This window comes from Streptomyces sp. NPDC086519, assembly GCF_040686075.1.
Classification (GTDB): Bacteria; Actinomycetota; Actinomycetes; order Streptomycetales; family Streptomycetaceae; genus Streptomyces; species Streptomyces shenzhenensis.
Map to the genome: position 1 here is coordinate 1 of NZ_JBFBJL010000073.1, position 45,991 is coordinate 45,991.

The window sequence follows — 45,991 nt, forward strand, 5'->3', positions numbered from 1 at the left end:
GGCTGCACACCTACAACCACCACCGCGGACACACCGCGCTGAAAGGCCAACCACCCGCCAGCCGCGTCCCCAACCTCACGGGTCAGTACACCTAGACATGTCGAAAGCATGTCCCCCAGGCAACCTCCGAACCGCCAACGATTTCTGTCAAGGACTTGACGGCGGTAACCCCTTCAGCAGAGCTTGGAGTTCATAACTTGTAAGTGACCCGGTCTCAGTGAGGTGATCTGGGTCACGCGGGCGGCGCCGTGGCCGCCTCCGATGGCAGGAGTGGATGGGTCGATGGAGACTCCGGGGTCGCAGTCGTCGCTGCACCGAGCCAACCTGGAACGTGTCGTACGGGCCGTACGACTGGCCGGATCGCTCACGCAGGCGGAGATCGCGCGCACGACCGGCCTGTCGGCTGCGACGGTCTCCAACATCGTGCGCGAACTCAAGGACGGCGGAACCGTCGAGGTCACGCCCACGTCGGCGGGCGGCCGCAGGGCCCGCAGCGTGAGTCTGAGCGGTGACGCCGGCATCGTCATCGGGGTCGACTTCGGCCACACCCACCTGCGCGTCGCGATCGGGAACCTCGCCCACCAGGTGCTGGCCGAGGAGTCCGAGCCCCTCGACGTGGACGCCTCGGCCAGCCAGGGCTTCGACCGGGCGGAAGAACTGGTCAACCGCCTGATCGCGGCCACGGGTGTGGACCGCACGAAGATCGCCGGCGTGGGCGTCGGCGTCCCCGGCCCGATCGACGTGGAGTCCGGCACCCTCGGCTCCAGCGCCATCCTGCCCGGCTGGATCGGCGCGAGACCCGCGGAGGAGCTCCGGCTGCGCCTCGGCGTCCCCGTGCACGTGGACAACGACGCCAACCTCGGCGCCCTCGGTGAGCTGGTCTGGGGCAGCGGCAAGGGCGTGCGTGATCTTGCTTACATCAAGGTGGCCAGCGGTGTCGGCGCCGGGCTGGTGATCAACGGGAAGATCTACCGGGGTCCCGGCGGTACGGCCGGAGAAATCGGACATATTACACTCGATGAGTCCGGCCCGGTCTGCCGCTGCGGCAACCGCGGCTGCCTGGAGACCTTCGCGTCGGCCCGCTATGTGCTGCCGCTGCTCCAGCCCAGTCACGGCACCGACCTGACCATGGAAGGTGTCGTACGGCTGGCCCGGGAGGGCGACCCGGGCTGTCGCCGGGTGATCGCTGACATCGGTCGGCACATCGGCAGCGGTGTGGCCAATCTCTGCAACCTGCTCAACCCGAGCCGGGTGGTCCTCGGCGGCGATCTCGCCGAGGCCGGAGAGCTGGTCCTGGGGCCCATCAGGGAGTCCGTGAGCCGCTATGCGATCCCCAGTGCGGCCCGCCAGCTCTCGGTGCTTCCGGGGGCGCTCGGCGGCCGTGCGGAGGTGCTCGGCGCGCTCGCTCTCGCCCTCAGCGAGATGGGCGATTCGACCCTTTTGGATGGGTCGTTGCCCGCTGTTGCACCTGCCTTCACTTAGAGAACGAATGGCGCCGTTGCCATCTCGTTAAGTATTTACTTCTTGACGTCGAAGTCACGGCCGAGTTGACTTCCAGCCACCTCGGCCGCAGCGTTGCGGCCCTGTCAGGGAGGCACCCCCAAATGAACGCAACGATGCGTAGAGTCGTGATCGGCACCGCCGCGGTTTCCATGGCGCTGTCGCTCGCCGCCTGTGGCAAGGCCGGCGACAAGAAGAGCGACTCGTCGAGCAGCAGCTCCTCCGGTGGTAGCAAGACCATCGGCCTGCTGCTCCCCGACAGCGTGACCGCGCGCTACGAGAAGTTCGACAAGCCGTACTTCGAGCAGCAGGTCAGCTCGCTGTGTGCCGACTGCAAGGTCGAGTACGCGAACGCTGCCGGTGACGCGGCCAAGCAGGCCCAGCAGGTCAGCAGCATGGTCACCAAGGGCGTGAAGGTCATCGTGATCTCCGCCCAGGACTCTGCGGCCATCAAGTCCTCCATCGACGCCGCCGTGGCCAAGGGCATCAAGGTCGTCGCGTACGACCGCCTCGCCCAGGGCAACGTCTCGGCCTACGTCTCCTTCGACAACGTCAAGGTCGGCCAGCTCCAGGGCCAGGCCCTCCTCGACGCCCTCGGCTCCAAGGCGACCACCAAGTCCAAGATCGTCATGATCAACGGTGACGACGCCGACCCGAACGCCGCCCAGTTCAAGAAGGGCGCGCACGAGGCTCTCGACGGCAAGGTCGACATCGCCTACGAGCAGTCCGGTCTGTGGAAGGACACGGTCGCCGCGCAGAAGGTGAAGGCGGCCATCACCCAGCTCGGTGCCAAGAACATCGCGGGCGTCTACTCCGCCAACGACGGCATGGCCGGTGGTATCGCCAACACCCTCAAGGGCGCCGGCATCAGCGGCATCCCGCTGACGGGCCAGGACGCGGAGCTCGCGGGCATCCAGCGCATCGTCGCCGGCACCCAGTCCTCCACCGTCTACAAGGCGTTCAAGCCGGAGGCCGACGCCGCCGCCACGATCGCGGTGGACCTGCTGGAGGGCAAGAGCATCTCCTCGCTCGCCACCACCACGCTGACCAGCGGCTCCGGCAACAAGGTGCCCTCGCAGCTGCTGACCCCGGTGTCGGTCACCAAGGCCAACATCAAGGACACGGTGATCAAGGACGGTCTCTACACCGTCTCCGACATCTGCACCAGCGAGTTCGCCAAGGCCTGCAAGGCCGCCGGCCTGCAGTAGTCCGGCACCGGAGCCGCACGGCTCCGGCCGTCAGCGCCCGGGTGATCGCAGTACGACACCCGGGCCCCGGCCGCCCGGCGCACCCCGGCCCTTCCGCAAGGGCCCGGTCCGTCCGGCGGTCTCGCGAAACCCCTCCGACGCCCGCTCCGGCCTTCATACCCCGCTGCCGGAACGGGCGTCGGACGGACCCGTTGCCAAGCGCGGCGGATTCGCGCATGTTCATCTTGTAAACCGCGTGCGTACACCGAGGCACCCCGAGGTACCGCACGACCCTCCGCGCCTGATCACCAAGCGCGGCATCCCCGCCGGTCAGGCGGCGAAGGAGATGGTTCACGTGTCCGCTACGCCCGTGCTGGCGTTGCGCGGAGTCTCCAAGCGATTCGGTGCGGTCCAGGCCCTCACCGACGTCGAACTGGAGGTCCACGCCGGAGAAGTGGTCGCCCTGGTGGGCGACAACGGCGCAGGAAAGTCGACCCTGGTCAAGACGATCGCGGGTGTGCACCCCATCGATGAGGGCGTCATCGAGTGGGAGGGCAACTCCGTCAGCATCAACAAGCCGCACGACGCCCAGGGGCTCGGCGTCGCGACGGTCTACCAGGACCTCGCCCTCTGCGACAACCTCGACGTGGTGGGCAACCTCTTCCTCGGCCGTGAGCTGCTGCACCGCGGCGTCATCGACGAGGTGACGATGGAGAAGCAGGCCCGCGAGCTGCTGAGCACGCTCTCCATCCGGATCCCGAGCGTGCGCATCCCGATCGCCAGCCTCTCCGGCGGTCAGCGTCAGGTCGTGGCCATCGCCCGCGCCCTGATCGGCGACCCCAAGGTCGTCATCCTCGACGAGCCCACCGCCGCCCTCGGCGTCGAGCAGACCGCGCAGGTCCTCGACCTGGTCGAGCGGCTGCGCGAGCGGAACCTCGCCGTCATTCTCATCAGCCACAACATGGCCGACGTGAAGGCGGTCGCGGACACCGTCGCCGTGCTGCGTCTGGGCAGGAACAATGGTTTCTTCCCCGTGAAGAGCACCAGCCAGGAAGAGATCATCGCGGCGATCACGGGTGCCACGGACAACGCCGTGACCCGTCGTTCGGAGCGTCGCACCCCGGAGGCGGCAAAGTGAGCGAGACGTCCAACAAGACCGTCAAGGGCGACGAGTCGCCCCGGCTCGACAAGACCGAGCCGGCCGACGCCGTGACCACGGTGGCCCCCGCCGACGACCCCACGGCCGCGCCGGTCGCGGTCGTCGACCCGCGTCTGCTGGTCCGTGAAGAGGGCCTGAAGGGCTACCTCACGGAGTTCAAGCGCCGGGTGCGGGGCGGCGAGCTGGGCTCGCTGCCGGTGGTGATCGGCCTGGTCATCATCTGGACCATCTTCCAGGTGAAGAACAGCCTGTTCCTCAGCGCGGAGAACCTCTCCAACATCAGCTACTTCCTCTCGGCCACCGGCATGCTCGCCATCGGCCTGGTGTTCGTGCTGCTGCTCGGCGAGATCGACCTCTCCGTCGGATCGGTGAGCGGTCTGGCCTCCACGGTGTTCGCCGTCTTCGTGGTCAACCACGGAATGAACCAGTGGCTGGCGCTGGTCCTCACGATCGTCACGGGTGTCGGCATCGGCGCCCTGCACGGCTGGTTCTTCGCCAGGATCGGCGTACCCGCGTTCGTGGTCACCCTGGCCGGCTTCCTCGGCTGGAACGGTCTGATGCTGTGGCTGCTCGGCGACAGCGGCACGATCAACATCCCGGCCGACAGCGGTCCGGTGCACGTCCTCGGCCAGAGCTCCTTCTTCATGGACCAGGCCATCATCGGCGCCTACCTGCTGGCCGGCCTCGGTGTCGTGCTGTCGGCGCTGGGCCAGTTCAACGAGCAGCGCCGGCGCCGCGCGGCGGGCGTGCCGTTCCGGCCCACCAGCGAGATCATCGTCCGCGTCGCGCTGCTCGCGGTCGCGTCCTTCGCCGCCGCCGCCGTGCTGAACAACGCGGCCGGTGTCTCCAACGCGCTGGTGATCTTCCTGGCGTCGCTGGTGATCGTCGACTTCGTGCTGCGCCGTACGACCTACGGCCGCAAGGTCTTCGCGGTCGGCGGCGGCATCGAGGCGGCCCGGCGTGCCGGTATCAGCGTGCCGATGGTCCGGATCACCGTGTTCGCGATCTCCGGTGGCTTCGCGGCGATCGGCGGCATGTTCTTCGCCGGTCAGACGGCGAGCGCGACGCTCAACGCCGGTGGCGGCAACACGCTGATGCTCGCCATCGCGGCGGCGGTCATCGGCGGCACGTCGCTGTTCGGCGGCCGCGGTACCGTCTGGTCCGCCCTCCTGGGCATGCTGGTCATCCAGTCCATCCAGACCGGTCTCGACCTGCTGAACATGAACACGTCGATCCAGTACATGATCACCGGTGGCGTTCTGCTGGGTGCGGTCGTCATCGACTCCGTCTCCCGCAAGAGCCAGAAGGCGGCGGGGCGCGGCTGACACCGATCGCCGTTGGGGGTGCGGTGGTGGTGCGGGTGCCGGTCCGTTGTGGCTGGTCGCGCCCACGCGGCGGTAGCCGCAAATGAACACAGCCCCGCGCCCCTTTCAGGGACGTGACAGTGCCCGGTGTCTGAAAAGGCACCGGGCACAGCTGTGTCTCAGGAACCCTTTCGTTGGGTACGGCCGTTCGCGTGACGTATGACGTACAGCCCGCGCGTCGGCCGCCCGGGCGGAACATTAGACTCGACGAGCCCGGCAACAGCTCGATCAGCTCTACTGCAAGGAGGCACGGGTGCCGCTGCTGACCCGTATCAGGGGACCGCGCGATCTGGACCGGCTCAGCCCCGAGGAGCTGGTCCAGCTGGCAGAGGAGATCCGGACCTTCCTCGTGGAAGCGGTCTCCAAGACCGGCGGACACCTCGGTCCCAACCTGGGCGTGGTCGAGCTCACCATCGCCCTGCACCGCGTCTTCGACTCCCCGAAGGACAAGGTGCTCTGGGACACCGGCCACCAGTCCTACGTGCACAAGCTGCTCACCGGCCGTCAGGACTTCTCCAGGCTCAAACAGAAGGGCGGCCTGTCCGGCTACCCCTCGCAGGCCGAGTCCGAGCACGACGTCATCGAGAACAGTCACGCCTCCACCGTGCTCGGCTGGGCGGACGGCATCGCCAAGGGCAACCAGCTGCTGGCACGCGACAGTCACGTCGTCGCGGTGATCGGTGACGGCGCCCTCACCGGCGGCATGGCCTGGGAGGCGCTGAACAACATCGCCGACGCCAAGGACCGCCCGCTGGTCATCGTCGTCAACGACAACGAGCGCTCGTACGCCCCGACCATCGGCGGCCTCGCCAACCACCTGGCGACCCTGCGTACGACCGACGGGTACGAGCGGTTCCTGGCCCGGGGCAAGGACCTGCTGGAGCGCACCCCGGTCGTCGGCAGGCCGCTCTACGACACCCTGCACGGCGCCAAGAAGGGGCTGAAGGACTTCATCGCCCCGCAGGGCATGTTCGAGGACCTCGGCCTGAAGTACGTCGGCCCGATCGACGGCCACGACATCGAGGCCCTGGAGTCGGCCCTCACGCGGGCCAAGCGGTTCGGCGGCCCGGTGATCGTGCACTGCCTCACCGAGAAGGGCCGCGGCTACCAGCCCGCCCTCCAGGACGAGGCCGACCGCTTCCACGGCATCGGCCCCATCCACCCCGACACCGGCCTGCCGGTCAAGGTCTCTGGCGCCGACTGGACCTCCGTGTTCGGTGACGAGATGGTCGAGCTCGGCAAGGAGCGCGAGGACATCGTGGCCATCACGGCGGCCATGCTCCAGCCGGTCGGCCTGAAGAAGTTCGCGGACACCTTCCCGGACCGTATCTACGACGTCGGCATCGCCGAGCAGCACGGCGCCGTCTCGGCGGCGGGCCTCGCCACGGCCGGCCTGCACCCCGTCTTCGCCGTGTACGCCACCTTCCTCAACCGCGCCTTCGACCAGGTGCTGATGGACGTGGCCCTGCACAGGTGCGGGGTGACCTTCGTCCTGGACCGGGCCGGCGTCACCGGCACCGACGGCGCCTCCCACAACGGCATGTGGGACATGTCGATCCTCCAGGTCGTGCCCGGCCTCAGGCTCGCCGCCCCGCGTGACGCCGACCAGGTCCGCGCCCAGCTCCGCGAGGCCGTCGAGGTCGACGACGCCCCGACGGTCGTCCGCTTCTCCAAGGGCGCGGTCGGCCCCGCCGTGGCCGCCGTCGGCAAGGTCGGCGGCATGGACGTCCTGCGCGAGCCCGGCACCGACACCCCGGACGTGCTCCTGGTCTCCGTGGGCGCCCTCGCCCCCATGTGCCTGGAGATCGCCGGCCTCCTCGACAAGCAGGGCATCTCCACCACCGTGGTCGACCCGCGCTGGGTCAAGCCGGTCGACGAGGCCATGGCCCCGCTGGCCGAGCGTCACCGGGTGGTCGTGACGGTGGAGGACAACATCCGCGTGGGCGGTGTGGGCTCCGCCGTCGCCCAGGCGCTGAGGGACGCCGGAGTGGACGTCCCGCTCCGAGACTTCGGCATCCCGCCCCGCTTCCTCGACCACGCGTCGAGGGCCGAGGTCATGGCCGAGATCGGCCTGACAGCCCCGGACATCGCCCGCCAGGTGACGGGCCTGGTGGCGAAGCTGGACGGTCAGCCGACGGATGTCACTTCGGTGGAACCGGCGAGGGACTGATCAAAGCCGCCCCGGCCGGAGCGCCCCTTCGGGGGGCGGGGCTGTATTGGACCATGGGCCGGTCTCGCCTCTCCGGTGGCGAGACCGGCCCATCTGCGTGAACCTGCCCTTGCCGGGGCATACGCACCCCCGGCCCTCTCGATCATGTCGAGGACGACAAACGTGGGAGGTAGACACGTGGGCAGTACCCTCTTCAGGACGAAGAACGTCGAACAGTCCATCAAGGACACCGAGGAACCGGAGCACGCGCTCAAGAAGTCGCTGTCGGCCCTGGACCTCACGGTCTTCGGCGTGGGTGTCATCATCGGCACCGGCATCTTCGTCCTGACCGGCACGGCCGCGAAGAACAACGCGGGCCCCGCCGTAGCGCTCTCCTTCGTCGTGGCCGGCGTCGTCTGCGGCCTCGCCGCGCTGTGCTACGCGGAGTTCGCCTCCACCGTCCCGGTCGCCGGTTCGGCGTACACCTTCTCGTACGCCTCCCTCGGCGAGTTCCCCGCCTGGATCATCGGCTGGGACCTGGTGCTGGAGCTGGCGCTGGGCACGGCGGTGGTCGCCGTCGGCTGGTCGGGGTACATCCACTCGCTGCTCGAGAACGCGGGCTGGCATCTGCCCGGCTACCTCAGCGGCCGCGACGGCGCCCACGGCTTCGGTTTCGACATCCTCGCCGCCGCCCTGGTCCTCGTCCTCACCGCGATCCTCGTCGTCGGCATGAAGCTCTCGGCCCGGGTCACCTCGGTCGTCGTCGCCATCAAGGTGGCCGTCGTCCTGGTCGTCATCATCGCGGGCGCCTTCTTCATCAACAGCGGCAACTACAGCCCCTTCGTCCCGGCCAAGGAACCGGTGCCGGCCGGCGGCAACCTCAAGGCCCCGCTGATCCAGCTGATGTTCGGCTGGGCGCCCTCCAACTTCGGCGTGATGGGCATCTTCACCGCCGCCTCCGTCGTCTTCTTCGCCTTCATCGGCTTCGACGTCGTCGCCACCGCCGCCGAGGAGACCCGCCACCCGCAGCGGGACGTGCCGCGCGGCATCATCGGCTCCCTCATCATCTGCACCGCGCTCTACGTGGCGGTGGCCATCGTGGTGACCGGCATGCAGAAGTACAGCGAGCTGTCCGTGGACGCCCCGCTGGCCGACGCGTTCAAGGCCACCGGGCATCCCTGGTTCGCGGGCCTGATCAGTTTCGGCGCGGCCGTCGGCCTGACCACCGTCTGCATGATCCTGCTGCTCGGCCAGTCCCGGGTGTTCTTCGCGATGAGCCGGGACGGCCTGCTGCCCCGCTTCTTCTCGCACACCCACCCGAGGTTCCGCACCCCGTACCGGCCGACCATCCTGCTGGGCGTCGTCATCGCGATCGTCGCCGGCTTCACCAGTCTCAGCGAACTCGCCGAACTGGTGAACATCGGCACGCTCTTCGCGTTCGTCGTCGTCGCGATCAGTGTGATCATCCTGCGCAACACCCGGCCGGACCTGGAGCGGTCCTTCCGCACCCCCTGGGTGCCGGCGCTGCCGATCCTGTCCGTCCTGGCCTCGCTGTGGCTGATGCTCAACCTGCCCGCGGAGACCTGGCTGCGGTTCGCCATCTGGATGATCATCGGCTTCGTCGTCTACTTCCTCTACGGCCGCTCGCACAGCCGCCTCGCCCAGGCCGGGCGGGCCCCCGCCGACGCTCCGTGACCGGCAGGCTCGCCGCTCCGGCCCCGTATGTCCCGCCGGGATGGGACTGCGGGGCCGGATAGCGTGCTCCCCATGCTTCTCGCGCCCCTCGCCCCACCACGGTCCGTAGGCGCAGGGAGGGGGTACTGGGCGCGGCTGCTGCCGCTGCTCGCCGTCCTGGCCTGCGTCACCCGCGTGCCGTCCTTCCTCAGACCGCTGTGGAACCCGGACGAGGGCTACCTCGCCGTCCAGGCACGCCTCCTCGCGCGCGGCGGGCAGCTGTACGAGACGGTCGTGGACCGCAAGCCGCCGCTGCTGCCGTGGCTGTACGAGGGGACGTTCGCGGTCTTCGGGTCCGGGTCGCTCACCCCGGTCCGGGTCCTCGCCGTCCTGGCCCAGCTGGCCACTGCCGCGCTGCTCGCGTCGATCGCCCGGCGGCGCTGGGGGGACCGCGCGGGCCGTACCGCCGGGGCGCTGTATCTGCTGGTCTCGGTCGGCCTCAACCCCGAGGACGCGCAGGCGGCCACCTTCGAGGTGTTCATGCTGCCCTGCACGGCCGCCGCGGTGTGGTGCGCCGACCGCCGCCGCTGGGGCGCGGCCGGGGCCGCCGTCGCCTGCGCCTTCCTCACCAAGCAGACCGGCGGGGCGGTCCTGCTGCCGGTGCTCTTTCTCCTCGGCCGGCACGGCGGCCCGCGCGCGGGCCTGCTCAGGCTGGCGGCCGGCGCCGCCCTGCCCGTACTCGGCGCGGCCCTGGTCACCGACCCGGCCGGCTTCGCCTTCTGGACGGTCACCGGCTCCGGCGCCTACGCCTCCTTCACCGGCTCCGAACTCCATGTCCTGGCGCGGGCGATGACCAACACCGCGATTCTCGGCGCGGCCTCGGCCGGCCTGCTCCCGGCCATCGTGCGGGCCCTGCGCATCGCCCGCACCGGCTCCGGCGACCTGTGGCTGTGGCTGGCCGCGTCGGCGGCCGCCGTCGCCCTCGGCTTCCACTTCTTCGGCCACTACTTCCTGCAACTCACCCCGCCGCTCGCGCTGCTGGCCACGGCCGCGTTGCAGATCCTGCCGCGGGAGCGGACCCCGGGCGCCGTGCTCGCCTCGGCCTGCGCCTGCGCCCTGTTCCTGACCTGGGGCGTCCTGGCCCCCCGGCCCGAACTGGCGCACGCCCAGCGGCTGGCGCTCACCCTGGACCGCCGTACCGAGCCCGGCGACCGGGTCCTGGTGTGGGGCATACACCCGGAGACGTACTGGCTCGCCGACCGCACCCCGGCGACCCGCTACCTCACCGCCGGCCTCCTCACCAACTTCAGCGGCGGCCGGGACGGCCCGCAGGTCGGCGAGAAGTACGCCGTCGCCGGCACCTGGCCGGTCTTCCGCGCGGAAATGGCCGACCGGGCGCCGGCCCTGGTGATCGACGACTCCCGGGGCAAGCCGTACGGCCCCGACCGCGTCCCCAGCCTGCGCAGGCTGCTCGCGACAGGGTACGAGCAGGCCGGCGAGGTGGACGGCGCGGTGCTGTACGTCAGGGTGCCGAGCGCCCCGTAAGGGGCGCTGGGGGGTACCCCCGGCCGAAGGCTGGGGGAGGAACCGCGCAACCAGCCACGACGGCGCCGCAGTCGGCGTGCCGCGGTACTTCCGGCGGAGCGCCCCGCTCAGCGCAGCAGGGTGCTCGGCCCGATCACCTCGGCGCCCAACTCGGTGACCCGGCTCCGCAGTTCACGGTCGGCGGTGACGACGAGCCGGGGCCGGCCGGGGTCCTCGGCGGTCAGCTCCACGATCCGGTCGTCGCCGCTGCCGGGTGCCGACTCCACCCGTACCCCGGGCACCGACGCCACCCCGCGGGCCGCGCCCTCGACGACGAGCACCAGCTCCACCGGCGTCGGCCGGCCGGGCAGCCCCCGCTCGGCGAGCCGGTCGCGGAGCCGCTCGGCGGCCCCCTTACGGTCCCGCCACCAGCCGTCCGGCCGTGCCCCGACGACGTTCGCGCCGTCGACGATCACCAGCAGGGGAGCTTCGTCTTCCATGCCCCAAGCCTCGCACGCCCGGGGCCGCTCCACTGCCGCGAACGGCCCCGCTTAGAGTGAAGCGGTGAACGGCGACTGGCTCCTCCGCGGCCGTGACGGCCGGCTCAGTGTCTATCTGCCGTCGGGCGACGCCGTGTTGTGCCGCGCCGAACGCGGACCCGGCGCGCCCTGGGGCGCGCCCCGGAAGATGGGCGGCGACCAGCGGCTGCATGCCGGCTTCTCGGTGGGGCAGGGGGCCAACGGATACGCCCACCTGGTCGCCTGGCGGCCCACCGTGCGGGGTGAGTCGGGTCTCGTCCACTCCACGCACTACCGGCCGCATCTGGCCGCCCTGGACTGGCAGTCGATCGGCCACCCGAGCAAGAAGGGCGACGTCACCGGTGTGCCGGCGGTGGCCGTGGACGCGGAGGGCCGCGCCCATGTCTTCGTCCGCAACCGGGGGCGCGGGGTGAGCATGGTCGCTCAGAAGGAGAAGGGCGGCTGGGAGCCGTGGCGGGACCTGAAGGGACGGCTGGTCGAGGACGGGCTCGCGGCGGTGACCGGCGCGTCGGGGCGCGTCGAGGTGTACGCGGCCGTGCCCGGCGGCATCGTGCACTGGCGTCAGGAGGAGGCCGGCAAACCGCCGGTGCTCCTTGAGTCGCTTGAGACCCCGGTCCGGCCGGGCACTCTCACCGCCCTCGCCACCTCGGCCGAAAGCACCACCCTCTACTACACCGACGAGTCCGGGGACCTCTGCGCCTGGCGTCCGGGCGGCAAGCCGCACACCCTGCTGCCGTCCGCCGGGCCCGGCCCGGTCGCCGCGGTCCGCTGCGAACTCGACGGGTACGACTGCACCCTGCTCGCCCAGCGCTCGGCGAGCGGCCGGGTGGCCTTCGCCGCGTATCCGACCCAGGACGAGGGGGCGGGCGCCTGGTGGACCGAGTCGGGACCACAACTCCCCGCCGACGCCCGGGTCGCCCTGACCACGGACGAGGAGGGCCGGGTGACCGCGGCGAGCCTGTCGCCGTCCACCGGGCAGTTCCTGCTCACCCGCCGCAAGGACGAGCCGGGGCTGGCGCTCGCGGCCTGGCGCGCGGTCTGACTTCTGCGAGTGCACGGGCTTCTGGAACCGCACGGGCTTCTGGAACCGCACGGGAGAACGAAAAGGGGCCCTCCGCGTGGTGCGGAGGGCCCCTTCACTGCGCTGTGGCCGTTACGCGGGCACCGATGCCACGCCCGGGGCCAGGAACTTCTTGCCGTTCACGCGCTCCGAGACGCCCTCGCGGTCCAGGTACGGCGTGATGCCGCCCAGGTGGAAGGGCCAGCCGGCGCCCGTGATCAGGCAGAGGTCGATGTCCTGGGCCTCGGCGACGACACCCTCGTCGAGCATGAGCCCGATCTCCTGGGCGACGGCGTCCAGGACACGGTCGCGGACCTGCTCCTCGCTGAGGACCGAGTCACCCTGCTTGAGCAGCGCGGCGACCTCCGGGTCCAGCTCCGGCTTCCCGCTGTCGTACACGTAGAAGCCGCGCTTGCCCGCCTTGACGACGGCCGCGAGGTTCGGGGAGACCGTGAAGCGGTCCGGGAAGGCCCGGTTGAGGGTCTCCGAGACGTGCAGACCGATGGCCGGACCGACCAGCTCCAACAGCACCAGCGGCGACATCGGCAGACCCAGCGGCTCGACCGCCTTCTCCGCGACCTCGACCGGGGTGCCCTCGTCGATGACGTTCTGGATCTCGCCCATGAAGCGGGTGAGGATGCGGTTCACGACGAACGCCGGGGCGTCCTTCACCAGAACCGCCGTCTTCTTCAGCTTCTTGGCGACGGCGAACGCGGTCGCGAGCGACGCGTCGTCGGTCTGCTCGCCGCGCACGATCTCCAGGAGGGGGAGAACCGCGACCGGGTTGAAGAAGTGGAAGCCCACGACCCGCTCGGGGTTCTTGAGCTTCGACGCCATCTCCGTCACCGACAGCGAGGAGGTGTTGGTGGCGAGGATCGCGTGCGCCGGGGCGACCGCCTCGACCTCCGCGAACACCTGCTGCTTGACACCGATCTCCTCGAACACGGCCTCGATGACGAAGTCCGCGTCGGAGAAGCCCTCCGCCTTGTCCAGCACACCGGTGACCAGGGCCTTGAGGCGGTTGGCCTTGTCCTGGCTGATACGGCCCTTGCCGAGCAGCTTGTCGATCTCGGCGTGGACGTAGCCCACACCCTTGTCGACGCGCTCCTGGTCGATGTCGGTCAGCACGACCGGCACCTCCAGGCGGCGCAGGAAGAGCAGGGCGAGCTGCGAGGCCATGAGACCCGCGCCCACGACGCCCACCTTGGTGACCGGACGCGCCAGGTTCTTGTCGGGCGCGCCCGCCGGGCGCTTGCCGCGCTTCTGCACCAGGTTGAACGCGTAGATGCCGGCGCGCAGTTCACCGCCCATGATCAGGTCGGCGAGCGCCAGGTCCTCGGCGTCGTAGCCCTGCTGGAGGTCGCCGTTCTTGGCGGCGGCGATGATGTCCAGGGCGCGGTAGGCGGCCGGGGCCGCGCCGTGCACCTTGGAGTCCGCGATGAAGCGGCCGCGGGCGACGGCCTGGTCCCAGGCCTCGCCGCGGTCGATCACCGGACGCTCGACCTCGATGTCGCCGTTGAGCACGGCGGCCGTCCAGACCAGCGACTGCTCCAGGAAGTCGGCGCCCTCGAAGAGGGCGTCGGCGATGCCGAGGTCGAAGACCTGCTGCCCCTTGAGCTGCTTGTTCTGGTTGAGGCTGTTCTCGATGATGACCGAGACGGCCTTGTCGGCGCCGATCAGGTTCGGCAGCAGCGCGCAGCCGCCCCAGCCCGGCACCAGGCCCAGGAAGACCTCGGGCAGTGAGAACGCCGGGATGGCCTTGGACACGGTCCGGTACGTGCAGTGCAGACCGACCTCGACGCCACCGCCCATGGCGGCACCGTTGTAGTACGCGAAGGTCGGCACCGCGAGGCCCGCGAGGCGCTTGAAGACCTCGTGTCCGCCCTTGCCGATGGCCAGCGCGTGCTCGTGCTCCTTGAGGAGCTCGACGCCCTTGAGGTCCGCGCCGACGGCGAAGATGAACGGCTTGCCGGTGATGCCGACACCGACGATGGTGCCCTCGGCCGCCTCCTTCTCCACCTGGTCGATCGCGGTGTTGAGGTTCGCCAGCGAGGCCGGGCCGAAGGTGGTCGGCTTGGTGTGGTCCAGGCCGTTGTCCAGGGTGATCAGCGCGAAGCGGCCGGCGCCGGCCGGCAGGTCGAAGTGGCGTACGTGTGCCGACGTCACGACCTCGTCGGGGAACAGGTCCGAAGCCTGCTTCAGAAGCTCGGCGGTGGTGCTCACTTGTCCCCCTCGAAGTGCGGGTTCTCCCAGATGACCGTCGCGCCCATGCCGAAGCCGACGCACATGGTGGTCAGGCCGTAGCGGACGTTCGGCTGCTCCTCGAACTGGCGGGCCAGCTGCGTCATCAGACGCACGCCGGAGGAGGCCAGCGGGTGACCGAAGGCGATGGCGCCGCCGTACTGGTTGACGCGCTCGTCGTCGTCCGCGATGCCGTAGTGGTCGAGGAAGGCCAGCACCTGCACGGCGAAGGCCTCGTTGATCTCGAACAGACCGATGTCGGAGATGGACAGCCCCGCCTGGGCGAGCGCCTTCTCGGTGGCCGGGATCGGGCCGTAGCCCATGACCTCGGGCTCGACACCCGCGAAGGCGTAGGAGACGAGCCGCATCTTCACCGGCAGGTTGTTCTCGCGGGCGAAGTCCTCGGAGGCGATGATCGCGGCGGTCGCACCGTCGTTCAGACCGGCCGCGTTGCCGGCGGTGACCCGCCCGTGCACACGGAACGGCGTCTTGAGACCCGACAGGTTCTCCAGGGTGGTCCCCGGCCGCATCGGCTCGTCGGCGGTGACCAGGCCCCAGCCGGTCTCGCCGGCCTCCGGGTTGGTCCGGCGCACCGAGATCGGCACCAGGTCTGCCTGGATCTTGCCGTTGGCGTACGCCTTGGCGGCCTTCTCCTGCGAGCGCACCGCGTACTCGTCGGCGCGCAGCTTGGTGATCTGCGGGTAGCGGTCGTGCAGGTTCTCGGCGGTCATGCCCATGAACAGCGCCGACTCGTCGACCAGCTTCTCGCTGACGAACCGCGGGTTCGGGTCCACGCCCTCACCCATCGGGTGCCGGCCCATGTGCTCGACACCGCCGGCGATGGCGACGTCGTACGCGCCGAAGGCGACGGAACCGGCGACCGTGGTGACGGCGGTCAGCGCGCCGGCGCACATGCGGTCGATGGAGTAGCCGGGCACGGAGGTCGGCAGGCCCGCGAGAATGCCCGCGGTACGGCCGATGGTCAGACCCTGGTCACCGATCTGCGTGGTCGCGGCGACGGCGACCTCGTCGATCTTCTTGGTGTCCAGCCCGGGGTTGCGGCGCAGCAGCTCCCGGATCGCCTTCACGACGAGGTCGTCGGCGCGGGTCTCGTGGTAGATGCCCTTCGGGCCCGCCTTGCCGAACGGGGTACGGACGCCGTCGACGAAGACGACATCCCTGACGGTACGAGGCACGATTGGCTCTCCTCCAGGGTGCGGGATGGCACTGCTGCGATGCGCTGAGCGCGCGCTCAGAACCCATGCTACTTATGAGTAACGTGACTGCCCAGTCCTGGCGGGGGGAGCGGCGAAGGTCACATGTGCTGCGGCGCCCCGCAAGGGGCGCGGGGCCGTACCGACATGCGGCTCCGCCGCGTGGGCGCGACCAGCCACAACGGACCCGCACCCCCCTACGCCGATTCATCGAGGGGGCGCGGTGGACCCTCTGGGAGTCAGTACCGGAGTGGCCACCGCATGCGACCCGGCCTCCCCGAACAACGTCCGAGCCACTTCCGCCCCGAACCCCTGCACGTCATGACTCATCGCCGACAGCGTCGGATGCGTCAGCCGGCACAACTGCGAGTCGTCCCACGCCAGCAACGACACGTCCTCCGGCACCCGCAACCCCATCTCGGCGGCCACCGAAAGCCCCGCCACCGCCATGATGTCGTTGTCGTACATGATCGCCGTCGGCCGGTCGCCCGCCGCGGCGGACAGCAGCGACCGAGTGGCCCGCGCCCCCGCCTCCCCCGAGTAGTCGGTCGTCACCTGGGACGCCCCGGCCAGCCCCAACGCCTCGGCGGCCGCCGCGAACGCGCTGCCCCGCATCCCGGTGTGGCCGAGCGCCGCGGCTCCGCCGACGCGCGCCATCCGGCGGTGCCCAAGCGCGGCGAGGTACCGCACGGCTTCCGCGACCGCGTCTCCGTCCTCCGTCCACACGGACGTCAGGCCGCCTGTCAGCGAGGGATGCCCCACCGCCACCACCGGCAGTCCGAGCCGCCGCACCGCCGCCACCCGGGGATCGTCGGCCCGGAAGTCGACGAGGATCGCCCCGCCGATGTGCCGTCCCTTCCACCAGGACTCCAGCAGCCCGGCCTCCTCCTCCACGCTCCGCACCAGCCGCAGCAGCAGCGAGCAGGAGTGCTCGGTCAGCACGCTCTCCACGCCGGAGATGAACTCCATGTAGAAGGGTTCCAGCCCGAGCATCCGGGCGGGGCGGCAGATCGCGAGGCCGACCACGTCCACCCGCGCCCCCGCCAGGGAGCGCGCCGTGGTGTTCGGCGCCCACCCCAGCTCCCGCGCCGCCGCGAAGATCCGGTCCCGGGTCGCCTCCGCGAGCCCCGGCTTGTGGTTGAAGGCGAGCGACACGGCACCTTTGGACACCCCCGCGCGGGCGGCGACGTCCTTGATGGTGACGCGGGGTGCTGTCATCGGGAGGGCTCCACGCAGTACAGGGCGGCCCGGGCGGCGGCCACGTCCGGAGTCTTCCAGCCGGTCACCCCGATCGTGACCCGTTCCCCGGGAAGCAGCGTGACCAGCCCCCGGTCGGCCCGCGCGCCCGCATCCAGCCGGTCGGCCTGGAGAAGGAGGTCCCGTACCAGGGTGCGGGCCGTGACCGTGACCGTCCCCGGCGCCACGGTCACCTCGAACTCCGGCTCCAGGTACGGGATCTCGCGGTCCGGGGCCGGGAAGTACAGGGCCCGCAGCCCTCCGCAGTCGGCGACCAGGAACTCCTTCGGCCCCTGCGGCCGCAGTTCCTCCGGTACGCCGACCACCGCGACCGCCCGCGCCCCGGCCTCCAGCGCCGTCTCCGCACCCCCGACCACCGCCCCGCCGACGGTCATCCGGCGCAGTGCCACTCGGCCGCTCCACGCCTTCGCTCCCTGGTTGACGGCGGCCAACACCAGCCCCTCCTGGCGCACTTGGAGGCTCAGCAGCCGGTCCGCGTACAGCCGCCGCACCTCGTGCCAGAGCGGCTTCTCCCGCCCGTCCCCGTCGATCGCGGCCCAGGAGGTCACCGGCCAGCAGTCGTTGAGCTGCCAGACGACCGTGCCCGCGCACACCGGCCAGTGCGCGCGCCAGTGCTCGATCCCGGCGGCCACGGCCCGCGCCTGGTTGAGCTGCGCCAGGTAGTGCCAGCGGTCGAAGTCCCCCTCGGGAAAGGCGAAGTGGCGCTCCAGGCCGCGCCGCAGCTTCCCGTTCCCGTCGTCGGCCTTCTGGTGGTGCAGCATGCCGGGGGAGTCCGCCGCGAGCGCCTCACCCGGCAGCGCCCGCCGCAGGGTGGCGTACGCGGGCGGCGCCTGCCAGCCGAACTCCGCGACGAAACGCGGCACGTGTGCGCGGTACTCGGCGTAGTCCGTCCGGTTCCACACCTCCCAGGAGTGGTGGGTACCGTGCGCCGGATCGTTCGGGTGCCGCTCCCACGAACCGGACCACGGACTGCCCGCCGTGTACGGCCGCGTCGGGTCCAGCTCCGCCACCACCCGGGGCAGCAGCCCCAGGTAGTACCCCTCGCCCCAGGACTCCCCGGCCAGCCGCTCCTCCCACCCCCAGTCCCGGAAACCCCACAGGTTCTCGTTGTTGCCGTTCCACAGCACCAGCGAGGGATGCGGCATCAGCCGTACGACGTTCTCCCGGGCCTCCGCCGCCACCTCGCCGCGCAGCGGCTGCTCCTCCGGGTAGGCCGCGCACGCGAACGGGAAGTCCTGCCAGACCAGCAGCCCCAGTTCGTCACAGGCGTCGTAGAAGTCCTCGCTCTCGTAGATCCCGCCGCCCCAGACCCGCACCAGGTCCACCCCGGCGTCGGCGGCCCGCTCCAGCCGCTGCCGGTACCGTTCCCTCGTCACCCGGGACGGGAAGACGTCGTCCGGGATCCAGTTGACGCCCCGCGCGAACAGCCGCTCCCCGTTGACCACGAAGGTGAAGCCGGTGCCGTGCTCGTCGGACCGCCGGTCCAGTTCCACGGTCCGGAAGCCGACCCGCCGGTGCCACGAGTCGAGCACCCCGGTCCCGTGCAGCAGGGTCAACTCGACGTCGTACAGCGGCTGTTCGCCGTATCCGCGCGGCCACCACAGCCGTACGTCCGGCACCTGGACCCGTACCAACCCGCTCGTGCCCTCGATCGGGGCCCGCGCCGTCTGCCCGCCCACCCGCACCTCGACGTGCAGGCCCGCCTCGACCCGGGTGCGCTCCACGTCGACGTGCAACTCGACGGTGCCCACGGTCTCCTGGACCGTCACCACCGGGCGGACACGGCCGAGCCGGGCCGTCGACCAGTGTTCGAGCCGTACCGGCCGCCAGATCCCGGCCGTCACCAGCGTCGGGCCCCAGTCCCAGCCGAAGGAACAGGCCATCTTCCTGATGTACTGGTACGGCTCGGTGTAGGCGGCGGGCCGCTCGCCCAGCCGGTCGCGCACCGCGGCCGCCTCGGTGTACGCGGAGGCGAACCGCACCGAGAGCCGCCCGCGCAGCCCGGTCACGTCGAAGCGGTACGAGCGGTGCATGTTCCTCGTGCGGCCGAGGAGCCGGCCGTCCACGCTGAGCTCGGCGGCGGTGTCGAGTCCGTCGAAGACGAGGTCGGTCCGCTCGTGCCCGTGGGCCGCGTCGAGTTCCGTCGTGTACGTCCACTCGCGCCGGCCGACCCAGGCCACCTCGGTCTCGTTCCGCCCGAGGAAGGGGTCCGGGATCACCCCGGCGGCGAGCAGGTCGGTGTGCACACATCCCGGTACGGCGGCGGGCAGCCGGCCGCCCTCGTACTCCAGGCCCCATCCCTCGCCGAACGGCGTGACCTCCAGCATGCGCACTCCCTAAACCGGTCTACTCCAGCGCCTGGGCGTACTGTCCGCATCCTTGGCGGGATTGGGACTTTACCGGTTGAGGAAAGCGCTGTCAGAGTGCCGAATCAGCCAACCGTCGCACGTGCTCGTCCGTCCCCAGAACGGAGCTGATGCACATGAACCGCCGTACGCTCGCCGCCCTCGCCACCGGAACCGCGCTGCTCCTCGCCGGCTGTACCGGTACCGGCGGCTCGACGAAAGCCGCGGACGCCAAGGCGCCGGACGACCCCTCGAAGGTGACCGGGACCATCACGGTGCTGACCCAGCGGACCGACCTGGTGCAGGACGGCACGATGAAGAGGTACGCGGCCGCGTTCAACAAGGTCTATCCGAAGGTGAAGGTCGAGTTCCAGGCACTCACCAACTACGAGACCGAAGTCAAGATCCGGATGAACACGGAGAACTACGGTGACGTCCTGATGATCCCCGGGGTCATCAAGAAGAGCGACTACCCGAAGTTCTTCGCCTCCCTCGGCACCCGGGCCGAGCTCTCCAAGAAGTACCGTTTCACCGGCTTCACCGCGGTCGACGGCAAGGTCTACGGGCAGAGCCCGATCGGCGTGATGCCGGGCTTCGTCTACAACAAGCGGGTCTGGAAGCAGGCCGGGGTGACCCGGTGGCCCACCACCCCGGCCGAGTTCGTCGCCGACCTCAAGGCGATCAAGGCGAAGACCGGCGCGACCCCCTACTACACCAACTACGCCGCCCAGTGGCCGCTGACGTCGTGGACGTTCGTCAACGGCTCGGTGCACTGCGATCCGCAGGCCACCACGAAGCTGGCCGAGGGGGATCCGTGGGCGGCGGGCGCCGATCTGCGGGTGGGGGACACACTGCTGTACGACGTGGTCCACGACGGTCTCGCCGAGAACGACCCGACCACCACCAACTGGGAAGCCTCCAAGGCCCAGCTGGCCAAGGGGAGGATCGCCACCCAGTGGCTCGGCACCTGGGCGATCGTCCAGTTCCAGGACGCCGCGAAGAAGGCGGGCACGGACCCCGGCGACATCGGCTTCATGCCCTTCCCGGCCCAGACCGACGGGAAGTTCTGCGCGGTCGTCGGCCCGGACTACAACCAGGCCGTCAACATCCACTCCGCGCACAAGGCGGCGGCCCGCGCCTGGATCGACTGGTTCACCGACAAGTCCGGCTACGACAAGGACAACCTCGCGATCTCCCCGCTGAAGGGCGCGGCCCTGCCCGCCGTCCTCAAGCCGTACGAGGACGCCGGAGTGAAGCTGATCGAGCTGGACGACACGGCCGGCGCCCGGGTCAAACTCATCGACTCCGCCTCCGAGGTCGGCATCAACGCCCCCGACTACCGGCAGAAACTCGTCGATCTCGCCCGGGGGGCCCGCGGCGGCACGCTGGACGGCTTCCTCGGCGACCTCGGCAGGAAGTGGACCGCGGCGGAGAAGACCGCGGGGACGCCATGACGTACACCACGGCGAAGAACGTCCCGGCCGCGCAACGCGCCGAGGCACCCGCCGTGCCGGCGCATCGCCGGGCCCGGCGGTACCTCACCCCCTGGCTCTTCCTGCTCGCCCCGCTCGCCCTTCTGGTCACCTTCACCTACGCGCCGATCGTGAACATGCTGGCGTACAGCTTCACCGACTGGGACGGCGTCAGCCCCGAACTCCACTACACCGGCGCCCACAACTACGCGGAGATCTTCACCCGCCCCGACCTCTTCGAGGTCTTCCTGGTCAGCGGGTACTACCTGGCGGCCTCGGCCGTCCAGATCGTCCTCGCCCTCTACTTCGCGACCGTGCTGAGCTTCGACATCCGGTTCCGGAACTTCTTCAAGGGGGTGCTGTTCTTCCCGTCCCTGATCAACGGGGTGGCGATCGGCTTCGTCTTCCTCTACTTCTTCCAGGACGGCGGCACGCTCGACTCCGTCCTCGCCCTGTTCGGAGTGCGCACCCACCACGCCTGGCTGGGCACCCCGGTGTCGGCGAACGTCTCCCTGGCCGGTGTCTCGGTCTGGCGCTACCTGGGCCTGAACTTCGTGCTCTTCCTGGGCGCGATCCAGTCCATCCCCGGGGAGCTGTACGAGGCGGCCGAACTGGACGGCGCGGGCCGCTGGCAGCAGTTCCGCCACATCATCGCGCCGGGCATCCGACCGGTCGTCACCCTCACCGTGATCCTCTCGGTCTCCGGCTCGCTCTCGGTCTTCGAGGTGCCGTACATCATGACCGGCGGCGCGACCGGCACGGAGACCTTCGTGACCCAGACCGTGAAACTGGCCTTCCAGTACAACAAGACCGGACTCGCCTCGGCGGCCGCGGTCGTCCTGCTGCTGATCGTGCTGGCGGTGACCTGGCTGCAACGGCGGCTGGTGCCCGACGAGAGGGTGGACCTCGTATGACACGCCGACGGGTGACCCGCGCGCTGGTCTACCTCTCCCTCACCGCGGCCGCGCTCGTGGTGCTGCTCCCGCTCTCCGTGGTCCTGCTGACCTCGCTGAAGTCGCCGGCCGAGATGGCGGACGGCAGCGGGGCGCTGACGCCGCCCCACGACCTGCTGAACCTGCGCAACTACGTGACCGCGTTCCGGGACGGCGGCATGCTCCGGGCCTTCGGCAACACCCTCTTCATCGTGGTCTTCTCGATCGGCGGGACGGTGCTGATCGGCTCGATGACGGCCTACGCGATCGACCGGTTCACCTTCCCCTTCAGAAGACTCGTGGTCGCGCTCTTCCTGCTGGCCGCGCTGGTCCCCGGGGTGACCACCCAGGTGGCCACCTTCCAGATCGTCAACAGCTTCGGCCTCTTCGACACCCGGTGGGCGCCGATCGCCCTCTACCTGGGCACGGACATCGTCTCGATCTACATCTTCCTGCAGTTCGTCCGCTCGATCCCGGTCTCCCTGGACGAATCGGCCCGCCTCGACGGCGCGAACGCGTTCACCATCTACCTGAGGATCATCCTGCCGCTGCTGAAACCGGCGATCGCGACCGTGGTGATCGTGAAGGGGATCGCCGTCTACAACGACTTCTACATCCCGTTCCTCTACATGCCGTCCCAGAACCTCGGCGTCATCTCGACGTCCCTGTTCCGCTTCCGGGGTCCCTACGGAGCGCACTGGGAGATCATCTCGGCGGGCGCGATCCTGGTCATCCTGCCGACACTCGTCGTCTTCCTGTGCCTGCAGCGCTTCATCTACAACGGCTTCATGCGCGGCGCGACCAGGTGACGCCGGGGACGGCGGTCAACGGCGGTCACGACGTCCTTGATCCGGCCGGGGCCGGCCGGGCAAGGACCTCTCCGCGGTACGCCCAGCTCCAGGATGCGGGCGTTCCCGGTCAGCAGGCGCCGGGGGCGGGCGGGGCCGGACCGGTGTGCGGGTGACGTGGGCACAGGGGCTCCTCTCGGGTGGTGGGGTGCGTGCGCGGGCGGCCGCCGGGTCAGGAACGGCCGTGGAAGAAGGGGCTGTCGGGCGTGGTCCAGGGGATCGGCACGCCGGCCGTCCGGTGGCGGCCCGTCGCCGTCCGGGGTGCCTCGTCGGCCGGCGTCATGACCGGCGCCGCGAGCGCGCAGACCAGCCGCGGCCCGTCGCCCGCCGTGGCGTCGTCGCCGTACGCGAGCCGGGTGGTGGCCGGGCCGCACACCACGCCGAGCGCGTCCAGCACCCGGGCCGTGTAGCGCGCCAGGGCCGGGGCCGGCGGGCCGCCCGGCGGGCGCGGGCCGACGGGTACGTCCCCCCGCAGGCCGGTGACGACATGCTCGGGCCGCCCGTCCGGGCCCGGACGGGTGACGGTGTCGACCGTGTACCGGCGGCGGCCGGGTACCTCGGTCAGCACCAGGTGCGGGCTGCCGGAGTGCCGGGCGGCCGCGTGCCACAGCGCCGGCCACGCCGCGCCTATCCGGTGTTCGTCCGCGCACACCACCGCGTCGACCGGGGTTCCGGCGGCTGCCGGGGCGAGCAGATAACCCGCCGCGGGGTACGACCGGGCCCAGGCCACGGCGTCGGCCAGCCGCGCGGTGCGGATGCCCCGCAGCGCCGGGATCCCCACCCGGGCCAGCCGGGCCGCCTGGGCACCGCGGTCGTACCTCAGCGCCGAGGACGCCGGATCGGCGCCCGGAAGTCCGAGCTGCCAGGCGATCCGCTCGGCCAGCTCGATGCCCCCCGCGCCGCCCGCGACGACGGCCGACACCCCCAGTGCCCGCAGCGCCTTGACCGTCTGGCGCAGCCCCCGGTGCACGACCGTGTCGCCGTACCCGGCGGGCGGCGTCGCGTTCCGGTACGCCGGCGGCCGCAGCCGGTGCTCCGGGAGGACGGCCACGGTCCGCCAGCCGTACCGTGCGAAGGCCCGTGCATACGAGGTCCCGCCGTCGTACGGGGCGACCACCGCCGCGGCACCGGCGGCGGCCTCGGCCCGCAGCACGGCCGCGAGGGCGGAGGGCGGGACGCTGGTCATGGCGCGGGGCTCCTGGGCGGGGTCAGCGGGTGCGGACGGGGTGCGGCGGAACCACGGTCCGGCTCGCCGTGCGGCCGGCGAAACTGTCTGAAAGGGCACTGTGGCGCCGGGGCCGGCCGGTGGGCTCCGGCGGGCGTGGCAGCGGCCGGGCACTCGTGCCGTCGGGTCTCGTTTGGACCAGGTGGTCTCTTCTGTTCGACTCCCTGCAACCGGTACGACCGCCTCCAGAGCCGGAGATCTTCATGCTGACGGATGATGTCCGTGCCAGAAGGGACCGTTCGGTCTCTTCTGGCGACAACCAGTCTGGAACCCGGGCCGAAGGACGTCAAGCGAGCCATGGTTGAAGGCCGTACGTGTCGTGACGGGTCGCGAGACCGGTCAGTACCGCACATGGCTACTGACACTTACGTGACACTTGCGTCCCTTGGGAGGCTGTGGAGCGGACCTCCGTGCTTCCTCGGGCCCCTCGCCCGGTCCGGTCCTCGCGGTAGTATCGGCAGGCTGATCAACGCGTACGCGGTCCGCCCGGAAAGGCGTTCTGAAATGCGTACGCGGCTATCCCGGACAATGCCCATTCGGTCAGGAATCCGTGAATGGGCCTCGAAGGCGAGATCGAATGAGCAATCCGCGCAGGCCGCGACGTCAGCAGCAGCGCGCCATCGACACCAGGCAGCGCATTCTCGACACCGCCGGCGCGCTTTTCGTGAGGGACAGCTACGAAGGAACGTCGGTAGGTGACCTCATCGCCGCCGCACAGACCAGCAAGGGGGCCTTCTACCGGCATTTCCCGGGCGGAAAGATCGAAGTGGCGACGGCCATCATGCAGAACACGCTGACCATGGACGGCCTGCGAGAACAGCGGTACATGCTCCAGGAGGCGGTCGACATAGGGATGATCCTGGCGTACCGGATCTCCCACGAGAACGCCCTTCAGGCCGCCTTGAAACTTTCATTCCACAGTAATGCGCCGGAAACCCATGGAACTCCCTGGCCGGACTGGATCGAATTCAATGCGGGACAGCTCGCCGAAGCACGACGACGCGGAGAGCTGAAACCGTTCGTCGATGTGGAGCAGCAGGCCTACCAGATCGCGGGGAACTGGGCCGGAGTGGTGCTCATCTCGAACACCGTCGACCGGCACATGGGACATGTCGAAGCGCGTATCTCGCGCATGTACCGCAACCTGGTGACCGCGATCGCGGTCCCGGACCTCCTGCCCGAACTCGACCTCTCCGTGGACCGGGGCAGGCATCTCTACACCGCGTTCCTCGAAGGCCCGGCCGACCGGGATGAACCGGCCGAACCGGTTGCATCGGCCGATACGGCCGATGCGGCGGAAGACGGCCCGGAGTGAGTGAGCGAGCGTCCGCCTAGGCGGACAGCGCCGCCACCAGCACCGGCGTCACCTGCTCCACCTGCCAGGGCCGCGCGCCGTACCCCACCAGCGCCGCCCCCACGGTCTCCGCGTCGACGACCTGGGGCGGCTCCCAGCAGATCCGGCGCACGGTGTCCGGCGCGATCAGGTTCTCCTGCGGCATGGTGAGCTGTTCGGCCAGCGCCGACACCGCGGCCCGGGCCCCCGACAGGCGAGCCGCCGCGGCGGGGTCCTTGTCGGCCCACGCCCGGGGTGGCGGCGGCCCCGTCACCGGCTGTCCCGGCTGCGGCAGCGCGGCGTCCGGGAGCGCCTTGGCGCGGTCCACCGCCGCCTGCCACTGCTCCAGCTGCCGCCGCCCCATCCGGTGGCCGTAGCCGTTCAGCCCCGCGAGGGCGTGCACGGTGGCCGGGAGCGACAGCGCCGCCTCCACGATCGCCGCGTCACTGAGGACCTTGCCCGGCGAGACGTCCCGCTTCTGCGCGATCCGGTCCCGGGTCTCCCACAGTTCGCGCACCACCGCCAGCTGCCGGCGTCGGCGTACCTTGTGCATTCCCGACGTCCGGCGCCAGGGGTCCTTTCTCGGCTCGGCCGGCGGCGCGGCCGCGATCGCGTCGAACTCCTGTTGCGCCCACTCCAGCTTCCCCTGCCGGTCCAGCTCCTTCTCCAGGGCGTCCCGCAGGTCCACGAGCAGTTCGACGTCCAGCGCCGCGTACCGCAGCCAGGGCTCGGGCAGCGGCCGGGTCGACCAGTCGACCGCCGAGTGGCCCTTCTCCAGCACGAAGCCGAGGACGCCCTCGACCATCGCGCCCAGCCCGACCCGGGGGAACCCGGCGAGCCGTCCGGCCAGCTCGGTGTCGAAGAGGCTGCTGGGCGTCATGCCTATCTCGCGCAGGCAGGGCAGGTCCTGGGTGGCCGCGTGCAGCACCCACTCGACGCCGGCCAGCGCCTCGCCGAGGCCGGACAGGTCGGGGCAGGCGACGGGGTCGATCAGCGCGGTCCCGGCGCCCTCCCGGCGCAGCTGGACGAGGTAGGCGCGCTGTCCGTAGCGGTAACCGGAGGCACGCTCGGCGTCGACGGCGACGGGGCCGGAGCCGGCGGCGAAGGCGGCGATCACGCGGGCCAGCGCGGCCTCGTCGACGACCACCGGCGGAATGCCCTCACGGGGTTCCAGCAAGGGGATCGGCGCCTCCGTCACAGAAGATCCGGCGTCGTCCGGAGGAGTGCCCCCGGTGGTGCGCAGTGAACTGTCTGCTGCGGTGTCTTGGGCGTCGGTCACCTGTCAAGGGTATCTGTGTGTGGACGGCGTCCGTCGACGGAACGTTCCGCCCCCCGACCGCGAAGGGGCGTAAAAACGACAGGCACGTGAAAAATCATGTACCACAACGGGGGAAAACGGGTTAACGCCTTAAAACCCACCAACCGCCGGTCCGGTCACACCGGTGAACGCGTGAGCAGTCGGAGGTCGTTCGGTCAGTGGATGATGCCGGTGCGCAGGGCCACGGCGACCATCCCGGCGCGGTCGCCCGTGCCGAGTTTGCGGGCGATGCGGGCGAGGTGGCTCTTGACGGTGAGGGCGGACAGTCCCATCGAGACGCCGATCGCCTTGTTCGACTGGCCCTCCGCGACCAGCCGGAGCACCTCGACCTCACGGCCGGAGAGCTCGCGGTAGCCGCCCGGGTGGCTCGGGGCACCCGGGGGGCGGCGGTGCATACGGGCGGCGGCGCCGATGGGGGCGGCACCGGGTCGGGTGGGGAGCCCGATGTTGGTGCGGGTACCGGTGACGACGTAGCCCTTGACGCCGCCGGCCAGGGCGTTGCGCACGGCGCCGATGTCGTCGGCGGCGGACAGGGCCAGGCCGTTGGGCCAGCCCGCCGCGCGGGTCTCGGACAGGAGGGTCAGGCCGGAGCCGTCGGGGAGGTGGACGTCGGCGACGCAGATGTCGCGGGGGTTGCCGATGCGGGGACGAGCCTCCGCGATGGACGAGGCCTCGATGACATCGCGCACACCGAGCGCCCACAGATGGCGGGTGACGGTGGAGCGGACGCGCGGGTCGGCCACGACCACCATGGCGGTGGGCTTGTTCGGGCGGTAGGCGACCAGGCTTGCGGGCTGCTCTAGGAGAACGGACACCAGGCCTCCTGGGTGGGGGACGGGGCCGGCTTGTGAGGGAAGAAGCCGGGACGAACCGTACTTTCAAGGTCACAGTCGTCTTCGGCACCAAACCCGTCCGCCTTTAGAGAATGATCACGATCTGGTGAGTAACAATCCGTGCAATTCGGACACGCGATCGATCATCCGAAGATCGAATCGGTTCGGGCCGTTGCGCTACGGGACAGAAAGTGGCCGTATCGACAAAGAGATGGTCAATGACGGGTGAGTCGACGGGACCCGGGTGGACGGGTCCCGATCAGCGGAGGTGAGGGTTCAGCGCGCCTGCGGGTCGCGGCGCTGCGGCAGCGTGACCACCGAGGCGTCGCCCGGGGCGGCCGGGGGCAGGCCCGCCACCTGCGCCAGCAGGTCGCACCAGGAGGCGAGGTGGGCGGCGGTGTCCGGGGCGCCGGAGCGGCCCTCCCGGGGCGTCCAGGAGGCCCGGATCTCGATCTGCGAGGCGGCGGGGCGCGCCGACAGCCCGCCGAAGTAGTGCGAACTGGCGCGCGTCACGGTCCCGCTCGGCTCGCCGTACGACAGGCCGCGCGCCTGAAGGGCGCCGGTCAGCCACGCCCAGCAGACGTCGGGCAGCAGCGGATCGGCCGCCATCTCCGGCTCCAGCTCCGCGCGCACCAGCGTGACCAGCCGGAACGTGCCATGCCAGGCCTCGTGCCCGGCCGGGTCGTGCAGCAGCACCAGACGCCCGTCGGCCAGATCCTGGTCGCCGTCGACCACCGCCGCCTCCACGGCGTACGCGAACGGGGCGAGGCGCTGCGGGGCGGGCGTCGGCTCCACCTCGACCTGCGGCCGCAGCCGGGCGCCGCGCAACGCGTCGACCGCGGCCCGGAAGGCCGGCGGTACCGGTGGCGCCGTACTCCCGGTATGTCCTTCGTCCTCCCCGGTGTCCTTCCCCTCGCCCATCCCGCCAGCGCCGTCCGACAGTCGTCCCTGAGCCGCAGCCATGCGGGGAAGAGTAAGGGGAACGACGCCTTCGCGCAGGGAGAGACACCACCTAAGGACCACGTAAGGGCGCCGCGCTGCCGGTTCGCGGGGCGTGCGAGACTTGCCGTCGTGAGTGCGAACGGAAGCCCCACGGGCCAGCAGCCGACAGCGACGTACGACAGTGCCTTCCTCAAGGCGTGCAGGCGTGAACCCGTGCCGCACACCCCCGTGTGGTTCATGCGGCAGGCCGGGCGCTCGCTGCCGGAGTACCACAAGGTGCGCGAAGGCATCCCGATGCTGGAGTCGTGCATGCGGCCCGAGCTGGTCACCGAGATCACACTCCAGCCGGTGCGCCGCCACAAGGTGGACGCTGCGGTCTACTTCAGCGACATCGTCGTCCCGCTCAAGGCCATCGGCGTCGACCTCGACATCAAGCCGGGCGTCGGCCCGGTCGTCGGGGAGCCGGTCCGCACCCGCGCCGACCTCGCCCGGCTCCGGGACCTCACCCCCGAGGACGTCTCGTACGTCACCGAGGCGGTCGGCCTGCTCACCCGCGAGCTCGGCCCGACCCCGCTGATCGGCTTCGCCGGCGCCCCCTTCACCCTCGCGAGCTACCTCGTCGAGGGCGGCCCCTCGCGCACGTACGAGAACGCCAAGGCGATGATGTACGGCGACCCGCAGCTGTGGGCCGACCTGCTCGACCGCCTCGCCGACATCACGGCCGTGTTCCTGAAGGTGCAGATCGAGGCCGGCGCCTCCGCCGTCCAGCTCTTCGACTCCTGGGCCGGGGCGCTGGCCCCCGCCGACTACCGGCACTCCGCGATGCCCGCCTCCGCGAAGGTCTTCGAGGCCGTCGCCGGCTACGGCGTCCCGCGCATCCACTTCGGAGTCGGCACCGGCGAACTGCTCGGGCTCATGGGCGAGGCCGGCGCGGACGTCGTCGGCGTCGACTGGCGGGTCCCGCTCGACGAGGCCGCCCGCCGGGTCGGCCCCGGCAAGGCGCTCCAGGGCAACCTCGACCCGACGGTCCTGTTCGCCGGCCAGGAGGTGGTGGAGGCCAAGACGCGCGAGGTGCTCGACGCGGCCGCCGGTCTCGAAGGCCATGTCTTCAACCTCGGCCACGGTGTGATGCCGTCCACCGACCCCGACGCGCTGACCCGGCTCGTCGAGTTCGTCCACACCGAGACCGCCCGCTGACGCGGCTTCACCACGTGTGCCGGGGCCGGGCCTGCCTGCCGAACAGCAGGCCGCGCGGCTCCGGCGGCGGCGGTGTGCCCGGCTTGAGCGGCCAGGCGAGCACCATGCCCACCAGGAAGCCGACGATGTGCGCCGCGTACGCCACGGTCCCGGCGTCGGAGACGCCCTCGCCGGACGAGTACACGGCCTGGAGCACGAACCAGAAGCCCAGCACCAGCCAGGCCGGCAGCCGCAGCGGCAGGAAGACCAGGAACGGGACCAGCACCCAGACCCTGGCCTTCGGGTAGAGGACCAGATACGCGCCCAGGACCCCGGCGATCGCGCCGGACGCGCCGATCAGCGGGTCGCCCGACGAGGCGTTGAGGAGCGCGAAGCCGTAACCGGCCGCGTAGCCGCAGACCACGTAGAAGAGGAAGTACCGGATGTGCCCCATCCGGTCCTCGACGTTGTTGCCGAAGATCAGCAGGAACAGCATGTTGCCCAGCAGGTGCAGCCAGCTGCCGTGCAGGAACATCGCGGTGAACACCGACAGCGCCGGCGACTTGTCGTAGCCGGGCGCGCCGACGACACAGCCGGGACCGTCGCGGCCGATGCCCACCTGCCCGGTCGGGACCACCTGCGGCATCTGATGGTGGATCAGCTCCCGGGGCACCGCCGCGTAGTGGTCCGTGAAAGCCTGCAGATGACACAGCTGCGCCAGGTCGCTGCCGCCGGCCACGGAGCCGGCTATGCCGGGCGTGAACAGGAAGACGAGCACGTTCGCGGCGATCAACGCGTACGTCACGTACGGCGTGCGACGCACCGGGTTCACGTCATGAACGGGGATGACCACAGCTGACTAGTGCCCAGACAGGGGGCGCTCGAAGCGCGGGGAGTTCCGGTGAACGCCGGCACGCGCGCGTGCGTATGTCCTTGCGACCGACGTGAGCTACAGGCGACGTGAGGAACAGGCGATGAACGACCGGGTTACTCCTCAGGCATTCCCTCCCATGCAGGCGCTCCCCGACGGTGAGGCGGAGCTCTCCCTCGTCGTGCGGCTTCCCTGGGAGGACGTGGCACGGCTCGGTCAGGAGGCGGGGCGGCTCGCCGCGCAGATGCAGCGGCCGGTGACGCTGGACGAGGCGGTGAGCAACCGGCTGCGGTCGACCCGGCCGGCGGCGGCGCATGCGCGGACGGGGGTCGAGCAGCCTGCTGCCGCGCCCGCGCCGGGAGGGGCTGGGGTCACTTCGTTGCCGAGGATCAGCGGGACGGCCTGAGATGCGTCGCGGGGTGCGGGTGGACTGTGGCTGGTCGCGCCCACGCGGCGGTAGCCGCATATCGGCTACCGCCCCGCGCCCCTTGGTCGGTGACCCCGGCGCCTCTCAGAAAGCTCGCACCTTTGCCGCTGCCTTCCTCGCCGCGACCAGTACGGGGTCCCACACGGGGGAGAACGGTGGCGCGTAGCCCAGGTCCAGGGTCGTCATCTGTTCCACCGTCATGTTCGCCGTGAGGGCGACCGCCGCGATGTCGACGCGTTTGCCCGCGCCCTCGCGGCCGACGATCTGGACGCCGAGCAGGCGGCCCGTGCGGCGTTCGGCGAGCATCTTGACCGTCATGGGGTTCGCGCCGGGGTAGTAGCCGGCGCGGCTCGTGGACTCGATGGTGACCGTCTCGAACTGGAGGCCCACCCGGAGGGCGTCCTTCTCGCGCAGACCGGTGCGGGCGATCTCCAGGTCGCAGACCTTGCTCACCGCGGTGCCGACGACCCCCGGGAAGGTGGCGTAGCCGCCGCCCACGTTGGTGCCGATGACCTGGCCGTGCTTGTTGGCGTGGGTGCCCAGCGGGATGTACTGCTCCTGGCCCGAGACCAGGTTCAGGACCTCCACGCAGTCGCCGCCGGCCCAGATGTCCTCGTGACCGCGCACCCGCATCGCGAGGTCGGTGAGCAGGCCGCCGTGCCGGCCGACGGGCAGGCCCGCCGCCCGGGCGAGGCCGGTCTCCGGGCGCACGCCGATGCCCAGGATCACCACGTCCGCCGGGTACTCGGCGGCCTCCGTCGCCACCGCGCGCACCCGGCCGTCCTGGCCGGTGAGCACCTTGGTGACCTCGGTGCGGTTCACCATGGTGATGCCGAGGCCCTCCATGGCCTCGTGCACCAGGCGGCCCATGTCGGGGTCGAGCGTGGACATCGGCTCGCTGCCGCGGTTGACGACCGTCACCTCGTAGCCCCGGTTGATCAGCGCCTCGGCCATCTCCACGCCGATGTAGCCGGCGCCGACCACCACGGCCCGGCGGCCACGCGTGCGTGCCAGCGTGTCGAGGAGGGCCTGGCCGTCGTCCAGGGTCTGCACACCGTGCACCCCCGGCGCGTCCGCGCCCGGCATGTCGGGGCGGACCGGGCGGGCGCCGGTCCCGATGACGAGTCTGTCGTACGGCGTCCAGGACTCGGCACCGGAATCGACGTCACGCGCGCGTACCCGCTTCCCGGCCACGTCGATCTCGGTGACCTCGGTACGCATCCGGAGGTCGATCGCGCGGGCGCGGTGCTCCTCGGGCGAACGGGCGACCAACTGGTCCCGTTCGCCGACGTCTCCTCCGACCCAGTACGGGATCCCGCACGCCGAGTAGGAGGTGAAGTGGCCGCGTTCGAAGGCCACGATCTCCAGTTCGTCCGGTCCCCGCAGCCGGCGTGCCTGGGACGCCGCGGACATGCCCGCGGCGTCACCGCCGATCACGACCAGTCGTTCCCGCCCACTGTTCACGCTCATGCGAACACGCTACGGGGCGCGGTCATTTCGGGCCCGCTCAGGTCTCGCCGCGGGGCCGGGCGGTGGTACGGCGCCGGCGGGCGGCCTTCCACCACAACAGCGCCAGTACGGCCGCCAGGGCCGCGAACGGCAGGGCCGCGCCCAGGGCCAGGGCGATCCAGCGCAGCATGGTGACGAAGACGTGCCAGCCGCCGGACAACGCGTCCACGAACCCCGGGCCGTCGTCCTTCTTCGCGGACTTCGTCACCGGTGTCTGCGTGAGGGACAGCGTGATCGTGGCCATGCTGGTGCGGTCCTTCAGGGACGCCTGCTGGGCGAGCAGGGCCTCCAGGTCGGCCTCCCGGCTGCTCAGCTCACCTTCGAGGGTGACCACGTCACTGAGCTTGGCCGCCCGGTCCATCAGCTCGCGGACCCGGGCCACGCTGGCGCGCTGCGACCTGACCCGGCTGTCCACGTCGACCACCTGGTCGGTGACGTCCTGCGCCTTCGCGGTGCGGGCGATCAGCTTGCCCGCGCCCTGTAGGCCGGTGAGCACCTCGTCGTACTTGTCGGCGGGGACCCGCAGGACCACGCGTGTGTGTTCGTTGCCCGCCGAGTCCCGCCCGGTGGTCTCGTCGCCGACGTAGCCGCCCGCGTCCTCGGCCGTGCCGCGGGCCGCGTCGAGGGCCTTGGGAACGTCCTTGACCCGCACGGTCAGGGACGCGGTGCGGATGATCCGGTTCGCGGTGAGGCCGGGCGCCGTCCGGGCGGGCCCGCTGCCGCTGTCCTTGGCTCCCGCCGGGCCCGCCGCCTCCCGGGCCGTGCTGTCGGTGCCGGCCCTCGCGTCACCGGCGGAGGCGCCGGCGGAGGCGCCGTTCGCACCGCATCCGGCGAGGACGAGGGCGGCGGCGAGCAGGAGGCCGGTGAGGGCGGGGCGTACGGGTTGGCGCATGGTTCCCCCCAGGGGGTCGTGAAGACTGACGCTCCTTCGACGCCGGAGCGGGCCGGGACGTTTGGCGGGGCCGGTCCCGATGCGGTCACGGCCCGGACGCGTACGGGGCACCGGGCCGGCGCGGGAGCGCCAGCCGGGTCTGAGAGAGTGAGGACATGAGCGCAACGGGTGCAGGTACGGATCGGGTCGTCGTCATCGGAGCCGGGATCGCGGGACTGGCCGCGGCACACCGGCTGCTGGAGCGCGGTGCGCGCGTGACCGTGCTGGAGGCCTCCGAGAGAGTCGGCGGCAAGCTGCTGCCGGGCGAGATCGCGGGCGCACGGGTCGACCTGGGCGCCGAGTCGATGCTGGCCCGCCGGCCCGAGGCGGTCGACCTCGCCCGCGCGGCCGGCCTCGCCGACCGGCTGCAGCCGCCGGCCACCGCCACCGCCTCGATCTGGACCCGGGGTGCCCTGCGCCCCATGCCCAAGGGCCACGTCATGGGCGTCCCCGGCACCGCCGCCGCGCTGTCCGGGGTGCTGTCCCCGGAGGGCCTCGCCCGCATCGAGCGCGACGCCGACCTGCCCCGCACCGAGATCGGCGACGACGTCGCGGTGGGGGAGTACGTGGCCGCCCGGCTCGGCCGGGAGGTCGTCGACCGGCTGGTCGAGCCCCTGCTCGGCGGGGTCTACGCGGGCGACGCCTACCGCATCTCGCTGCGCTCGGCGGTCCCGCAGCTCTACCAGGCGGCCAGGACCCACGCCTCGCTCACCGAGGCCGTCCGAGAGATCCAGGCCAAGGCGGCGGCCGACCAGCAGACCGGACCGGTCTTCATGGGCATCGAGGGCGGCGTGGGCACCCTGCCGCTCGCGGTGGCCGAGTCCGTCCGGGCCCGCGGCGGGGAGATCCTGACCGGGACGCCCGTGACCGGACTGCGCAGGGAACCCCAGGGCTGGCGGATCAGCACACCCGGCCGGGTGCTGTCCGCCGACGCCGTGGTCGTCGCCGTTCCCGCCCCCGTCGCCGCCGGCCTGCTGCGCGCCGAGGTCCCCGCCGCCGCGGCCGAGCTGGCCGCCGTCGAGTACGCCTCGATGGCCCTGATCACCCTCGCCTACCGCCGCGCCGACCTCGCCCTTCCCGCGGGCAGCGGCTTCCTCGTCCCGCCCGTCGACGGCCGCGCCATCAAGGCCTCCACCTTCGCCTCCCAGAAGTGGGGCTGGCTCGCCGACGAGAACCCGGACACGGTCGTCCTGCGCACCTCGGTCGGCCGGTACGGCGAGACCGCGATCCTCGACCGCGAGGACGCCGACCTCGTGGAGCTGTCCCGGCACGACCTGCGCGAGGCCACCGGCCTCGACGCGGCCCCCCTCGCCACCCGTGTCACCCGCTGGACCGAGGGCCTGCCCCAGTACCCGGTCGGCCACCACGCGCGCGTGGCCCGCGTCCGCGAGCACGTCGCGGGGCTCCCGGGCCTCGCGGTCTGCGGGGCGCAGTACGACGGTGTGGGCATCCCCGCCTGCATCGCGAGCGCGTACGCGGCGGTGGACCAGCTGGCGGGCGACCTCAGCGGCGTCGCGGAGCTGACGGCCCACCCGGTGCAGAGTCTGCACGGCGGAGCGGGAGAATAGGGACCATGAGTGACGACGCCCCCACCACCGAGTCCGGCAGGATCCCGAACAAGGGCAAGCTGGCCAAGGACCTCAACGAGGTCATCCGCTACACCCTGTGGTCGGTCTTCAAGCTGAAGGACGTGCTGCCCGAGGACCGCGCGGGCTACGCCGACGAGGTCCAGGAGCTGTTCGGCCAGCTCGCCGCCAAGGACGTGACGGTCCGCGGCACCTACGACGTCTCAGGTCTGCGCGCCGACGCCGACCTGATGATCTGGTGGCACGCCGAGACCAGCGACCAGCTCCAGGAGGCCTACAACCTCTTCCGCCGCACGAAGCTCGGCCGTGCCCTCACACCGGTGTGGTCGAACATGGCGCTGCACCGCCCCGCCGAGTTCAACCGCTCGCACATCCCGGCGTTCCTCGCCGACGAGACGCCGCGCAACTACATCAGCGTCTACCCGTTCGTGCGGTCCTACGAGTGGTACCTGCTGCCCGACGAGGACCGCCGCCGGATGCTCGCCGACCACGGCAAGATGGCCCGCGGCTTCCCGGACGTGCGCGCCAACACGGTCGCCTCGTTCTCGCTCGGCGACTACGAGTGGGTGCTGGCCTTCGAGGCCGACGAGCTGCACCGCATCGTCGACCTCATGCGCCACCTGCGCGGTTCCGAGGCCCGCCGGCACGTCCGCGAGGAGATCCCGTTCTACACCGGGCGCCGTAAGTCGGTGGCCGATCTGATCGCGGGGCTCGCCTGACGGTCAGCGGTGCTCGGGTCCGTCGGCCGGGGGTCCGGGGGGTGTCCCCCGGGAGATGCCGCACCGGCCGCCGCAAGGACATCGCGGAGCTGGTGGCGGGCCTGGCCTGACGGTCGTCAGCGCCGGCCGGCCTCGCCCTTCAGGGAGTGCCGCAGGTTCTTCCGCCGGGTGTGGTCGGCCGGCACCGACGCCTTCGGCTCCGGGTGCCCCGCGCAGGAGGCGCGCCGCTCGGGGAGCCGGCCCTCCAGCAGGTAGGCCTCCAGGTAGCCGTTCACGCACTGGTTGGGGCCGCCGCCGATGCCGTGCGTGCCCGCGTCCCGCTCGGTCACCAGGACCGAGTCGGACAGGCGCCGGTTCATCTCCAGCGCGCCCGCGTACGGCGTGGCCGCGTCCCGCTCGGCCTGCAGGATGAGCGTCGGCGGCAGCTCACCGGGGCCCGTCCGCACGTCGAGTGCCTTCTGCCGGGGCACCGGCCAGTAGGCGCACGGCAGGTTCATGAAGGCGTTGTCCCAGGTCTCGAAGGGCGCCACCCGCGCCAGCCGGGTGTTGTCCTGGTCCCAGGTCTTCCATGCCGTCGGCCAGGGTGCGTCGTTGCACTCGACGGCCGTGTAGACCGCGTTGGAGTTCTCCGCCTCGGCGGCCGTCTCCACCGTCGGCGCCGCCAGCCGGACCAGCGGCTCGGGGTCCCCTTTCAGGAACCTCGACAGCGCGTCGGCACGGCTCGGCCAGAAGTCGTCGTAGTACCCGGCCGACAGGAACGCGCCCTGCAACTGCCCCGGCCCGACCTTCCCGGCGGCCGCCTTCCTGGCCAGCCGCCTGCTCGCCGTGTCGTAACTCGCCTGCACCTTCGCGGCCGTGTCGCCGAGCCCGTACACGGCGTCGTGCCTGGCGATCCACTCCCGGAAGTCCGCCCAGCGGCCCTCGAACGCGGCCGACTGCTCCAGGTTGTTCCGGTACCAGATCCGCTCCGGGTCCGGGTTCACCGCCGAGTCCAGCACCATCCGCCGTACGTGCGAGGGGAAGAGGGTCGCGTACAGCGCCCCGAAGTAGGTGCCGTACGAGGCGCCCATGAAGGTCAGCCGGTCCTCGCCGAGCGCCGCGCGCAGCACGTCCAGGTCACGGGCGTTGTTGAGCGAGGTGTAGTGGCGCAGTCCGCTCCCGGAGCGCCTGAGGCAGCCCTGCGCGTACGCCTTCGCCTCCTTGATCCGGGCCTCCTTGTACGACTCGGAGGGGTGCGTCGATGCCTGCGACGGCGCCTTGAAGAAGTGCCCGGGGTCGACGCAGGACAGCGGGGCGGAGCGGCCGACGCCGCGCGGGGCGTAGCCGACCAGGTCGTAGGCGGCGGCGACGCGCTTCCACTCGGGCAGCACGCCGATCATCGGGAAGAGCATCCCGGAGGCGCCGGGGCCGCCCGGGTTGTAGACCAGGACGCCCTGCCGGGGCACCCTGCGTTTGCTGTTGTGCGGGTCCTTTTGGGTGGCGGCCACCCGGCTGACGGTCAGTCTGATCTGTTTGCCGTCCGGGTGCGCGTAGTCCAGCGGGACGCTCACCGTGCCGCACTGGAAGGCGGCCGACGCCTGCAGGTCGGCGGCGCACCGGCCGAACCCGATGCCCGCCGCGCGCGCCCGCGCCGCGGCCACGGCGGTGCCGCGCAGTTCGGCCGCCGCCGCGTCCGGGACGCGGGGGGCGCTCCCGGCCGGGGCGGCGGCCAGGGTGGTGAGGATCAGGGACCCGGCTGCCGAGTACAGGGCGGGGGCTCTCATGGCGTATCCCTTCGGTGCGACGGCTGCGGTGGCGTGGCGGCAACGGCACCGCAGCGACTGCACGGCAGCAGTGAAAGGGATATTTCGACCGGTTGTCGGCGAAGGCAAGCACCACCGGGCCGGTGTCGGCGCAATGCCCCCGATGCGCCCCGGCTCACTGCCGTGGCAGTTGGTCCCGGTGTGCGAAGGCCGCACGCAGCTCCGGTTCGCCGATCGCGCGGATGCCGCGTACGGCGACGGAGGCCAGCAGCGACTGGTCGTCGGCCGCCCGGTTCGCCCGCCGGTGCAGCACGCCGAGCAGCCGCTGCCCGGCCGGGGAGGCCCAGCGCGCGTAAGGGTGCACCTCGACCCGGGCGATGGCCAGACAGCTCAGCGTCAGGGTGAGGGGCAGCGCGAACCACACGGCGACCAGGTCGCGGGGCATCCCGGTCGGAGCGGGCAGGGTGAGCGCGGCGACGCCGAGCCCGAGGACCGCCAGCGCGGCGGCCCGGACCTGCCGGACACCGGACGCGACCGTGGTCCGTGCCGCCGCGTCGGGCACCGCGAGCCCCGCCCGCACCAGCTCCTCGCCGAGACTGCGCACGGCGTCCGTGTCGGCCGCCGCCGAGCGCACCGGTGCTATCCGCGACTGCCCCTCGGGCCCGATGGCCCCTATCACCGACCGCTCCATCTCGTCCCGCCCGCGCGGGTCCACGACGGTCGCCCAGCCGGTGTGGGCGAGCAGCAGCCGCCGTTGCCGGGCCATGGACACCAGCGTCAGATCCGCGACCCGCGCGGGCCCGCCGGACAGGAACGCGGCCTCGTACAGCGTCAGATCGTGCCCTCGGCCCGCGTCCGCGTCGGCGGCCGCCGTCCGCACGGCGGCCAGGCACAGCCGGGTGCAGGCGGTGCCGGCGACGGCCCAGGCCAGGAGCAGGAGAAGGACCCAGAACATGACATGTTTCTATGCCAGGGGCCTGGCCGCCACCATGCCCTGTTCACATTCCGGACCGAGTGTTGTCGGTATGTGACGTTCCGTTTCCCGCGCGGGTCAGGGGGTCGGGGAGGCCGACGGCGGGCTGGCGGTGGCGGGCGGCAGCGGGTACGTCGAGGACGGCGACGGGGCCGATGCCGGCTCCGGTGCGACCGGGGTCGCGTCCGCCGGGGCGACGACGGGCGGTGAGGCCACGGGGGAGGGCGTGGTCGCCAACTGCTGTGCCAGCGTGGCGAAGTCCACGTAGCCCGTCGCCTCCAGGACCTTGATGTGGTCCAGGACGGTGGTGTTGGCGTCGTCGGCGAGGTCGCGGACCAGGGTGTTCTGGGTGGCGGCGCGGACCTGGGCGACCAGGGAGAAGACTTGGCCGTGGGCGAGCCGCACGATGTTCGCGAACTCCCGGTCGAAGTCCTGCCCCTGTGCGGTGCTCAGCGTGGCGAGCCACTGCTGCTGCTGGGCGTTCGGCCCGTTCGGGATCGGCACGCCGAGCTGGGTGGCGACGGTGCGGAGGTGGGCGTCGAGGGAGGTGTGCCCGTCGACGAGGTGCTGCCCGGCCGTCCGTACGGCCACCGTGGTGCCCTTCTCCTCCGCCATCTCCCCGGCCGGCAGCTCCCAGAGCCCGGCGAGGCGGACCTTGACGATGAAGTCCCGGTCCTGCGCGGACAGCGGGCCGTAGTCCGTCGACACGGTCTGGGCGCTGAGCACGTTCACCGAGCCGGTGGGGTCGGAACGGTCGGCGTACGACCAGATCGGGAACACCAGGGCGGCGAGGGTCGCCGCGAGACAGACGATGATCAGCCCGGTACCGCTGAATATGCCTCGTCCCTGGACGGGGGGTCGGGGTCGCATAGTGCCTCCAGCACCGCACGCCGGTTGGGTGCGGGGTTGGCATATTACCGACGGGTGAGGAATACGGTCGGATTGTGTGACGGACGAAGCAGGGGTGGGGGCGGAAGCAGGGGTGGGGGCGGAAGCAGGGGTGGGGGCGTGGGGGCCGTGTGTCGGCTGCGGGCCGGTGGGGGCTGGTCGCGCAGTTCCCCGCGCCCCTTAGGGGGCGCGCTGCCCAGCCGTGTCTCACATAGCCGCGGGCAGTCGTGCGGCTGGGGCGATGGGGGTCCCCCGCTCGAGCGAAGCCGAGAGTGGGGGAGAGTGGGCGCGGCGGCACCCGGCAAGCGCCGGTAAGCGTCCCCACCCCCCGGCCACTATCCCCGCCGAAGCAGCACCCTCCGCGCAAGCGACCGGCGAGGTGCCGCCCCCGCCCGCTCCAGCCACCACCGCTCCAACCGCCGATGACAGGCCCCGTCCCCCGGCCGCCCCGCCCGCAGCAGTTCCGCCGCGAACTCCAGCGCGTCCCGCCGATAACCCCCCGCCATCGGCCGCTCGTGCGCATACGCCAGGAACGCCGCCCGATACCCCTCCCCGAGGATCTCCGGCAGTTCCGGCGCCACCTTCGCCACCACGTCCGCCCGCTTCGCGGCCAGCGCCCGTGCCTGCACCCCCATCCGCACCCGGTCGAACCCCTCCGGCACCGGCGTCCCGGCGACCAGCGACGACAGCACCGAGGCCTGCGCCAGCCCCAGCCGCTGCCGGGTGGCCTCGGGGACCTCGGGCGCGGGAGCCGCCGGCGGGGGCTCCCACTGGCCGCCGGCCACCGCACCCCCCGCCGCACCCCCCGCCGCGACCGCCGCCCGGATCGCCGCCACCTCCCGCTCCAGGTCGGCCGGTTCCGGGAAGTTCTCGTCACGCTCCAGCAGCACACCCGGCGGCGCGACCCGGGACGCCAGGCCGGTCAGGATGTCCAGGACCGCCGGGGGCACCGGGTGGGCGTGGCTGTCGTGCCAGACGCCGTCCCGCTCGAAGCCGCCCGCCACATGGACGTACGCGATCGCCTCGACGGGCAGCTCGGCGAGCGCCTCGGCCGGGTCCTCACCCCGGTTGACGTGGTTGGTGTGCAGGTTCGCCACGTCGATCAGCAGCCGTACCCCGGTGCGGTCCACGAGGTCGTACAGGAACTGCCCCTCGGTCATCTCCTCGCCCGGCCACGCGATGAGCGCGGCGATGTTCTCGACCGCGAGCGGCACCGGCAGCGCGGCCTGGGCGATGCGGACGTTCTCGCAGAGCACGTCGAGAGTGTCCCGGGTGCGGGGGACCGGGAGCAGGTGACCCGCTTCCAGGACGGGCGAAGCCGTGCGCGGGCCGCCCGCGCGGACGAACGCGATGTGCTCGGTGACCAGCGGCGAGCCCAGCGCCGCCACCCGCTCGGCGAGCGCGCCGAGCCGGTCCTCGTCCGGACGGTCCGCGCCGCCGAGCCCCAGCGAGACGCCGTGCGGTACGACGGTGACCCCGCGCTCGCGCAGCCGTCGCAGCGACTCGGGGAGGTGACCCGGACAGGTGTTCTCGGCCACGACCTCGACCCAGTCGATGCCCGGCATGCGCTCCACGGCGTCCGCGATCTCCGGCCGCCAGCCGATGCCCGTCCCCAGCCGCTCCAAGGTCATGGTCGTCCCCCTCCTGCTCCGAATGACGGGGGTATGACCCCGGAGCGCGGCCGCGAACCGTGTCGTCTGCCGCTTCAGAGCAACATTTGAGGTTCGCGCCCGCGCTCCGGGAGCTGTCCGGTGCCGGTTATCCGCCGAGCACGCCGAGGGAGTCCACCGGGTCCGGGCGCGCGGTGTTCACCGTGCCCGGCGCGCCGGGGGAGGGCCGGGACGTGGTGCGCACGTCGCCGCCGGCCCGCGCGGCCGGCGCGGAGGGCACCGCCACCCCGGGCGCCGGCACCGCGGGCCCGGTCGGGCTGGCCGTGGTCGAGCCCGCGACCTCGTTGGCGATGGCCTCGAAGTCGACCTTGCCGGTCTTCTCCAGGATCGTGATGTGGTCGAGGACGGTCTGGTTGGTGTCGGAGGCCAGCTGCCGCACCAGGCTGTTGCGGGTGGAGTTCCGCACCGCGCCGATCGCCGGGAAGATCTTGCCGTGCGCGGCCCGCAGCAGGTTCACGAACTTGTACTCGTACTCCGCGCCGGTCGCCGCGGACATCTCCCGGAGCCAGCCCTGCTGCTGCTCGTTCGGCACGTTGGGCAGCTCCACGCCCAGCTGCGCGGCGACGATCCGGACCCGCCTGTCGAGGTCGGTGTGGCCGACGATGAGATGGTCGCCGGCCTCCTTGATCGCCGCGCTCGGCGCCCGTTCGACCGCCTGCTGCCCGGCCGGCAGCTCCCACAGCCCGGCCAGCCGGACCCGGACGATCAGATCACGGTCGGCGGCGGACAGCGGGCCCCACTGGGTGGCCACGGTCCCCGCCGCCAGGTTCGCCTGCCCGGTGCCGGAGCGGTCGGCGTACGACCACACGGGATAGGCGAGCGCGCCGAGCGTGGTGGCGAGGGCCGCCATGATCATGGCCGTACCGTTGAAACGCCGCAAGGGAGGCCTCCCCGTGTCACTGGTTCAGTGCCAGGACGTACGGGCGGCACGGCAGCGGTGTTCAAACAAACGGCAAAGTTCTTCAGGATAGTCAAAAAACCGCAGCTCAGTGCAGTGCCGGATGGTCCGCGACCACCGTGCAGCTGCCCGGGGCGATCTCGGTGAACCCGGCGTCCCGGACCAACGGCAGCCCGCTGCCCGTCAGTTCACGCCACTCACCCGGATCGGCGGTCCGCACGGCGAGCGGGAACCCGGCCTCGCGCCACGCCTGCCGCTCCTCCTCCGGCAGCGCCCACCAGGCCAGTTGGGCCCCGTGCCCGGCCTGGGCCATCGCCTTGCCCGCCGACATCTCCAGCTCCGGGTTCAGCCACAGCACAGGCGCGGACCGGTCGGCGCCCACGGGCGGCTCCGGATCGTCCAACTCGGTGCCGGACACCTGCAACTTGGCCAGCTCCCTGGGCCACCCGTCCAGCGGAACCGGCGGAAACACCCGGACCTCGGCCGACTTGCCCGTGAGTGTGATCCCGGGCAACTCCCCGGCCCGCCGCCACTCGGCGCCCCGCGCCCGCCGCACGACCTTGCGGATCCGCGCGTCCTCCCAGTCCCGCACGGCCTGCGCCCACTCGCCGTCGCCGAGGGCCCGCGGGTCACTGAGCATGGTCAGGACGGCCCGGGCGGCCGTTTCGAGTGCGTCGGTGCGGGCAGGGGGCGCCGACTTCTCTATCCGCACGACGAGAGGCAGCACGAACTGGGGTGCTTCGTCCCGGCTGTTCGCCGAGACCTGGAAGGGAGCGCTCACCGCACCAACCTACAAGGGGTGCGAGGAACTGCGCGACCAGCCGCGTACGACCCGCACCCCGCGGTGATGCGCACCACCCAGCACCGTCTCGCACGACAATGTCCCCATGCATCGTGATCTTGAACTGGCCCGCGTAGGCCGCCGCTACGGCATACGCGGCCCCTGGGTGTTAAGAGGCGTCGACCTCACCGTCACCCCCGGCTCCCTCATCCGCGTGGAGGGCGCCAACGGCACCGGCAAGTCCACCCTGCTCCGCCTCGTCGCCGGCATGGACACCCCCACCGAGGGCCGTATCATCGGCCGCCCCCGCACCGCGTACGTGCCCGAGCGCTTCCCCGCGGCCCTCCCCTTCACCCCCTCCGGCTATCTCACCCATCTCGGCACCGTCCACGGCCTCTCCCGCCGCTCGGCCGCCGCCCGCGCGGCGACCTGGCTGGAGCGGTTCGGCGCCGCGGCCTACGCGGACACCCCCATGGCCCAGCTCTCCAAGGGCACCAGCCAGAAGGTCGCGGTCGCCCAGGCGCTGCTCGCCGACCCGGAACTCCTCGTCCTCGACGAGGCCTGGACCGGCCTGGACTCCGAGGCCCGCGCCGAACTGGAGCGGGCCGTCGCCGAGCGGACCGCCGCCGGGGGCGCCGTGGTGTTCGTCGATCACGATCCCCGGCGCCTGGCGGGCGTGCCCGACGCGATCCACCAGGTCGTCGACGGCACCCTCAAACCCCGTACGGCACAGGTGCCTTCACCCGCCGGTGCGCTCACCGTCGTCACCGCCAGGGGCCCCGCCGGCGGTCGGCTGCCCGCCGACGCCACCCATGCGGCGGCCTCGGCCGAGGAACCGGCCCCCGGTACCTACCGTCTTATGGTTCCCGCGTCCCACTCGGACGTGGTCCTGCGTGCCCTGCTCACGGCCCAGCCGCCCTGGCACGTGGTCTCCGTCACCCCCTCGGAGCCCTCGGAGCCCTCGGACGTCCCACCGGACGCGGACGAGAAAGACCGTTCATGACCGCACTCCTGCGTTACCAGACCGCACTCCTCCTGCGCTCCCAGCGCTGGCTGCCCCCGGTGATCCTGTACGCCGTGTTCCTGGGCGTGGGCGTGCAGGGCGGTCAGCCGGTACTGGACTCGCTCGGCTACACGGCCGCCGCGCTGCTGCCGGTGGCCGCCTGGCTGGTACGGATCTGTGTCACGGGCGAACCGGCGGCCGCCCGAGCCTGTGTCACCGCGGCCCGCGGTCCGGCCAGGACCCACCTGGCCGCCCTGCTCACCGCCCTCACCGCCGCGGCCCTGCTCGGCACGGTGGCCACCCTGATCGTCACGGTGATCAGCCACCACGCCACCAACGACCACCGGCTCCCCGTGTCACCGGTGCGGGCCGGAGCCGCCGGTCTCCTCGCGACCCTCGCCTGCGCGCTGCTCGGCAGCGCCGTCGGCGCGCTCACCAACCGGCCGCTGCTGCGCTCGCCGGGCCGGGCGGTGCCCGCGATGCTGCTGGCCGCCCTGCTCGCGGTGGTGGTCGGGGGATCCCCGGCACACGCGGCGGTCAGCGGCCTGGTCAGCGGCTCGGAGTCCGGCCGGATCCCGGTGTCGCCACTGCCCCTGGCCGCGGCGGTCCTGCTCACCGCCGCGGCCTTCGCCGCGGCCTGCGCCCTCAACGGCCGCCGCTCCTCCTGAACGGGCGCTCCTGCCTCCCTCGTGCTCGGCTTCGCTCGTGCGGGGCACCCCTGCACGGCGGACAGCTCGTGAGGCCCTGGTACGGCTCCGGGCACTCACCGGTGACCGGGCGTCTCCCCGATCAGCTCGGACACCTTCACGAACCGGTAGCCCCGCTCGCGCAGCTCCGGTACGACGGTCCGGACCACCTGCTCGGTGGTCGGGGCGGCGCTGCGGGTGCAGTGCATGACGACCACGGAACCGGGCTTCACCCCGTCCAGCACCTGCTTGGTCACCGCGTCGGCGTCCGTCGCGAACGCGTCCCCGCTCACCACGTCCCACTGGACCGCGGTGACCCCGAGCTTGCCGACCGCGCGCAGCGCCTGCTTGTCGTAACAGCCGCCAGGGAAGCGGAAGTACGGCATCGGGTGCGGCACCCCGGCGCGGAGCAGGGCGGCGTAGGCGCGCTCCACGTCCGACGTCATGTTCGCGGCGGCGACGGTCGGCAGACCGTAGCAGTCGCCGGTGAACGCGTAGTGGCTGTAGGAGTGGTTGGCGACCTCGAACTGCGGGTCTCGGCCGAGGGAGCGGGCCTGGGCCGGGTACTGGTCGGCCCAGCGGCCGGTCATGAAGATCGTGGCCGGCACTTTCAGCCTGCGCAGGGTCGCGATCAGCGCCGGGTTGTCGAAGTGCTCGCCCGCGGCCGCGCGCGGCCCCTGGTCGGCGGTCATGTCGGCGTCGAAGGTGAAGGCGACGGTCTTGCCCAGGGTGCGCGGACCGTTCATGAAGACGGGTGCCGCACCGCCGGGGCCCGGGGCGAGCGTGGGCGGCGGGGTGGCGGAGGAGGAGGGCTTGGCGGGGGCCGGCGGGCCCGGGCGGGGGGCCTCGGTGGTGCCACAGGCGGCGAGCGCGGCGCCGAGGGCGACGCATACGGTGGTCGTACCGGTCAGACGGCGTGCTAGTCGGATCACCGTCTGAAAAATAGTGCGGTATATCCGATTTTCCGGGTGGCGCGGCGGACTACGGCGCCGGGTCACCCGGGCGGCGGCCCTTCTCGCACCGCGCTCTCGGTGATCCCGGCCGGCGCGGCACCGTTCGGCGCCGGCGGCTGGCCGGCCCGCTCCAGGAACCGCAGCAGCTCCACCGGGAACGGCAGGACCAGCGTGGAGTTCTTCTCGGCGGCCACCGCGACGATCGTCTGTAGCAGCCGCAGTTGCAGGGCGGACGGGGTGTCCGCCATCTGCTGGGCCGCCTCGGCCAGCTTCTTGGAGGCCTGGAGCTCGGCGTCGGCGTTGATGATCCGGGCCCGGCGCTCCCGGTCGGCCTCGGCCTGGCGGGCCATCGAGCGTTTCATCGTGTCCGGCAGGGACACGTCCTTGATCTCCACCCGGTCCACCTGCACACCCCAGCCCACGGCCGGGCTGTCGATCATCAGCTCCAGGCCCTGGTTGAGCTTCTCCCGGTTGGAGAGCAGGTCGTCCAGGTCGCTCTTGCCGATGATGGAGCGCAGCGAGGTCTGGGCCATCTGCGAGACGGCGAACTTGTAGTCCTCGACCTTGACCAGCGCGCTCACCGCGTCGACCACCCGGAAGTAGACGACCGCGTCCACGCGCACGGTGACGTTGTCGCGGGTGATGCCCTCCTGGGCGGGGATCGGCATCGTGACGATCTGCAAGTTGACCTTGTACAGCCGGTCCACGAACGGGATCACCAGATTGAAGCCGGGTGTCCGTACGTCACCGGCGACCCGCCCGAGCCGGAACAGCACGCCGTGTTCGTACTGCTTGACGACCCGCGCACCGGCGGCCAGGTACAGCGCGCCGAAGCACAGCGCCGCCACCACCGCGACCAGCAGCTCCTGAACCATCTCGACCCCCAGGCAAAGAGGTCTGATATGTCTGTTGCTGCAACGATATGCCCGGCGGGAGGGTCGGGGCCACGGCGCCCAGGAAGCAGGTCCGGGCCGGGGTGCAGATCGCCGCCCAGCGCGGCCTGACCCACCCGTTGCTGATGAAGTTCACCCTGAAGCTCCTGGCGAACCTCACCGACCCGAC

38 protein-coding genes are annotated in these 45,991 nt (G+C 71.6%); 18 read left to right on the forward strand and 20 right to left on the reverse strand.

Annotated elements, in window-relative coordinates; genetic code table 11:
• Window positions 1-282 precede the first annotated feature (282 nt).
• From AB0P24_RS40625 to AB0P24_RS40655, 7 genes are all read left to right on the forward strand, one after another.
• Entirely contained in the window at window positions 283-1,482 is a 1,200-nt protein-coding gene (locus AB0P24_RS40625; protein WP_365803182.1) for an ROK family transcriptional regulator, read from the forward strand.
• A gap of 134 nt (window positions 1,483-1,616) precedes the next feature.
• Window positions 1,617-2,708: a substrate-binding domain-containing protein gene (locus AB0P24_RS40630; protein WP_365803183.1), complete on the forward strand. Its 1,092-nt coding sequence runs from the start codon at window positions 1,617-1,619 to the stop codon at window positions 2,706-2,708.
• Between the two features lie 325 nt (window positions 2,709-3,033).
• Window positions 3,034-3,825 carry an ATP-binding cassette domain-containing protein gene (locus AB0P24_RS40635; RefSeq protein ID WP_365803248.1) on the forward strand — a complete coding sequence of 264 codons (792 nt, stop codon included), beginning with the start codon at window positions 3,034-3,036 and terminating at the stop codon, window positions 3,823-3,825.
• Between the two features lie 71 nt (window positions 3,826-3,896).
• Entirely contained in the window at window positions 3,897-5,171 is a 1,275-nt protein-coding gene (locus AB0P24_RS40640) for a sugar ABC transporter permease (RefSeq protein WP_365803250.1), read from the forward strand.
• Window positions 5,172-5,463: 292 nt separating this feature from the next.
• Entirely contained in the window at window positions 5,464-7,380 is a 1,917-nt protein-coding gene (dxs, locus tag AB0P24_RS40645) for a 1-deoxy-D-xylulose-5-phosphate synthase (RefSeq protein WP_365803186.1), read from the forward strand.
• 177 nt (window positions 7,381-7,557) lie between these two features.
• A complete protein-coding gene (locus AB0P24_RS40650) occupies window positions 7,558-9,054 on the forward strand; it encodes an amino acid permease (RefSeq protein ID WP_365803188.1) in 1,497 nt (498 codons plus the stop codon).
• A 72-nt stretch (window positions 9,055-9,126) separates the two neighbouring features.
• Window positions 9,127-10,578 (forward strand): glycosyltransferase family 39 protein, encoded by a 1,452-nt coding sequence (locus AB0P24_RS40655; protein WP_365803190.1) that lies wholly within the window; start codon window positions 9,127-9,129, stop codon window positions 10,576-10,578.
• A gap of 107 nt (window positions 10,579-10,685) precedes the next feature.
• On the opposite strand, the gene AB0P24_RS40660 is transcribed toward AB0P24_RS40655, so the two are convergent.
• Window positions 10,686-11,057, reverse strand: a complete 372-nt coding sequence (locus AB0P24_RS40660) for an NTP pyrophosphohydrolase (protein ID WP_365803192.1) — start codon at window positions 11,055-11,057, stop codon at window positions 10,686-10,688.
• A 64-nt stretch (window positions 11,058-11,121) separates the two neighbouring features.
• On the opposite strand from AB0P24_RS40660, the gene AB0P24_RS40665 reads away from it, so the two are divergent.
• Complete coding sequence (locus AB0P24_RS40665) at window positions 11,122-12,138, forward strand: hypothetical protein (protein WP_365803193.1); 1,017 nt, start codon at window positions 11,122-11,124, stop codon at window positions 12,136-12,138.
• Between the two features lie 111 nt (window positions 12,139-12,249).
• Here AB0P24_RS40665 and AB0P24_RS40670 read toward each other — a convergent pair whose 3' ends face one another.
• The 4 genes from AB0P24_RS40670 to AB0P24_RS40685 form a co-directional block, all read right to left on the reverse strand.
• Window positions 12,250-14,379, reverse strand: a complete 2,130-nt coding sequence (locus AB0P24_RS40670; protein WP_365803195.1) for a 3-hydroxyacyl-CoA dehydrogenase NAD-binding domain-containing protein — start codon at window positions 14,377-14,379, stop codon at window positions 12,250-12,252.
• Entirely contained in the window at window positions 14,376-15,593 is a 1,218-nt protein-coding gene (locus AB0P24_RS40675) for an acetyl-CoA C-acyltransferase (protein ID WP_365803197.1), read from the reverse strand. Before AB0P24_RS40675 ends, AB0P24_RS40670 begins: the two co-directional genes overlap by 4 nt.
• A 225-nt stretch (window positions 15,594-15,818) precedes the next feature.
• On the reverse strand, window positions 15,819-16,829 hold the full coding sequence (locus tag AB0P24_RS40680) for a LacI family DNA-binding transcriptional regulator (protein WP_365803199.1): 1,011 nt from the start codon (window positions 16,827-16,829) through the stop codon (window positions 15,819-15,821).
• Window positions 16,826-19,195 (reverse strand): glycoside hydrolase family 2 protein, encoded by a 2,370-nt coding sequence (locus tag AB0P24_RS40685; RefSeq protein WP_365803201.1) that lies wholly within the window; start codon window positions 19,193-19,195, stop codon window positions 16,826-16,828. Before AB0P24_RS40685 ends, AB0P24_RS40680 begins: the two co-directional genes overlap by 4 nt.
• Before the next feature lie 155 nt (window positions 19,196-19,350).
• Here AB0P24_RS40685 and AB0P24_RS40690 point away from each other — a divergent pair, with 155 nt between their 5' ends.
• From AB0P24_RS40690 to AB0P24_RS40700, 3 genes are read left to right on the forward strand one after another with little or no spacing between them, the layout of a single operon-like run.
• A complete protein-coding gene (locus AB0P24_RS40690; RefSeq protein ID WP_365803203.1) occupies window positions 19,351-20,667 on the forward strand; it encodes an ABC transporter substrate-binding protein in 1,317 nt (438 codons plus the stop codon).
• Window positions 20,664-21,599, forward strand: a complete 936-nt coding sequence (locus AB0P24_RS40695) for a sugar ABC transporter permease (protein WP_365803205.1) — start codon at window positions 20,664-20,666, stop codon at window positions 21,597-21,599. Before AB0P24_RS40690 ends, AB0P24_RS40695 begins: the two co-directional genes overlap by 4 nt.
• Window positions 21,596-22,426, forward strand: coding sequence for a carbohydrate ABC transporter permease (locus tag AB0P24_RS40700; RefSeq protein ID WP_365803207.1), 831 nt, complete (start codon window positions 21,596-21,598; stop codon window positions 22,424-22,426). Before AB0P24_RS40695 ends, AB0P24_RS40700 begins: the two co-directional genes overlap by 4 nt.
• Before the next feature lie 211 nt (window positions 22,427-22,637).
• Here AB0P24_RS40700 and AB0P24_RS40705 read toward each other — a convergent pair whose 3' ends face one another.
• Window positions 22,638-23,651 carry a hypothetical protein gene (locus AB0P24_RS40705; protein WP_365803209.1) on the reverse strand — a complete coding sequence of 338 codons (1,014 nt, stop codon included), beginning with the start codon at window positions 23,649-23,651 and terminating at the stop codon, window positions 22,638-22,640.
• A 616-nt stretch (window positions 23,652-24,267) separates the two neighbouring features.
• Between AB0P24_RS40705 and AB0P24_RS40710 the strand changes: the two genes are divergently transcribed.
• On the forward strand, window positions 24,268-25,005 hold the full coding sequence (locus AB0P24_RS40710; RefSeq protein ID WP_365803211.1) for a TetR/AcrR family transcriptional regulator: 738 nt from the start codon (window positions 24,268-24,270) through the stop codon (window positions 25,003-25,005).
• Between the two features lie 16 nt (window positions 25,006-25,021).
• Here the strand turns inward: AB0P24_RS40710 and AB0P24_RS40715 are convergent, their stop codons facing one another.
• From AB0P24_RS40715 to AB0P24_RS40725, 3 genes are all read right to left on the reverse strand, one after another.
• On the reverse strand, window positions 25,022-26,302 hold the full coding sequence (locus tag AB0P24_RS40715) for a ribonuclease D (RefSeq protein ID WP_365803213.1): 1,281 nt from the start codon (window positions 26,300-26,302) through the stop codon (window positions 25,022-25,024).
• Between the two features lie 194 nt (window positions 26,303-26,496).
• Window positions 26,497-27,156: a response regulator transcription factor gene (locus AB0P24_RS40720; protein WP_181808392.1), complete on the reverse strand. Its 660-nt coding sequence runs from the start codon at window positions 27,154-27,156 to the stop codon at window positions 26,497-26,499.
• 294 nt (window positions 27,157-27,450) lie between these two features.
• Complete coding sequence (locus AB0P24_RS40725) at window positions 27,451-28,137, reverse strand: DUF3000 domain-containing protein (protein ID WP_234540770.1); 687 nt, start codon at window positions 28,135-28,137, stop codon at window positions 27,451-27,453.
• 108 nt (window positions 28,138-28,245) lie between these two features.
• On the opposite strand from AB0P24_RS40725, the gene hemE reads away from it, so the two are divergent.
• On the forward strand, window positions 28,246-29,313 hold the full coding sequence (gene hemE, locus AB0P24_RS40730) for a uroporphyrinogen decarboxylase (protein WP_365803215.1): 1,068 nt from the start codon (window positions 28,246-28,248) through the stop codon (window positions 29,311-29,313).
• 7 nt (window positions 29,314-29,320) lie between these two features.
• Here hemE and AB0P24_RS40735 read toward each other — a convergent pair whose 3' ends face one another.
• Window positions 29,321-30,145: a rhomboid family intramembrane serine protease gene (locus tag AB0P24_RS40735; RefSeq protein WP_365803217.1), complete on the reverse strand. Its 825-nt coding sequence runs from the start codon at window positions 30,143-30,145 to the stop codon at window positions 29,321-29,323.
• Between the two features lie 121 nt (window positions 30,146-30,266).
• On the opposite strand from AB0P24_RS40735, the gene AB0P24_RS40740 reads away from it, so the two are divergent.
• The gene (locus tag AB0P24_RS40740) at window positions 30,267-30,569 is read left to right on the forward strand and encodes a hypothetical protein (RefSeq protein ID WP_365803218.1); all 303 of its coding nucleotides are present in this window, start codon (window positions 30,267-30,269) and stop codon (window positions 30,567-30,569) included.
• Between the two features lie 105 nt (window positions 30,570-30,674).
• On the opposite strand, the gene AB0P24_RS40745 is transcribed toward AB0P24_RS40740, so the two are convergent.
• Window positions 30,675-32,060 (reverse strand): FAD-dependent oxidoreductase, encoded by a 1,386-nt coding sequence (locus AB0P24_RS40745; RefSeq protein ID WP_365803220.1) that lies wholly within the window; start codon window positions 32,058-32,060, stop codon window positions 30,675-30,677.
• Window positions 32,061-32,097: 37 nt separating this feature from the next.
• Window positions 32,098-32,991, reverse strand: coding sequence for a DUF4349 domain-containing protein (locus AB0P24_RS40750; RefSeq protein WP_365803222.1), 894 nt, complete (start codon window positions 32,989-32,991; stop codon window positions 32,098-32,100).
• Between the two features lie 155 nt (window positions 32,992-33,146).
• On the opposite strand from AB0P24_RS40750, the gene hemG reads away from it, so the two are divergent.
• Together hemG and hemQ are read left to right on the forward strand one after the other, a co-directional pair.
• Window positions 33,147-34,598: a protoporphyrinogen oxidase gene (gene hemG / locus AB0P24_RS40755; RefSeq protein ID WP_365803225.1), complete on the forward strand. Its 1,452-nt coding sequence runs from the start codon at window positions 33,147-33,149 to the stop codon at window positions 34,596-34,598.
• A 5-nt stretch (window positions 34,599-34,603) separates the two neighbouring features.
• Window positions 34,604-35,335: a hydrogen peroxide-dependent heme synthase gene (gene hemQ / locus AB0P24_RS40760; RefSeq protein WP_365803227.1), complete on the forward strand. Its 732-nt coding sequence runs from the start codon at window positions 34,604-34,606 to the stop codon at window positions 35,333-35,335.
• Window positions 35,336-35,451: 116 nt separating this feature from the next.
• On the opposite strand, the gene AB0P24_RS40765 is transcribed toward hemQ, so the two are convergent.
• From AB0P24_RS40765 to AB0P24_RS40790, 6 genes are all read right to left on the reverse strand, one after another.
• Window positions 35,452-37,098: an alpha/beta hydrolase gene (locus AB0P24_RS40765; protein WP_365803228.1), complete on the reverse strand. Its 1,647-nt coding sequence runs from the start codon at window positions 37,096-37,098 to the stop codon at window positions 35,452-35,454.
• Between the two features lie 154 nt (window positions 37,099-37,252).
• Window positions 37,253-38,032 (reverse strand): TIGR04222 domain-containing membrane protein, encoded by a 780-nt coding sequence (locus AB0P24_RS40770; RefSeq protein ID WP_365803229.1) that lies wholly within the window; start codon window positions 38,030-38,032, stop codon window positions 37,253-37,255.
• Between the two features lie 96 nt (window positions 38,033-38,128).
• A complete protein-coding gene (locus tag AB0P24_RS40775; RefSeq protein ID WP_365803231.1) occupies window positions 38,129-38,920 on the reverse strand; it encodes a DUF4142 domain-containing protein in 792 nt (263 codons plus the stop codon).
• Between the two features lie 353 nt (window positions 38,921-39,273).
• Window positions 39,274-40,569 carry a DUF692 domain-containing protein gene (locus AB0P24_RS40780; RefSeq protein WP_365803233.1) on the reverse strand — a complete coding sequence of 432 codons (1,296 nt, stop codon included), beginning with the start codon at window positions 40,567-40,569 and terminating at the stop codon, window positions 39,274-39,276.
• A gap of 127 nt (window positions 40,570-40,696) precedes the next feature.
• Window positions 40,697-41,488, reverse strand: coding sequence for a DUF4142 domain-containing protein (locus AB0P24_RS40785; protein ID WP_365803236.1), 792 nt, complete (start codon window positions 41,486-41,488; stop codon window positions 40,697-40,699).
• A 106-nt stretch (window positions 41,489-41,594) separates the two neighbouring features.
• Window positions 41,595-42,287 (reverse strand): peptidyl-tRNA hydrolase, encoded by a 693-nt coding sequence (locus AB0P24_RS40790; protein WP_365803238.1) that lies wholly within the window; start codon window positions 42,285-42,287, stop codon window positions 41,595-41,597.
• Window positions 42,288-42,393: 106 nt separating this feature from the next.
• On the opposite strand from AB0P24_RS40790, the gene AB0P24_RS40795 reads away from it, so the two are divergent.
• Window positions 42,394-43,290, forward strand: coding sequence for an ATP-binding cassette domain-containing protein (locus tag AB0P24_RS40795; protein WP_365803240.1), 897 nt, complete (start codon window positions 42,394-42,396; stop codon window positions 43,288-43,290).
• Window positions 43,287-43,958, forward strand: coding sequence for an ABC transporter (locus AB0P24_RS40800; RefSeq protein WP_365803242.1), 672 nt, complete (start codon window positions 43,287-43,289; stop codon window positions 43,956-43,958). Before AB0P24_RS40795 ends, AB0P24_RS40800 begins: the two co-directional genes overlap by 4 nt.
• Window positions 43,959-44,053: 95 nt before the next feature.
• Here the strand turns inward: AB0P24_RS40800 and AB0P24_RS40805 are convergent, their stop codons facing one another.
• Together AB0P24_RS40805 and AB0P24_RS40810 are read right to left on the reverse strand one after the other, a co-directional pair.
• Window positions 44,054-44,908 (reverse strand): polysaccharide deacetylase family protein, encoded by an 855-nt coding sequence (locus tag AB0P24_RS40805; protein ID WP_365803244.1) that lies wholly within the window; start codon window positions 44,906-44,908, stop codon window positions 44,054-44,056.
• 62 nt (window positions 44,909-44,970) lie between these two features.
• Window positions 44,971-45,804: a slipin family protein gene (locus tag AB0P24_RS40810; protein ID WP_365803246.1), complete on the reverse strand. Its 834-nt coding sequence runs from the start codon at window positions 45,802-45,804 to the stop codon at window positions 44,971-44,973.
• Window positions 45,805-45,991: the final 187 nt, after the last annotated feature.

Excerpts from the sequence above, each read along its gene's own strand:
- AB0P24_RS40625 (WP_365803182.1), top strand. The coding sequence starts at position 283 with ATGGAGACTCCGGGGTCGCAGTCGTCGCTGCACCGAGCCAACCTGGAA.
- AB0P24_RS40630 (WP_365803183.1), top strand. The coding sequence starts at position 1,617 with ATGCGTAGAGTCGTGATCGGCACCGCCGCGGTTTCCATGGCGCTGTCG.
- AB0P24_RS40635 (WP_365803248.1), top strand. The coding sequence starts at position 3,034 with ATGGTTCACGTGTCCGCTACGCCCGTGCTGGCGTTGCGCGGAGTCTCC.
- AB0P24_RS40655 (WP_365803190.1), top strand. The coding sequence starts at position 9,127 with ATGCTTCTCGCGCCCCTCGCCCCACCACGGTCCGTAGGCGCAGGGAGG.
- AB0P24_RS40660 (WP_365803192.1), bottom strand. The coding sequence starts at position 11,057 with ATGGAAGACGAAGCTCCCCTGCTGGTGATCGTCGACGGCGCGAACGTC.
- AB0P24_RS40680 (WP_365803199.1), bottom strand. The coding sequence starts at position 16,829 with ATGACAGCACCCCGCGTCACCATCAAGGACGTCGCCGCCCGCGCGGGG.
- AB0P24_RS40685 (WP_365803201.1), bottom strand. The coding sequence starts at position 19,195 with ATGCTGGAGGTCACGCCGTTCGGCGAGGGATGGGGCCTGGAGTACGAG.
- AB0P24_RS40690 (WP_365803203.1), top strand. The coding sequence starts at position 19,351 with ATGAACCGCCGTACGCTCGCCGCCCTCGCCACCGGAACCGCGCTGCTC.
- AB0P24_RS40695 (WP_365803205.1), top strand. The coding sequence starts at position 20,664 with ATGACGTACACCACGGCGAAGAACGTCCCGGCCGCGCAACGCGCCGAG.
- AB0P24_RS40700 (WP_365803207.1), top strand. The coding sequence starts at position 21,596 with ATGACACGCCGACGGGTGACCCGCGCGCTGGTCTACCTCTCCCTCACC.
- AB0P24_RS40705 (WP_365803209.1), bottom strand. The coding sequence starts at position 23,651 with ATGACCAGCGTCCCGCCCTCCGCCCTCGCGGCCGTGCTGCGGGCCGAG.
- AB0P24_RS40710 (WP_365803211.1), top strand. The coding sequence starts at position 24,268 with ATGAGCAATCCGCGCAGGCCGCGACGTCAGCAGCAGCGCGCCATCGAC.
- AB0P24_RS40725 (WP_234540770.1), bottom strand. The coding sequence starts at position 28,137 with ATGGCTGCGGCTCAGGGACGACTGTCGGACGGCGCTGGCGGGATGGGC.
- AB0P24_RS40740 (WP_365803218.1), top strand. The coding sequence starts at position 30,267 with ATGAACGACCGGGTTACTCCTCAGGCATTCCCTCCCATGCAGGCGCTC.
- AB0P24_RS40745 (WP_365803220.1), bottom strand. The coding sequence starts at position 32,060 with ATGAGCGTGAACAGTGGGCGGGAACGACTGGTCGTGATCGGCGGTGAC.
- AB0P24_RS40750 (WP_365803222.1), bottom strand. The coding sequence starts at position 32,991 with ATGCGCCAACCCGTACGCCCCGCCCTCACCGGCCTCCTGCTCGCCGCC.
- hemG (WP_365803225.1), top strand. The coding sequence starts at position 33,147 with ATGAGCGCAACGGGTGCAGGTACGGATCGGGTCGTCGTCATCGGAGCC.
- hemQ (WP_365803227.1), top strand. The coding sequence starts at position 34,604 with ATGAGTGACGACGCCCCCACCACCGAGTCCGGCAGGATCCCGAACAAG.
- AB0P24_RS40765 (WP_365803228.1), bottom strand. The coding sequence starts at position 37,098 with ATGAGAGCCCCCGCCCTGTACTCGGCAGCCGGGTCCCTGATCCTCACC.
- AB0P24_RS40770 (WP_365803229.1), bottom strand. The coding sequence starts at position 38,032 with ATGTTCTGGGTCCTTCTCCTGCTCCTGGCCTGGGCCGTCGCCGGCACC.
- AB0P24_RS40775 (WP_365803231.1), bottom strand. The coding sequence starts at position 38,920 with ATGCGACCCCGACCCCCCGTCCAGGGACGAGGCATATTCAGCGGTACC.
- AB0P24_RS40780 (WP_365803233.1), bottom strand. The coding sequence starts at position 40,569 with ATGACCTTGGAGCGGCTGGGGACGGGCATCGGCTGGCGGCCGGAGATC.
- AB0P24_RS40795 (WP_365803240.1), top strand. The coding sequence starts at position 42,394 with ATGCATCGTGATCTTGAACTGGCCCGCGTAGGCCGCCGCTACGGCATA.
- AB0P24_RS40800 (WP_365803242.1), top strand. The coding sequence starts at position 43,287 with ATGACCGCACTCCTGCGTTACCAGACCGCACTCCTCCTGCGCTCCCAG.
- AB0P24_RS40810 (WP_365803246.1), bottom strand. The coding sequence starts at position 45,804 with ATGGTTCAGGAGCTGCTGGTCGCGGTGGTGGCGGCGCTGTGCTTCGGC.